Below are 56,304 nucleotides of genomic sequence, written 5' to 3' on the forward strand. Positions count from 1 at the left end.
CTCTACCTCTTCCTGCAGGTGCAGGACGTCACCGCGCAGCGGGCGGCCGAGGAGCAGCTGCGCGACGCCCTGGCGCGGCTGGACGCCGCCGTCCAGGCGCGCGAGGCGGCCGAGCGCTCGGCCGCCGAGCAGGCCCGGCTGCGCGAGGAGGCCGAGGAGGCCGCCGCCCAGCGAGCCGCGGACCGCAGCGCCGTCGAGGCCGCCGTACGCCGCCAGGCCGAGATCGCCGAGGACGCCATGCGCGAGCGCGCGGAGGCCGAGGAGAAGGCGCGCGACCTCGCGGTCGAGCTGGAGCGGACCCGGGCCGAGCTGCTGGAGCTGCAGACCCAGAAGAAGGGTTTCTTCCGGCGCTGATCGGTCCGGACCGCTAGGCCAGGGCAGCCTTCAGATTCGCGGCGATGGTGGCGGTCGCGGCCCGCGCCGAGCGACCGACACCGACGACGTTGAAGAACCCGTGGATCTGGTCGGGGAACCGGCGCAGCTCGACCTGCACGCCCGCGTCGGAGAGCTTGCGCGCGTAGGCCTCGCCCTCGTCGCGCAGCGGGTCGAAGCCGGCGGTCACGACGTACGCCGGCGCGAGGCCGCGGGGCAGGTCGGCGTACAGCGGCGAGACCCGCGGGTCCTTCGGGTCGGTGTCGGCGACGTAGGTGGCGTTCGCGAGGTCCATGAACGCCCGCGTGAGGTAGAAGCCGTCGGCGTACGCCGCGGCGCTGTCGGTCTGCCGGATCGCGTCGGTGGCCGGGTAGACGAGCAGCTGGAACGCCAGCGGGAGGCCCTCGCGGGCCGCCTCGATCGCGACGCCGGCCGCGAGGTTGCCGCCGGCGGAGTCGCCGCCCACCGCGAGCCGCTCGGCGTCCGCGCCGACCTCGGCGGCGTGGTCGAGCAGCCAGCGGTACGCCGCCAGCGCGTCGTCGTACGCCGCCGGGAACGGGTGCTCCGGGGCGAGCCGGTAGTCGACCGCGAGCACCCGGACACCGGACCGCTGGGCCACGAAGCGGCACGCGGCGTCGTGCGAGCCGAGGTCGCCGTACATGAAGCCGCCGCCGTGGAAGAACAGCAGCAGCGGGCCGCTGGGCGCGGCGTGCGTCGGCGTGTAGAGGCGGGCCGGCAGCCCCGCGACGGCGAGGTCGCGGACCGCGCCGACCGGCTGGCGGCCGGCGGCCAGGCGGGTGTGCCGCAGGATCGCCTCGCGGCCCTGCGGGATCGGCAGCGTCTCCGCGCCGCGCTCGCGGGTGAGCCGCTGGAGGCGGAGCATCAGCTGGGTGTCGGTGGCCAGGGTCTGCCCGTCGTGCACCACCCGCCGGCCGGCCAGGAGCCGCTGCAGCCGCTCGGGGAGCGCGAGGACCACACGCAGGACGGCCGACTCCAGGCGCTCGAGCATGCTCACGATCCGCAACCTACCGTTCACCGGACGGTGCCAGACTGTCTGGCATGTCCCTCGAGAGCCTGCAGCCCACCGCCCACGGCGAGGGCGTGCCCGAGGAGACGTTCGACGTCGAGCCGCCGTACGTGCCCGACCACGAGGCGCTCGCGGCGGTCGAGAAGTTCGAGGACCGGTTCCTGGACCGCGAGCTGTCCTGGCTGCGGTTCAACCAGCGGGTGCTCGAGCTCGCCGAGGACCCGCAGCTCCCACTGCTGGAGCGGACCCGGTTCCTGGCGATCTTCACCAGCAACCTCGACGAGTTCTTCATGGTCCGCGTGGCCGGCCTGAAGCGCCGGATCGCGGCCGGCGTCGCCGTACCGGCCGCCTCCGGGCTGATGCCGACCGAGGTGCTCGACCTGATCCTCACCACCACCCGCGAGCTGTCCGAGCGGCAGGCCCGGGTGTTCCGCGACGACATCGTGCCGGCGCTGTCGGACGCCGGCATCGAGCTGGTGCGCTGGGACGACCTGGACCGCGAGGAGCAGAAGCTCTGCAAGCGGCTGTTCCGCGACCGGGTGTTCCCGGTGCTGACGCCGCTGGCCGTCGACCCCGCGCACCCGTTCCCCTACATCTCCGGGCTGTCGCTGAACCTGGCCGTGCTGCTGCGCAACCCCAAGACCGGCAAGGAGCACTTCGCGCGGGTGAAGGTGCCGCCGATCTTCGAGCGGTTCGTGCCGGTCGGCAACCAGCGCTTCGTGCCGCTCGAGGACGTGATCGGCGAGCACCTCAAGCGGCTCTTCCCCGGCATGGAGGTGCTCGAGGTCCACACCTTCCGGGTCACCCGCAACGAGGACCTCGAGGTCGAGGAGGACGACGCCGAGAACCTGCTCGCCGCGCTCGAGAAGGAGCTGCTGCGGCGCCGGTTCGGCCCGCCGGTGCGGCTCGAGGTCGAGGAGTCGATCGCGCCGCAGGTGCTCGACCTGCTGGTCACCGAGCTCGGCGTCTCCGACCAGGAGGTGTTCAAGCTCCGTGGCCCGCTGGACCTGCGCGGGCTGCACGACATCGCCGACCTGCCGCGGCACGAGCTGAAGTACCCGGCGTTCCTGCCGACCACCCACCCGCGGCTGGCCGAGGTGGAGTCGGCGGCACCCGTCGACGTGTTCAAGGCGGCCCGCCGCCACGACGTACTGCTGCACCACCCGTACGACTCGTTCGCCACGTCCGTGCAGCGCTTCATCGAGCAGGCCGCGGCCGACCCGCACGTGCTCGCGATCAAGCAGACGCTGTACCGGACCTCCGGCGACTCCCCCATCATCGACGCGCTCATCGACGCCGCCGAGGCCGGCAAGCAGGTGCTGGTGATCGTCGAGATCAAGGCCCGCTTCGACGAGCAGGCCAACATCCGCTGGGCGCGCAAGCTCGAGCAGGCCGGCTGCCACGTCGTCTACGGCCTGGTCGGACTCAAGACGCACTGCAAGGTCGCGATGGTGGTGCGCGACGAGCCCGACGGCATCCGCCGCTACCTCCACATCGGCACCGGCAACTACAACCCGAAGACCTCCCGGACGTACGAGGACCTCGGGCTGATCACCACCAACGAGCGGATCGGCGAGGACGCCGCGCACCTGTTCAACAACCTGTCCGGCTGGTCGCGCAACGCGACGTACGACCAGCTCCTCGTCGCCCCGGACTCGATCCGCGACGGGCTCGTCGAGCGGATCCACCGCGAGATCGCCCACCACCAGGCCGGCCGGCCGGCGCGGGTGCGGATCAAGGCGAACTCGGTGGTCGACGAGGCGGTCATCGACGCGCTCTACCTCGCGTCGCAGGCCGGCGTCCCGGTCGAGCTGCTGGTGCGCGGCATCTGCGCGCTGCGGCCCGGCGTACCCGGGCTGTCGGAGTCCGTGACGGTCCGGTCGGTGCTGGGCCGGTTCCTCGAGCACAGCCGGGTGTTCTGGTTCGAGAACGGCGGCGAGCCCGAGGCCTGGATCGGGTCGGCCGACATGATGCACCGCAACCTGGACCGGCGGGTCGAGGTGCTGGTGCGGCTGCCGGGCGAGGACGAGGTCCGGTCGGTCGGCGACCTGCTCGACCTGGCCTTCGATCCCGACACCAACGCGTGGCTGCTGGACAGCGACGGCGTGTGGACGCGCAACGACGGCCACGTGCACCTGCAGGAGGCCCTGATCGACCGGCAGCGGCGGCGTCGCTGACCCTCGCTTGCGCGTTTCGGGACTGCACCCCCTAGGCTGTTCCGCGTTTGCTCCCTCCTCCTCAGGAGTTATCCGTGGGTTTGCGATTCCGGCCCGTCGACACGTCCTTCTACGACCTCTTCACCCGGGCAGCGCAGCACCTCGTCACGGGGGCCGCGCTGCTGGCGGAGATGCTCAGCGAGACCGCCGACCACGAGGACGTGGCGCGACGCATGCGTGAGGCCGAGCACTCGGCCGACGAGACCACCCACGAGCTGATCCGGAAGGTCAACTCGACCTTCGTGACGCCGTTCGACCGCGAGGACATCTACGCGCTGGGCTCCGGCCTGGACGACGTGATGGACATGATGGACGAGGTCGTCGACCTGATCCTGCTCTACGAGGTCAAGGAGCTGCCCGCCGAGCTCTCGACCCAGGTCGAGGTGCTGCAGCGCTGCGCGGAGCTCACCGCGGCGGCGATGCCGAACCTGCAGTCGATGCAGTCGCTCGAGGAGTACTGGATCGAGGTGAACCGCCTCGAGAACGCCGGCGACAAGAACCACCGGCGTACCCTCGCCAAGCTGTTCAGCGGCGAGTACAAGACCATCGAGGTGCTCAAGCTCAAGGACATCGTCGAGTCTCTCGAGGAGGCGATCGACGCGTTCGAGAAGGTCGCCAACATCGTGGAGCAGATCGCGGTCAAGGAGTCCTGACCGGATGGACATCGCGATCGTCATCGCGGTAGTCGTCGTCGCCCTCTGCTTCGACTACACCAACGGGTTCCACGACGCGGCCAACGCCATCGCCACGTCGGTCTCCACCCGGGCGCTCACCCCGCGGATCGCGCTGATCCTGGCCGCGGTGATGAACTTCGTCGGCGCGCTCCTCGGCCAGGAGGTCGCGCACACGGTGAGCGAGGTGATCACACCGCCCGCGGGCAACCACGGGCTGGTCGTCGTACTCGCCGGCCTGCTCGGCGCGATCGTCTGGAACCTGATCACCTGGTACTTCGGGCTGCCGTCGTCGTCCTCGCACGCGCTGATCGGCGGCCTGGTCGGCGCCGCACTGGCCGCCAGCGGGACCGACATCGTGCACTGGCACAAGATCCTCGACAAGGTGATCATCCCGATGGTCGTCTCGCCGCTCTTCGGCTTCGCCGCGGCGTTCCTCGTGATGCTCGCGATCCTGTGGATCTTCCGACGGCGAAACCCGCACCGGGTCTTCCGCGGCTTCCGCGGCGCCCAGACCGTCTCGGCCGCGGCGCTCGCGCTCGGCCACGGTTTGCAGGACGCCCAGAAGACGATGGGCGTGATCTTCCTGGCGCTCACCACCGCCGGCTACTACCTGGACTCGAACGGCGAGCCGCAGGCCGACCTCCCGCTGTGGGTCGTGGTCGCCGCCGCCGGCGCGATCTCGCTCGGCACCTACTCCGGCGGGTGGCGGATCATGCGCACCCTCGGCCGCCGGATCATCCACCTCGACCCGGCCCGGGGCTTCGCGGCCGAGTCGGTCGGCGCGGGTGTCCTCTACACGACCGCGTTCGTCTTCCACGCCCCGATCTCGACCACCCACACCATCACCTCCGCGATCATGGGCGCCGGCGCCACCAAGCGCTTCTCCGCCGTCCGCTGGGGTGTCGCCCGCTCGATCGTCGCCGCCTGGGTCCTCACCTTCCCCATGGCCGGTCTCGTCGCCGCCGGGTGCTACGTGGTGTTGCACGCGGTGATCGGTCAGTAGGGCCGTTCCGGGGGGATAGTCCCTGACGGAAATGCTCTCGCTGGGCGGGTGCGGCGACATTTCCGTCAGGGACTACCCCTCCAGGTCAGGCAGCCCGATGAGCGAGCAGGCGGGCGCGCAGGGTCGAGTCGAGTGCGCGCCGCGCCGCGACGGTCGTGGTGTCGATCCACCACGGTGGCTGCTCGACGGTCCAGTGGCGGCCCGCTGACGACCTTCCCGCCGCCCGGTCGTACGCCGCCCGCAGCCGCCGGACGAACGCCGTCGGATCGACGACGTCACCGGGCAGCATGATCGCCCCCTCCAAGCCGTGGCGGAGGAAGCGCTCGTCGCGGTCCAGGTCGATCGCCCGGCGCGCTCCGGTGAGATGGAGGGCACTGTCGTACTGTCCGTAGACCCCGGCCACTGGATCGAGCAGATCCGGGGTGCCGATGTGGCGCCCGCCGAGGTCGAAGACCGGGCAGTTGTAGCGGACCTGCGGCAGCTCGGCGTCGAGCATCCACACGTGGCTCATGGCGACCTCGCGCGGGGACCACGCGTTCTCGCAAGCGAGCGCAAGAGCCTCTCGAGCCTGGGGGATGCCGGTCCAGCCGTTGAGCGTCGCGGCGTACGCCGCGACCTCGTCGATCGAGACGAGGTCGTCGTAACACGCCATCGACAGGCTGATCGCGCCGTCCCGTGCGTTGCGCGCGTACCGCATCTCGAACAGGACCGACCGCACGGGTGTGGTGATCCGAAGTCCGTCGACCACGATCAGATCGCCCGGAGCAAGACGCTCCTCCGACGTCTCGAAGTACTTCTGCTGGCGGGTCCAGCGGTTGCCGCCGACGGCGAGGGTGACGGGCCTGGTCGGCCCACCACCCCACGGCGTGCCGTCGAACCAGCGAGGACTCAGCCAGCCCAGTCCTGCCCACCCGGTGACGCCGCCGTAGTCCTCCTGCAACGCCGCGGCGGCCTCGACCACCCGTTGGTCGACCACGGCGCCGTCCACCCAGGACGGCACCCGGAAGCCGTGACTCGACGTGCGCCACCGCGGACCGCGCGCTGCCCCGGGTGTCGGACCCCGCTGCCCGCTGGCATCGAGGCGCACCGGGATCACGACCGGTCGCGTCACCCCCGAGAGATCCATGCAACGACCCTGCCCGTTTGCGGGCGTGGGCGGGATCGTCATCCACAGGCCCTCAACCGGGGTAGTCCCTGACCGGAATGTCGTCCACGGACCAGAGCGCGGACATTTTCGTCAGGGACTATCCCCCCAAGACGTCACCCGAAGCGGCCCGAGATGTAGGCCTCGGTGGACTCCTCGTCGGGGTTGGTGAACATCTTGTCGGTGGGGTTGAACTCCACGAGGTGGCCGGGCTGGCCGGCGGCCTTGAGGTTGAAGAAGCCGGTGTCGTCGGAGACGCGGGCGGCCTGCTGCATGTTGTGGGTGACGATGACGATCGTGTACTCGGACTTGAGCTCGTGGATCAGGTCCTCGATCGCGGAGGTCGAGATCGGGTCCAGGGCCGAGCAGGGTTCGTCCATGAGCAGCACCTCGGGCGACACGGCGATCGCGCGGGCGATGCAGAGGCGCTGCTGCTGGCCGCCGGACAGGCCCATGCCGGGCTTGCCGAGGCGGTCCTTGACCTCGGTCCACAGGTTCGCGCTGCGCAGGGACCGCTCGACGATGTCGTCGGCCTCGGCCTTCGCGAGCTTCTTCGCGTTCAGCCGCATGCCGGCCAGGACGTTCTCGTAGATCGACATGGTCGGGAACGGGTTCGGCCGCTGGAAGACCATGCCGATCTGACGACGTACGGCGACCGGGTCGACGCTCGGTTCGTACAGCGACTGCCCCGAGACCATCACCTTGCCCTCGACCCGGGCCCCGGGAATCACCTCGTGCATGCGGTTCAGCGCCCGCAGGAAGGTCGACTTGCCGCAGCCGGACGGGCCGATGAACGCGGTGACCGCCTTGGCGCGGATGGTCATGTTGACGCCCTCGACGGCCTTGAAGTCGCCGTAGTAGATGTCGAGGTCGGAGACATCGATGCTCTTGGCCATGGTGTTCTCTCTTCGGTGCGCTCAGCGGCGCCGGTCGGTCTGGGGGGCGTACATCTTCTGGAGCACGCGCGCGACGAGGTTGAGGACCATCACGATCCCGATCAGCACCAGCGCGGCGCCCCAGGCCCGCGCGTAGCCCGGCGGGGGACCGTCGGTGCCGAACGCCGGCACGCCCGGCGAGCTGTACTGGCTGAAGATGTAGACGGGCAGGGTCATCATCCGGCCGTTGAACAGGTTCATGTTCACCGAGTCGGTCGCGCCGGCCACGATCAGCAGCGGCGCGGTCTCGCCGATCACCCGCGAGATCGCGAGCACGATGCCGGTCACGATGCCGCCGAACGCCGTGGGCATCACGACCTTCACGATCGTGCGCCACTTCGGCACGCCCAGGGCGTACGACGCCTCGCGCAGGTCGCTCGGCACCAGCCGGAGCATCTCCTCCGCCGACCGCACCACGGTCGGGATCATCAGCAGGGCCAGGGCGATCGAGCCGCCGAAGCCGATGCGGATCGCCGGCCCGAAGATCAGCACCAGCAGGGCCAGCGCGAACAGGCCCGCCACGATCGAGGGGATGCCGGTCATCACGTCGACGAGGAACGTCGTGACCCGCGCGAGCCGGCTGCCCTTGCCGTACTCGACGAGGTAGATCGCGGTGAACAGGCCGATCGGCACCGAGATGATCGTCGCGGCGAGCGTGACGAGCAGGGTGCCCATCAGGGCGTGGTAGATGCCGCCGCCGTCCCCGACGATGCCGCGCATCGAGTAGGTGAGGAACTCGACGTCGATCGCGCCGAGCCCGTTCTCCAGCACCAGCCAGATCAGCCACACCAGCGGCACGAGGACGGCGACGAACGCGCCCCACACCAGGCAGGTCGCCAGCCGGTCGACGGCCGCGCGGCCGCCCTCGACCACGCGCGACCAGGTCGGCATGCCGACCACGAACAGCAGTCCCGCGACCACGGCCCCGCCGGCCAGGCTCCAGCCGAGCACCATCGTCAGCAGGCCGGCCACGGCCAGCGCCATCGCGCCGACGAGCAGCTCGGCCCAGCGGGGCAGCTGCGGCTGGACCAGGCCGGCGCTGACGGCCTCGAAGTCCTGGTCGATCGGCGTGGTGGTCATCGGGTCACCTTCCGCTCGCTGCGCGCCACGATCAGCCGGGCGGCGAAGTTGACGGCGAAGGTCACGAGGAACAGGACCAGGCCGGTGGCGATCAGCAGGGCCTGCCGGTCCGGGGTCGCCTCCTTGTAGTTGGCGGCGATGTTGGACGCGATCGTGGCCGGGTTGCTGTTCGAGATCAGGTTCAGGGTGACGACCGGCGTGGCCGACAGCACCATCGCCACCGCCATCGTCTCGCCGAGGGCGCGGCCGAGGCCGAGCATCACGCCCGAGACGACGCCGGAGCGCGCGTACGGGAAGACCGCCAGCCGGATCGTCTCCCAGCGGGTGGCGCCCAGCGCCATCGCCGCCTCCTCGTGCAGGCGGGGCGTCTGGGCGAACACCTCGCGGGAGATCGCGGTGGTGATCGGGATGACCATGATCGCCAGCACGATGCCGGCGGTCAGCATGGTCCGGCCGGTCACCGACGGCGGCCCGGCGAAGAACGGGAGGAAGCCCAGGTGGTCGTACAGCCAGTCGATCACCGGCGTGATCGAGCCGGCCAGCGCCAGGCCGCCCCACAGGCCGTAGACGACCGAGGGGATCGCGGCGAGCAGGTCGATGACGTACGCGATCGGCGCGGCGATCCGCGGCGGCGCGTAGTGCGAGATGAACAGCGCGACGCCGATCGAGAACGGGACGGCGATGACCAGCGCGACGACCGCGGCGAGGACGGTGCCCCAGACGAGCGGCCCGACGTACGACCAGAAGTCGTGGGCCGGGCGGTAGATGTCCGCGGGGGCGGTCAGGCCGGGCAGGCCCTCGATGACGAGGAACACGGCGACGCCCGCGAGCGCCGCCATGATCAGCATGGCGGCGACGCGGGCGGTGCCCGAGAAGAGCCGGTCGCCCAGGCGGACGACCGGCTTCCCGGGCGCTTCAGTCGGGGCGGTGAGGGTCACGTAGCACCGATCACTTGGCCGAGATCGCGCCGACGACCTCCTGCACCTTCGCCGCGATCGACGCGTCGAGCGGGGCGGAGCCGGCCTGCTGGGCCGCCGCCTGCTGACCGGCGTCGGACACGACGTAGGAGAGGAACCCGTTGACCAGGTCGGCCTCGTTGGCGTCGTCGTAGTGCTGGCAGGCGATCGCGTACGACGCCAGCAGCAGCGGGTAGGCGCCCGACTCGGTCGTGGTGCGGTCGATGTCGTAGGCCAGCATCGTGTCGGTCGCCGTCGGGGCCGGCTGGGAGACCGCGAGCGCCTTGGCGGCGCCCTCGGCGGACGGCGCGGTGAACTCCGAGCCCACCTGGAGCGACGCGATGCCCAGGCCCTGCGCCTGGCTCTCGTCGGCGTACCCGATGGTGCCCTCGCCGCCCTTGACGGCCGCGACCACGCCCGAGGTGCCCTCGGCCGCCTCGCCGCCCTTGATCGGCCACACGCCGTCGGGGTCGTGGCTCCACGCGCCGCCGCCGGCCTTGTTCAGGTAGTCGGTGAAGTTCTGCGTGGTGCCGGAGTCGTCGGAGCGGTGCACCGGGGAGATCGCGGTGCTGGGCAGGTCGACGCCGTCGTTGAGCGCGGCGATCGCCGGGTCGTTCCACTTCGTGATCTTGCCGTCGAAGATCATCGCGACGGTCTTCGCGTCGAGCTTGAGCTCGTCGACACCCGGGAGGTTGTAGATGACCGCGATCGGGCTGACGTAGACCGGGACCTCGACGGGGTCCTCGCCGCCGCAGCGCTTCTTGGCCGCCGACAGCTCGCCCTCGTCGTCGGTGAGGTAGGAGTCGGAGCCCGCGAACGCGTAGGCGCCGGAGTTGAAGCTCTCCCGGCCGCCACCGGACCCGACCGGGTCGTAGGTGATGGTGACGTCGGGGTTCTCGCCCTGGAAACCGGCCCGCCAGGCCTGCTGGGCGGAGTCCTGCGCGCTCGAGCCGCCGCCGGCGAGCTCACCGCTGAGGCTGCCGCTGGTGCTGCCGCCGTTGTCGCCGCCGGCGCTGGTCTCGTTGCTGGCGCCGCACCCGGTCAGGGCGAGCGTGAGGACGGCGATGCCGGGCACGACGGCCCGGCGGATGGAGGTGCGGATCACTTCGACACTCCTGGGTTTCGTCTGTTCTGTCGCCAGCGAAGTTAGGGAGCGGAGGTGGACGGATCCGCGGTCGACGGTGAACGAGCGGTGAACTCGAACCGCCCACTCGGCGACGTCGAGCCGGTCACGAGACGGACATCACGTGAACGAGGCCCGGAGGCCTTGACGTCAGTGCACCTGGTGGAGTTCCGTCGCCACGACTGCGCCCTTGCGCAGGTGCACCACCAGCATCGCGCCGGGCGCCAGCTTCGGGTCGGGGATGCCCAGCGCGTCGAAGATCGTCGGGAGCACCGGGCGGTGGGTGCACACCACCGCCCCCTCGTCGGCGGCGACCAGCTCGTCGATGATCGCCAGGACGCCGGTGGCGGTCGCGTCCTCCTCGCTCAGCCCGTCCTCGAGCTCGAGCTTCCAGCCGGTGACGTCGGAGTAGGGCCCGACGGTCTCCACGCAGCGGGTACTGCTCGAGCTGACGATCCGGGTCACGCCGTACGCCGCGAGCAGCGGGATCACCCGCTGCGCCTGCTGCCGCCCGGCCTGGAGCAGCGGGCGGAGCCGGTCGTCCTGGCGCCGCCAGGCGCGGCGCGAGCGGGCGTCCCCGTGGCGCAGCACCACCAGGGCGTGGGTCTTGCGCCGCAAGGGGTACGCCGCCCGCAGCGTGTCGGCGTCGTGCTCGTGGGTGAGCCGCTCGAGGGCCTCGGCGTACGGCACCCACTCGACCCGGTCGATCTCGGCGTTCGGCCGGTAGCCGCTGACGTCCTCGGACCCGACGACCCGGCCGACCCAGTAGGACACCGCCTTCATCCGCCCGCCCGCCACCGGGTAGCGCTGGCCGGGCAGCGGCGGGCCCAGCCGCACGTGGAGCCCGGTCTCCTCCGCGACCTCCCGGACGGCGGCGGCCACCACGTGCTCGCCGCGGTCGAGCTTGCCCTTGGGGAACGACCAGTCGTCGTACCGGGGCCGGTGGACGAGCAGCACCCGCTTGCCAGAGCGGAAGACGACCGCGCCTGCGGCGAGCACGTCCTTCGCGGGCATGCCGCTAGTCTCACACGGTGCGCAGACGCCTGACGATCGCCATCGCGGTCGGCCTCGCCGTCGTGCTCGTGGCGGTGGCCGCGGTGGTCGCGATCGGCTGGTGGCGGGACCGCGGCCGGACCGACCTGGAGCGCGCGACGGCGTACGCGCCCGCCGACGCGGAGCGGCTGTCGTACACCGACTGGGCCGGCGTGCGGGCCGCGCTCGAAGTGCACCTCGACGGCTCCTCGCCGGCGGGCGACGTGCAGTCGTTCCTCGACGACGGCTTCGACCGCGACCTGACCTCGACGTCGGCGCTCGTGCAGTCGGCGCGGGTGCTCCAGGCGCACTTCGGGTTCTCCCCCGCGACCGCGCAGTGGGAGCTGTTCAGCCAGTCCGACCAGGGCGCGGTCGTGATCCTGCGGATGCCGGACGGCACCGACTTCGGCGCCATCGCCGACGACCTCGCCCAGGCGGGCTTCACCCGGCCGGCGACGGGCGAGACGGACGGTGAGGTCTGGCTGGGCGGCGGCGCGCTGCTGCCCACGATCGGCGCGGACCTGACGCCGGAGCTGCAGTACGTCGCGCTCGACGCCGCCGAGCACCTGGTGCTGACCAGCGACACCGAGGGCTACCTCGGCCGGACGGTGGCCTCCCTCGGCGACGGCGACCTGCCGTCGGGCATGCGAGACGCGATCGCGGCATCCGGCGAGCCGCTGTCGGCGTCGGTGTACGACGGGCCGTACACCTGCTCGGCGCTGGCGATGAGCCACGCCGACGAGTCCGACCAGCAGGAGGCGAAGCAGCTGGTCGACCAGGCCGGCGAGGTGAACCCGGTCGACGGCTTCGCGATGTCGGTGCAGCCCGGCGGCGACGTCCGGGTGGCGATGGCGTTCGAGAACGGCGACCAGGCCCGCACGAACGCCGACACCCGGGCGAAGCTGGCGAGCGGGCCGGCCCCGGGCCAGGGCGGCGACTTCTCCGACCGGTTCTCGGTCGCGTCGGCGACCGCTGACGGGAACGTCGTCACGCTCGACCTCGAGCCGACCGAGGGGAGCTACGTGCTCTCGGACCTGTCCAGCGGGCCGGTGCTGTTCGCGACCTGCTGAGCGTCCTCGTGGGTGTGGGCTCGAACCGGGCGGGATCGTTCAATTGCTGGGAAATCCTGCCGCTACCGGCGCGTAACCCAGTCTGAGCGAGCAATTGAACGATCGGTCCAGCCCGCGACCGGGTCTCGACACGCCGGTCGCGACTTCGTTCCTCAGTCGCGCGGCTCGCTCGACCACCATCAGCGGATCCGCTGACGCGTCTCCGCTAGCTCTTCACGAGCCGCGAGATCGCCTCGACCGCCTCGGAGACCTTGGCCTCGCCCTCGGCCTCGCTCGCGCGGGCGGCGTCGAGCACGCAGTGGCTCATGTGCTCCTCGAGCAGGCCGAGGGAGACGGCCTGGAGGGCCTTGGTCATCGCCGACACCTGGGTGAGGATGTCGATGCAGTACTTCTCGTCCTCGACCATCCGCTGGAGGCCGCGCGCCTGCCCCTCGATGCGGCGCAGCCGCTTGAGGTAGTCGTCCTTGCGGTGGATGTAGCCGTGCTCGTGCTCCGCCATACCTGGGAGCATACCCGGTGGGGGTATTTGCCGGGCGGGCTCAGCCCTCCTGACGCGGCTCCGGGACGACCCCGAGGATCTGGTCGATCTGGTCCTCCGACAGGTGGTCGTCCGACTCGCTCGCCGCGATGATCAGGTTCGTGGTGAGCTCCACCTCGCCCAGGAGGTCGGAGTCCTCGAGGGTCACGTCGAACTGATCGTGCACCTCACCACTCCTCCTATGCATACGTCCGGACCTCCTCGATAACGGAAACGTTGCCCGAGGGTCACGGGTGCCAAACGCCCAGGCCGCGAAATTGGCCCGTCCGGGCCATGAGGCATCCCCCACATGGGCGACCGTGACCAGGAGCCGTGCCCGGGTACGGAGAAGGGGCCCCACCCCGACGGGTGAGACCCCTTCCCGAAGACCGGTCCGAAGGCCGTGTCTTGCCCGCTGTCAGAGCGGGCGGACGTTCTCCGCCTGCGGGCCCTTCGGGCCCTGGGTGACGTCGAACTCGACCTTCTGGTTCTCGTCGAGGGACTTGTAGCCCTGCGACTGGATCGCCGAGTAGTGCACGAAGACGTCGTCGCCGCCGTCCTCCTGCGCAATGAAGCCGAAGCCCTTCTCCGCGTTGAACCACTTAACAGTGCCCTGAGCCATGTGCTCGATACTCCTTAGTCGGGGCGAGAACCGCCACTTCGGCGGTCCGCATCAGATGCGGTGAAACGTCGCTCCGACTTGCGTGAGTGGCAGGCCCACGAAAGAAGAAACGCCGTTGGATCACAAACTCCGCGGGCGTCATACCTGTGGAACTTGCACCTTCTGCGAGGCCTACGTTACCAATCCACGCCCTGCTGCCAACCATCCCGACCCGGAAATCTCATCCGGGGCGGTGCAGGTTCGGCTTCTCCGGCGTGCCGAGCCGGCGTGATGCCCGGCGCTCGTCATCGCTCTTCGTCGTCGGGTCGGACCGAGATCAGCGGCAGTCCGAGGTCGCGCAGGCGGGCGAGCAGGCCGTGCAGGGCGGCCTGGTCGGCCACCTGCCCGCGCAGCACGGTGATGCCACCGGGCTCGGCCTCGACGGTCATGCCGTCGAACCACGACGCCCAGCGCTCGTCGAGGCGGCCGTCGAGTCGGATCTCGTACCAGCGGGTGTCCATGGTCGGGACGCTAGGAGCCGGGCGGGCGACCCGTCGTCACATCATGTGGTGAACCCGGTGGTGACCCGGGAGAGCAGCCCGAGCTGGTGGGCCTTGGTGATCGCCGCGCGGCGGTTGTTGACGCCGAGCTTGGTGTAGATGTGCTTGGTGTGCGTGCGCACGGTGTTGAGCGACACCACCAGCTCCCGCGCGATGCCGGGGCCGTCGAGGTCCGATCCCAGCAGCCGCAGTACGCCGAGCTCGCGGTCGCTGAGCGGGTCGACCAGGGCCCCGTGCGGGACGCGCGCCGGGGCCGGCGCGTCCGCGGCGGCGTCGACGAGGTAGCGGACCCAGCCCTCGGGCTCGGCCAGCGCCACCGCGTGCGCGTGGGCCGCCTCGGCCGCGGCGGCGTCCCCGGTGAGACGGAGCGCCCGGGCCCGGAGCACCTCGAGCTCGATCACGGTGCCCAGGCGCTGCCCGGCGGTCGCCGCCGCCAGCAGCCGGTCCAGCAGCGCGCCCGCCTCGCCGGGCCGCTCCTGGGCCAGCAGGATCCGCGCCAGCGTGACGTGCTCGTACTCGCGGAGGTAGCTCAGCTCGTCGTCCGGCGTCAGCCCGTGCTCGCCCGCCCACGCGACCGCACCGGCGACGTCGCCCGAGGCGGCCAGCACCCGGGCCCGGGTCGCGTGGACCGGGTGCACCGGCGGCGAGAAGTCACCGACGTACACGCGCTCGGCCTCGTCGAGGAGCTCGAGGGCCGTGGCCCAGTCCCGCTCGACGGCGCGCAGCCGCGCCATCGCGACCCGCCACCGGTAGGGGTTCTGCGGGAGGCCGGCGGCCTCGCCGAGGTCGTCGGCGCGGCGCAGCAGGTCGGCGGCCGTGGCCAGGTCGTCGCGGTGCCAGGCTGCGCGGCTCAGCGCCACGAGCATGTCGGCGGTGCCCCGCAGCACGCCGCTCCCCTGGCGCTCGGCGAGCTCGAGGGCGCCGCGCAGCGTGCGCTCGGCGTCGCGCAGCCGGCCGAGCGTGAGCTCGAGGTCGGCGATCGTGATCGTGCAGCCCAGGACGTCGGCGACGTACCCGATCCGGGTCAGCCCGGCGGCGGCGACGACGTACGACTCGTGAGCTCCGACGACGTCCCCGGTCGCCCAGGACGCGAGCCCGGCCAGCGCGGACGCCGCCGCGATCGTCAGGTCGTCCCCGGCCGGGGCCGCGGCGATCGCGCGCCGGGCCCGGTCGATCGCCCCGGCGGGGTCGCCGCCGACGAGCGCGAGCGCCGAGCGGTACACGTCCAGGGAGGCGGGCACCCGGGCGAGCTCGCCGTGGTCGACCACCACGAGCTCCGAGGCCGGCCGGGCGAGCATCCCCTCCACCGCGACGAGCCGCTCCTCGACGCCGGCGAAGTCGTTGCTGGCCATCAGCCCGCCGACGAGCTCGATGGCGAGCACCGGGCGGTTGCGCACGACCTCGTCAGGGAGCAGGTCCGCCCACCGGCGGATGACGCTCTCCCGCCGCTCCCGCCGCAGGCCGGGAACGGCCAGCTCGACGAGTTCGGCAGCGGCCTCGGCGTCGCCGGCGGCGAGGGCGTGCCGGACGGCCTCCTCGACCTCGCCGCCGGCGGCGTACCAGCGGCTGGCCCGGCGGTGCAGCTCGGCGGCGTCGCCGGGCCGCTCCTGGAGCAGGTGCGCGCGCAGGACGTCCGCGAACAGGTGGTGGTAGCGGTACCAGCGCCGGTGGTCGTCGAGCGGGACCAGGAAGAGGTTCTGGCGGTCCAGCAGGTCCAGCATCGCCCGCCCGCTGCCGGGCGCGCCGGCGTGGACGGCCTCGCACAGCGGCGCGGTCAGCCGCTCGAGGACCGAGGTGTCGAGCAGGAAGCGGCGTACGTCGTCCGGCTGCCGGCCGAGCACCTCGTCGACCAGGTAGTCGACGACGAACCGGTCGTCGCCGGCGAACCGGTCGATGAAGCCCGACGCGTCGGCGCGGTCGCGCAGCGAGAGCGCGGCCAGCTGCAGCGCCGCGACCCACCCCTCGGTGCGGGCCTCCAGCACGGCGACCTCCTCGGGCGGCAGGCCGAGGTCGTTGAGGTCGTTGAGGTACGCCGCCGCCTCGTCGGCGTCGAACCGCAGGTCGGCGGCCCGGACCTCGACGAGCTCGCCCCGGGCGCGCAGCCGGGAGAGCGGCAGCGCGGGGTCGGCACGGGTGCTGACGACCAGGTGCAGCTGGGGAGGCAGATGGTCGACGAGGAACGTCATCCCCGCGGCGACCTCCGGCCCGTCGGCGAGGTGGTGGTCGTCGAGGACCAGCGTGACCTCGCCATCCTGGACGCTGAGCTCGTTGACGACCCCGGCGAGCACGGCCTCGATGCTCGCCTGCCCGGACTGGAGGAGGGTCAGCGCCGCGGCCGCGGAGCCGGGCACCGCGCGGTCCAGGGCCAGCAGCACGTAGCTCCAGTACGTCGTCGGCTGCCGGTCGCGCTCGTCGAGGGACACCCATGCCACCGGCCGGCCGGCGTCCGCGAGCCAGGTGGCCAGCAGCGTGGTCTTCCCGAAGCCCGCGGGCGCGGACACCAGGGTGACCGGGGCGGCCCGGGCCCGCTCCAGCAGGCCGGTCAGCCGGGGGCGCGGCACGGCCTCCCGGCGCGGCCGGGGCGCCAGCAGCTTGGTCTCGAGCAGCGCGTCGGCCATCCGCGCTCCCTCCGGTCAGTGCGCGGGACCCATCATGGCCTGCTGGGCGTGCAGCTGCATGCGTTCCCCGGGACGGCCGAAGATGCTGAGCACCTCGGCGGGCCCCTCGCCGGTGCTGCCGAACCAGTGCGGCACCTGGGTGTCGAACTCGGCGGCCTCGCCGGCGCCGAGGACGAGGTCCCGGTCGCCGAGCACCAGCCGCATCCGTCCGGACAGCACGTAGAGCCACTCGAAGCCGTCGTGCGTGCGGGGCTTCGGCACCGACTGGGTCCGCGGGATCACGATCTTCCACGCCTGGACGCCGCCGGGCCGGGTCAGCGGCAGCACGGTCCGGCCGTTCACCCGGCGCGGCTTGAGCCGGATCCGGGGGTCGCCGACCTCCGGCGCCCCCACCAGGTCGTCGATCGGCACCCGGTAGGTCTGGGCGAGCGGGAGCAGCAGCTCCAGGCTGGGCCGGCGCTGGCCGTTCTCCAGGCGGGACAGCGTGCTCTTGGAGATCCCGGTCGCCTCGGCGACCTCGGTCAGCGTCACGCCGCGCTGCTCGCGCACCTTCCGCAGCCGCGGGCCGACCAGCGCGAGGATGGGGTCCACACCTGCGTCCATGGCGCCATTGGACCGCGCGATTCCCGGAAACGGCAACAACCGTTGTCGAAGCGGGACCGGCGCGAGCACGCTCGTCGACATGAACGAGTACGACGTCCTGGTCGTCGGCGGCGGCGCCGCCGGGCTCTCCGCCGCGCTGGTCCTCACCCGGGCCCGGCGGCGGGTCGCGGTGGTCGACGCCGGCGAGCCCCGCAACGCCCCGGCCGCCCACATGCAGGGCTTCCTCGGCTCCGACGGCCTCCCACCGTCGGAGCTCCTGGCCGCCGGCCGGACCGAGGTCGCCGGGTACGGCGGCGAGCTGGTCGCCGGCACCGCCACCGGCATCGTCCCGGCCGGCCGCCGCTTCGACGTGATGCTCGCGGACGGCACCGTCCTCGGCGCCCGTCACGTCCTGGTGACCACCGGGCTGCGCGACGAGATCCCCGACCTCCCGGGCGTCCGGGAGCGGTGGGGCCGCGACCTGCTGCACTGCCCCTACTGCCACGGCCACGAGGTCCGCGACCAGCCCCTCGGCGTCCTCGGTGGCAGCGCGGCCGACATCGCGTACGCGCAGCTGGTCCGACAGTGGACCCCCGACGTGGTGCTGTTCAGCAACGGCGTCACGCTGACCGCCGACCAGCGCGAGCAGCTGGTGGCCCGCGCTGTCGGCATCGTCGACGGACCCGTGGCCCGGCTCGTCGTCGAGGACGACCGGCTCACCGGCGTCGAGCTGGCGACCGGGCAGGTCGTGCCGCGAGGCGCGGTCTTCGTCCGGCCCGACTTCGTCCCCCACGACGCCCTGCTGACCGACCTCGGCTGCGCCGTCCACGAGAACGGCTGGGTGGCCGTCGACGCCACCGGGCGCACCAGCATCCCGGGCGTGTGGGCGGCCGGCAACGCCGTGAACCCGCGCGCCCAGGTCATCACCGCCGCCGGCGAGGGCTCGGCGGCCGCGATCGCGATCAACAACGACCTCGTCGAGGACGACGTCCGCGCCGCGGTCGACCGATTCCGCCTCGGCTGCTGAGCCGGGCACCACGAAGGAGAACCACCATGACCCCGCCCACCCCCCTCGCCACCGTCGGACCGCCGAGCAAGCACCAGCTGGCGCTGATGATCTGGATCGCGGTCTTCCCGACCCTCACGGTCCTCAACCTGGCCATCGGGCCGTGGCTCGCCGACGCCGGCGCGGTGCTGCGCACGTTCGTCCTCGCCACCATCGCGGTCCCGATCGTCATCTACGGCCTGATGCCGCGGCTGCACCGGATCCGGGTGCGCCTGCTCACCCGCCGCTGACCGGATCACCACGCGGGATCACCACGCGGAATCACCACGTCTGGTGACGACCCCTCACCACGTCGGTTCCTAGCTTCTCGGACACCACCGAGCACCGACCCGGCTCGGACCCAGCTCCGACCCAGCTCCGAAAGGCACGATCATGGACCGACTCACCCGCGCCGTCGCGATGGCGAGCGCGCGTCACCCGTGGCGCACCATCACCGCCTGGGCGGCCGTCCTGGCCGCCGTCCTCGTCCTCGCCGCCAGCGGCGGCGGCAGCTTCGCCGACGACTTCTCCGCGCCGGGCAGCCAGAGCGACCGGGCGCTCCAGCTGCTCGACGAGAACTTCCCCGACGCGGCGCAGGGCACGGCCCTGGTCGTGATGGAGGCCCGGAACGGCACCACGATGCAGGACGACCGCGCCGGCGTCGCGGCGGTCCTCGCGGAGGTGGCGCGCCTCGACCACGTGGCCACGGTCACCGATCCGTACGCCGCCGGCACGATCTCCCCCGACGGCCGGATCGCGTTCGCCGAGCTCACCCTCGACGTCCCCGAGCGCCAGATGGGCAAGCCGGCGTTCGCCGTCCTCTCCGACGCGGTCTCCCACCTGGAGGCACCGGACGTGCGGGTCGAGCTCGGCGGCGACGCCGTGTTCCTGAACGCCCAGGACGACAGCTCGGGCCACGTCGGCATCGGCCTGCTGGTCGCCCTGCTCGTGCTGCTCGTCGTGTTCGGGACGGCGGTGGCCGCGGTCCTCCCGATCGGGCTGTCGCTGGTCGCCGTCGGCGCCGGCATCGGTGGGATCACGCTGCTGGCCGGCACCAAAGACGTCTCGGTCTCGGCGATCCCGGTCGCCGGCCTGGTGGGCCTCGGCGTCGGCGTCGACTACGCGCTGTTCGTCGTCGCCCGCTACCGCGAGAACCGGCACGCCGGCCAGGACAACCGGCGCGCGCTCTCCGGCGCGATGGGCTCCTCCGGCGCGGCGGTCGTGTTCGCGGGCGGGACCGTCGTGGTCGCCACCTCGGCGCTGGCGATCACCGGCGTCGGCATCCTCACCTCGATCGGCTTCGCGACCGCGATCATGGTCCTCGCCGCCGTGGCGGCCGCCGTGACCCTGCTGCCCGCGCTGCTCGGCCTGCTCGGCGACCGCATCGACACCGGCCGGGTCGTCCGGCGGCACCGGCCGGCGAAGCCCGCCGAGCAGACCGCCTGGTGGCGGTTCGGGCACCGCGTCTCCGCACGGCCGTGGCCCTACCTGCTCGCCGCCGTCGTCGGGCTGCTGACGCTCGCCGCCCCCGCGCTCGCCATGCAGACCGCGTTCCCCGCGGCCGGCGACGCCCCCGCCGAGACCACGCACCGCCAGGCCTACGACCTGCTGACCGAGGGCTTCGGCGTCGGCATCAACGCCCCGCTGCTGGTGCTCGTCGACGGTGACGGCGCGGCCACCGCCGCGCGGGACGTCGCCGCCGTACCGGGCATCGCCTCGGTCGGCGCGCCGCAGGTCTCGGCCGACGGCGGGACGACGGTCTTCACCGCGATCCCGACCACCGGGCCCGCCGACCCGGCGACGTCCGCCACCATCGAGCGGGTCCGCGACGTGATCCCGTCCAACACGTACGTCTCCGGCATCACGGCGGTCACCGACGACCTCAACGCCCAGCTGGCGCGGACGCTGCCGCTGTTCATCGGCGCGGTCATCGCGGTGTCGTTCGTGCTGCTGATGCTGGTCTTCCGGTCCATCGCGGTGCCGCTCAAGGCGGCGCTGATGAACCTGCTGTCGATCGGCGCGGCGTACGGCGTCCTCGTCGCGGTCTTCCAGTGGGGCTGGGGCGCGAGCCTGCTGGGCCTCGAGGGACCGACACCGATCACCTCGCTGATCGTGGTAATCATGTTCCCGATCCTGTTCGGGCTCTCGATGGACTACGAGGTGTTCCTGCTGTCGCGGATCCGCGAGGAGTTCGACCGCACCGGCGACAACACCGAGTCGGTGGCCCGCGGCCTCGCCGGCACCGGCCGGGTGGTGACCTCGGCGGCGCTGATCATGGTCGTGGTGTTCCTCAGCTTCGTCTCCAGCCCGGTGCCGTCGCTGAAGATGCTCGGGCTCGGCCTCGCCACCGCCGTGGCCGTCGACGCCACGGTCGTCCGGATCGTCCTGGTGCCGGCGACCATGGCGCTGCTCGGCCGGGCGAACTGGTGGCTGCCCGCCTGGCTCGACCGCCGGCTGCCGCACCTCTCCGTCGAGGGCCGGCCCGCACCGGCCGCGGAGCCGGAGCTCGTCGGCTGAGCGCCCACCCCGTCGGCCCCCGGATTCCGTCCGGGGGCCGACGTCGTCGGTCGACCGCGGCCACGTGCGGACGCCCCGCGGCAGCCGCCGGTTCGCCGGGCTAGAGTCCCCCGTGTCCGGGCCCCTAGCTCAATTGGCAGAGCAGTGGACTTTTAATCCATGGGTTGTGGGTTCGAGTCCCACGGGGCCTACGCAGCTCGGCAGGAACCGGTCTACTCCACCGGGCCGAATTGGCCGCAACCGGTCGCGCGGTGGGCCCCGCAGCCCCTAGCGTTCCGGCTGTTGAACCGTCGGTGACCCGAGACGCCGGCGGTTCACTCTATTTGTGGACCAGACCACAGCGACGTGCGCATAACCCGGCGCCGACCGGTCACGTTCATCAGTCGGCAGTCGGATCCTGCCGGTCGCCAGGTCTCCGGAGGACAGGGCGTCAGGGGGTCGGCGAGCGCCCGCTCAGGCGGGCGCTTGCCGCGCCGTGTCGATCCAGTACCGGCGCTTCCCGTTGCGGGTGTCCTCCTGAACGCCGCCGACACCCTCGATCACCCGCCACGACCCCTCGTTGTCCTCGTCCGCGGTGACCAGCACGCGGTCCAGCCCGAGCGCCGCCGCCTCCCCCAGCGCGAGCGCGAGCGCCCGGGTGGCGTGCCCCTCACGGCGGCGCGACGGACGTACGCCGTACCCGATGTGGCCGCCCTCCTCGAGCAGCCAGTCGTTCAACCGGTGCCGGAGGGCGAGGTAGCCGACGAACTCGTCGCGGTCGGCGATCCAGAAGTACGTGCAGGGGACCCGGTCCTCGGGCAGCTCCACGTCGGGGTCGGCCTGCCGGAGCAGGTACGCGACGACCGGCCGCGCGCCGTCCTCGCTGGTGTCCAGGTTGTCGAAGGCCCACAGGCCGGAGCCGTGCATGAAGTCGCCGGCCTCGGCGAACTCCACGACGGCCTCCGCCCAGGACGCGCGCAGCCGGAGATCGGGACGGACGAGCGAGGTCATGCGCCCATTCCAGCAAATGGAACGTGTTCTAGCATCTGACTTCGTGGCGGGTTACGTGCGCGAGGACATCACCGAGGACGAGATCGAGCGGCAGCGTGCGCTGTACGGGCCGTTCACCGAGGCGGTGCGCGACCTCGTGGACGCGACGATCCGCACCGAGGTGGACGAGCACGAGGTGCGGGCCGTCCAGGCGGAGGTCGAGGCGCTCACCGCGCGGCTGCGCCGGCGGCAGCACGAGGGGCCGTACGGCGTCCGCTTCAGCAGCGACGGCCGGGCCGGCCCTGGGGCAACCCGGTCGTGGGGCTGCGGAACGCCGCCGCGCCGCCGGTCGTCGTCGAGCGCGACCCGTCCGGGCGGGCGTGGTCGAGCTTCCACCTCGGCGCCGCGTTCGAGGGCCCGCCCGGCCTGGTGCACGGCGGGGTCTCGGCGATGATCCTCGACCAGCTCCTCGGCGAGGCGACCGGCGCCGGCGGCAAGCCGGGCATGACCGGCACGCTCACGCTGCGCTACCGACGCGGCACCCCGCTCGGCGACCTGCGCGGCGAGGCCTGGATCGACCGGTCCGAGGGGATCAAGACCTGGGCGCGCGGGCACCTCGAGGACGCCGAGGGCGTGACCGTCGAGGCCGAGGGGCTGTTCATCCTGCCGCGCTGGGCGCGCGAGCGGATCGAGGCCGGGAACCCGCGGTACTTCGAGTAGCGGGGGCTCGTCCGAACGCAATTGAACGCTCAGACTCCCCTACTCGCCGGTAACTGGAGTCTGGCCGTTCAATTGCGCGGGAAGGCCGCCCCGGAAGCCTCGGTCAGACCCGCTGCTCGACGGGGACGCCGCGCTCGCCGGAGTCGGTGAGGCGCGCCTCCTCGGCGGCCTGCGCCTCGAGCTCCGCGCGCCGGGTGGTCTCGAACAGCGCCCGGGCGGCGTCGTACGCCCCGGGGTCCGAGACCAGGTCGGCGGCGCCGCGCTTGAGGCGGCTCAGCGCGCTGCGCGCGAAGATCTGCTGCTCGGTGGTGGTGCGCTCGGAGCGGCCCCGGCCGACGAACGACACCGCCCAGTGCAGCAGCGCGGTGACCCGGTTCTTGAAGCCGGTGATGTAGATCAGGTGCAGGCCGAGCCACATCAGCCACGCGAGGACGCCGGTGACGCGCAGCTTGCCGATCAGCGCGACCGCGCGGAACCGGCTGATGATCGCCATCGAGCCCTTGTCGAAGTACGTGAACGGCCCCTGCGACGGCTTGGCCTGGAGCCGGTTGTCGATCTCCTTGGCGGCGTACTTGGCGCCCTGGATGGCCACCTGGGCGACGCCGGGGAGGTTGTCGAGGGCGATCATGTCGCCGACCACGAACACCTCGGGGTGCCCCGGCAGCGTCAGGTCGGGGTTGACCGCGATCCGGCCGGCCCGGTCGAGCGGGGCGCCGGTCTGCTCCGAGAGCGTGCGGCCGAGCGGGTTCGCCTGGACGCCGGCGGCCCAGATCTTGGTGACGCTGTCGATGCGCTCGACGCGGCCGTCCTTGAACTTCATCTCGATGCCGCGCTCGTCGACGTCGGTCACCATCGCACCGAGGACCACCTCGACGCCGAGCTTCTCCAGCTCGAGCTTGGCCTTCTCGCCGAGCTTCTTGCCGAACGGCGGCAGCACCTGCGGCGCGGCGTCGACCAGGATCACCCGGGCCTGCCGGGAGTTGATCGCGCGGAAGTCCTTGCGCAGCGTGCGGTGCGCGAGCTCGGCGATCTGGCCGGCCATCTCGACACCGGTGGGGCCGGCGCCGACGACGACGAACGTCAGCAGGTGGTCGACGTTCTCGCCGCGGGTCGCGCCGAGCTCGGCGAGCTCGAACGCGCCGAAGATGCGGCCGCGGAGCTCGAGGGCGTCGTCGATGTTCTTCATGCCGGGGGCGAACTCGGCGAAGTGGTCGTTGCCGAAGTAGGACTGGCCCGCGCCGGCCGCGACGATCAGGGAGTCGTACGCCGTGACCGTCTCGCGCCCGAGCACCTGCGAGGTGACGGTCCGGGCGTCGAGGTCGATACCGGTGACCTCGCCGAGCAGCACCTGGGCGTTGGCCTGGCGCGCGAGGATCTCGCGGGTCGGCGGGGCGATCTCGCCCTGGGAGAGGATCCCCGTCGCCACCTGGTAGAGCAGCGGCTGGAAGAGGTGGTGCGTCGTCTTCGCGATCATCGTGACGTCGACGTCCGCGCGCCGCAGCGACTTGGTGCCGAAGAGCCCTCCGAACCCGGATCCGATCACCACGACCTGGTGACGGTGGGAAGTGCCAGCTGCCGGGGTGGCTGCCATGAAGAGGGCCCTTTCAGATGTGCGGTCGATCGCGTCTGGAGAACATCCGCGCGGTACCCCATTGTTCCGTGGCGACCCCTCCGGGGCGCAATCGGGGAGGGTCTCGTCCGTCACACCGTGATTCGGCCACCGATCGCGTCGCGTGAACCCGTCCAGACCAATGAATTTGCGGCTCCGCGCCGATGTTTCTCGGGGAATGGCCGGGGGTACACGAGCCGTCGAAGGCATCGCCGCCAGCCGCCGCCACTATCGGAGACCACCGTGCCGCTGAACAGGCCCGCCCTGTCCTTGGGCTCGGGTCCCCGAGGCGTGCAGGACGCACGCCGTTGGGTGGTCGACACCTGCCACGACATCGGCCGCAGCGACCTGGTCGAGTGCGCCGAGCTGGGCGTCTCCGAGCTGGTGACCAACGCGCTCCTGCACGCGTCCGCCCCGCTGAGCGTGCGGGTCCGCGGCACCCGCGAGCACCCCCGGGTCGAGGTGCGCGACGGCACGACCGAGCTGCCCGTGCTGCCCGGCGGCGAGACCCACGACGAGGACGACCTGCTGCTGACGTTCGGGCGGGGCCTGAGCATCGTGGCGCGCTGCTCCACGGCCTGGGGCGTCGAGGTCGAGGAGGACGGCAAGGTCGTCTGGTTCGTTCCGGCGGCGCGGAGCGGCGAGACGATGGTCGAGGGCGTGGTCACCGGCGCGGGTCCCGCACCGCCGCGGGAGCCGTCGCCCGACGAGATGAGCATCGAGATCCTCGGCGTGCCGCTGCGGTCGTTCATCGACTTCCAGCGGCACTACCGGGAGCTCCGTCGCGAGGTGCGGTTGCTGGCGCTCGCGCACGAGGCGGAGTACCCGCTCGCCAAGGACCTGTCCGACCTGTTCGGGAGGCTGGAGCACGACCTCCGGGACGGCATCGGCGCGGGACAGATCGAGGAGGCACTGCACTCGGGCGCGGCGACCACCGACCTGCACGTCGTGATGCCGCGGGCGACAGCAGCCACCATCGGCCGGTTCATCGAGCTGCTCGACCTGGCCGACGCGTTCTGCCGCGAGGAGCGGCTGCTGTCGCTCGCCCGGACCCCCGACCAGCAGCAGTTCCAGCGCTGGTTCCTCGGGGAGTTCGTGCGGCAGCGGGACGGCGAGGCACCGTTGGCGTGGCAGGATCTGCCCGTGTCCAGGCGGCAGAACAGCATCTCGTGAGCGACGCCCCGGTGCCGCGGCTGCTCGCCGCGGTGGCGGCCGGCGGCGCGCTCGGCGCCCTGGCCCGGTGGGGCCTCACCGAGGCGTTCCCGTCGGACGCGGACGCGTTCCCCTGGGCGACGTTCGCGATCAACGTGGCGGGCTCGTTCCTGCTCGCCCTGCTGCCGGCGTCCGCGCTGGTACGCCGGCGCCGCGACCTCGCCGTCGCGCTCGGTCCCGGGGTGCTGGGCGGGTTCACCACGCTGTCGGCGTACTCCGAGCAGACCCGGGCGCTGCTGGACGCCGGCCGCGGCGGCGTGGCCGCGACCTACCTGCTGGGGACCCTGGCGGCCTGCCTGGTCGCGGTCGCCGTCGCCGACCACTGGTCGACGGTCCTGGAGCGGCGCGCCTTCGAGCTCGAGGGCGGCGACGAGTGACCGCGCTGCTCGTGGCGCTGGGCGCCGCCGTGGGCGCTCCGCTGCGCTTCCTGCTCGCGTCCCGGCTGGACGGGCGCTTCCACACCGGGACCCTCGCGGTCAACGTCGCGGGGTCGTTCCTGCTCGGGCTGTTCTCCGCGCTGTCGCTCTCGTCGTCGTGGAGCGCCCTGCTGGCGACCGGCTTCTGCGGCGGGTTCACGACGTACTCCGCGTTCAGCGTGCAGACCCACGACCTCGGCCCGCGCCGAGGCGCTGGGTACGCCGGCGCGACGATCGTGCTGGCGCTGGCGGCGTGTGCGGCCGGGTTCGTGCTGGCATCGTGAGCGAGACCAACTGGGTCTCGACACGCTCCGTCGCGACTTCGCGAGCTCAGTCGCGGTCGCTGCTCGACCACCGACGATCCGGTCCGCTCCGCGTCCCGGATCACGCGTACCCGAGCTCGTGCAGCCGGTCGTCGTCGATCCCGAAGTGGTGGGCGACCTCGTGCACGACGGTGATGCGCACCTCGTCCTCGAGCTCCTCGACCGAGTCGCACATGTCGAGCAGGTTGTTGCGGAAGACGAAGATCCGGTCGGGCAGCTCCATCATCGGGTCGCCCCAGCGCTCGGTCAGCGCGATGCCGTCGTACAGCCCGAGCAGGTCCGGGTCGTCCTCGGGGGCGTCGTCCTCGACCAGCACGACGACGTTGCGCACCAGCTGGGCGATCTCGTCGGGGATGTCGTCGAGGGCGCGGTCGACCAGCGCGTCGAACTCCGCGGGCTCCATCTCCACCGGCATGCGGCCATTGTGCCGGGTCGCCCGAACCGTCGAGACACGCGAACGGGCCCTTCCGGGGGCCTGCCCGCACATGACAGATGCCCCGGATCTCGCGATCCGGGGCATCGGTGGCGACCCCGACGGGACTCGAACCCGCGGCCTCCGCCGTGACAGGGCGGCGCGCTAACCAACTGCGCTACGGGGCCAGGTACTTCGTTTGCGGAAGCGGTGGAACTCTAACCCACGCACCGCCGCGCTTCACAATCGGCGGTGTGTTCGCACCCCCAACGGGATTCGAACCCGTGCTACCGCCGTGAAAGGGCGGGGTCCTGGGCCGCTAGACGATGGGGGCCGGACTGCTCCGCAGAAGCATACGGGTCGTGGGACGATCCGCGGGTGCCCACCCATCCGTCGCGCCACCTGCTCCGGGCGCGCGACCTCGCGGACCGCAGGTACGCCGCGCCGCTGCGGGTCGCCGACCTCGCGCGGGAGGCGGGCTGGTCGCCGGCGCACCTCGCACGGGAGTTCCGCCGGGTGTTCGGCGAGACCCCGCACCAGTACCTGCTCAGCCGCCGGCTCGAGCGCGCCGCCGCCCTGCTCCGCAACACCGGGAACGAGGCCCGGTACGCCGTGGGAGAGGCGCCGTACACCGCGGTGAACCGGCTCGTGAACGAGCCGAGGCTGGTCAGCCCGACGGCGTGGCAGATCCGACGCCAGCGGGCAGCTCGGCAACCTGGTCGCCCGTGGCGCCGCCGGCACGCTGTTCCTGGAGACCGACGACTGCCGGGCGGCGTACGACGAGCTGTCCGCGCGCGGCGTGGCCTTCAACGACCCGCCGACGCCGCAGCCCTACGGCATCGACACCTCCTTCCGGGACCCGTCGGGCAACAACGTGCGGCTCACGCAGGTGCTGGAGTTCGACCCGTCCCGTGCGTGACCACCGTTTTCGTCGCACCCGGCGGGCTCCTGTAGGGTGTGCGTCGCTCGGGCAGGTAGCTCAGTTGGTACGAGCGTCCGCCTGAAAAGTGGAAGGTCGGCGGTTCGACCCCGCCCCTGCCCACGAGCACGAGAGCCGCAGCCGAGTCGATCGGCTGCGGCTCTCGCCGTCCACGCCTAGGCCACCTTCCGCGGCCGTCCGCGCGGCCGCTTGCGCGCGACGACCCGGCCGGCCTCGAAGAGCTGGCCGCCCCAGACGCCCCAGGGCTCCTGCCGCTCCAGCGCGCCGGCCAGGCACGCCGTGCGGACCGGGCACCGCGCGCAGAGCGTCTTCGCGCGCTCCAGGTGCGCCGGCTCACCCGCGAAGAAGAGCGTCGCGTGCAGTTCACACGGGAAGGGCCCGCTCGGCCCCTGCGTAGGTCGCATGGGCCGAGCGTGGCCACCTGAGGTACCTCACGGCATCGGGAGAACTCCCTAGTCAGCCGGCGGTGCCCAGCCGCACGTCGTCCACGTGCACCCCGTCCCAGCCGTCGGTCGACGAGCAGAGCGGGCCGCCGAGGCCCGAGCACAGCTCGTCGGAGGTGAAGTGGAACCGCACCTGGACCGGGCCGCCCGGCGAGGAGAAGGCCACCGCGTACGGCGACCAGCCGGGGGCGTCGGCGTTCTGGCCCGAGAAGGTGCCGGCCGTCGCCCAGGTCGTGCCGCCGTCGGTGGACACCTGGACCGCGACCGTGTCGAAGCCGGGCTCGGTGTCGAGCCGCATCGACCACTCCAGGACCCCGGTGCCCGCCGGGAGCGTGGCCGCCGGCGACGTCAGCGACGTGTCGGCGTTGTCCAGGTAGTTGAGCGGGCCGGCGACGTCGAACGCCTGGCCGGCGTCCGCGTCCGCGGTGCCGGAGCCGTGGCCCGGGCTCTCCCGCGTCCAGGTCGACGGTGCGCCGTCGGCGGTCCAGCCCTGCGCGTCCGCCTCGAAGTCCCACGCCTGCGCGAGGGTCCCGATCGCCGGGGTCTCCGGCGGCTCCGGCGTCGGCACGGTGACCTTCTTGTCGAAGGTGTAGGTCCACACGTCGCGACCGAACAGCGCGAGCACGGCGACGTTCGGGTTGTCGGGCTTGAGCGCCACGCTGGCGACCGGCGCGGCCGGCAGCCCACCCAGGCGCGCGAACTGCGGCTCGCGCTGCTTGGCCCCCCGCATGCCGGACGCGAAGGCGCCGACGTCGGTGCCGACCAGCAGCTGGTTCTTGCGCAGCGCGACCCAGGTGGCCGGGGCGTCCGGCAGGTTGCCGGTCACGTCGGCGAAGTGGCGGCCCGCGTCGTGCGACACGAACAGGTGGCCCGTGCCGATCCGCGGGTTGGTGTCGCCCACCGCGCCCGGCGGCACCCACCGCCGGGTGTAGCCGCCGAGGGTGACGAAGACCGTGTTCTCGTCCTTCGGGTCGATGGCGACCGACGTGATGTACCGGTTCGGCAGCCCCTTCGGCGTCACGACGTGCCAGCCGTCCGCCGTCCCGGCCTGCGCCGGCTTGTCGCCCCCGACGTTCGTCGCCAGCCCGTTGCGGAACACCGCCGAGGAGTCCGCGGTCTTGTTGAGGGTGTCGCAGAACCCGCAGAAGCCGACGTACGTCGCGTTGCGCCGGGTCGCGATCGCCGACATCGAGTTGGCGGGGTCGGTGGCCGACGCGGTGGCGCCGGCGTCGCCGGGCTTCGTCCGGGTGCCGAGGTCGAAGACCTTGATCCACGTGTTCGTCGACGGGTCGGCGTCCGCGGCGTCGGTCATGCCGCCCTGGGTGCCCGGCCCCTGCAGGGTCTCGACGACCTCACGGCCGGCGGTGACCAGGTGCTTGGCGTTGGTCGGGTCCATCGAGAACGGGTTCGCGAACTTCGACGCCGTCAGGCCCGGGTCCATGTCGGCCCAGGAGGTGCCGCCGTCGGTGGTCACCGACATCGCGCCGTACGTGTACTCCTCGTACGCGGTCTTCGAGTCGAACGGGTCGACCGCCGAGAAGAACCCGTCGCCGCCGTACGTCTCGTACTGCTTGCGGGTCTTCCCGTCGATCTTCAGGTTGCCGTTGTCCTGGAGCCCGGCCCAGACGGTGCCGTCGTTGGCCATCGCCGCGTAGTACGGCATCAGCGTGCTGTAGCCGGTCTGGTCGCCCGGGCCCCAGTGGCCGTTGTCGAGCTCGCCGTCCGAGTCGTCCTCGAACCGGTACCGGTAGCTGCCGCCGTCGTTGCCGACCACGAGCTGCACGCCGCCGTCGACCTTCGGGTCGGCGATCCAGATGCCGTCCTGCTGGTCGGGGTGCGTGGTCGAGCCGTCGTCGGACGGGTCGCGGTCGGTCGGGCAGGCCGGCAGGCCGGCGCTGAGCAGCAGGCAGGAGTCGCCGCCGAAGTACTTGCCGACGACCTGGAAGTGGACCGGGACCGAGCCGTCCAGCGGCTCGCCGGACTGCGGGAGGTCGTCGGCCCAGACCTCCTCGAGGCCGAAGGCCAGCCGGGTCGGGACGCCGTTGGCGTCGGCGCGGGTCGGGTCCGGCTGGATCCACTGGTTGTACCAGCCCTGGACGCCCGGCTGGTAGCCGGTCGCGGTGCCGGTGCCGATCAGCGCCGAGCCCGTGGTCGGGTCCGCGGTCAGCTCGCTCCCGGACACCAGCTCGGTCCAGGTCGCACCGAAGTCGGTGGAGACGTAGATGCCGTTGAGCACGGTGGTGCCGACCGGCGGGGTGCCGAGCTCGTCGGGGGTGTCGATGCCGCCCACGCCGCCGTGGTTGAGCAGGTTCGCGTCCTGCACGACGGCGTACAGGATGTCGTGGTCCTGCTGCGGCCCGACCGCGTTGCCGAGCTCGACGCGGCCGATCGCGTCCTGGGCGGCGAAGCCGCTGACGTCGAGCTTCTGGAAGCTGCCGGGCTTGCCGGTGGCGGACCGGTAGACGCCGTTGTTCGGCGACTGCACGGAGCCGTCGGGGTTCTCGCGCTGCCCGCCGCGCCAGCCGACCGTGGCGACCACGGTGCCGGCCTTCGTGTCGGTGTTGACGCCGCCCGGCGCCGCCACGACCACGTCGGTGACGACGTTGGCCAGGGCGCACTCGGGCCGCTTCGCGGTGTCCGCGACGCCGGCGCACTTCCCGGTCGGGAGCCTCAGGTTGCGGTACGAGCGGCCGCCGTCGGTCGAGCCGAACAGGCCGGCCTGGGTGGCGAGGTAGACGTTGCGCTGGTTCGCCGGGTCGACCGCGACCGCGAAGCCGAGCGCGCCGGCCGGGACGCCGCTGGCGCGGGTCCAGTGCCGGCCGAGGTCCTTCGACCAGTACGCGCCGAGCCCGGTGTACGCCGACGAGCCGAACGTCGGCTCGCCGGTGAGCGCGACCAGGGTGCCGCCGTTCGCCTTGCTCCAGCCGACGGCGCCGGTGACGGTGGTCGGCAGGTTGCCGGTCGCGTCACGCCACTGGCCGCCGAGGTCGTCGGAGCGCCAGATGCCGCCGTTGCCGACCGCGGCGAACAACCGGTGGCCGGCCGGGTCCCAGGCGTAGCTGTCGACGCGGCCCATGTTGTGGGTCAGGCCGAGGCCGTTGACCTCGGGGTACGCCGGGTCGTTCACGATCAGCGGGCCGCGGCCGTGCAGCCGGGCGGTGCCGGGGACGGTGCCGAGCCGGGCGGCCTGCTGGGCGGCGGCGTACGCCGCGCCCTGGCGGTAGGCGCCGAGCGGGGCCAGCCGCGCCATGGCGCGGGTGTTGAACAGCGAGTTGAGCTCCTGCAGCGACTCCGGCCGCTTGGCGACGACGCAGAGCCGGTCCCACTCGTCGGGGTCGGTGCCGGCCAGCATCGGCAGCTCGCGGGTGGCCTCGCGGACGAGCTCCGCGTCGGCCTCCTCCCCGTGCTCGCCCTCCTCGGCGTGCTCGCCCTCGTGCTCGGCGCCCATCTCCTTGCGGACCTCGGCCAGCGCCGCCTCGACGGGCTGGTAGCCGGGGGCGCATGCGGCGTTCGCCGCGGCGGGCGAGCCGCCCGATCTGAGCAGGCCGACGGCGACGGCGGTGCCGAGGACGAGGGCGAGGACGGCCGCTACGGCGGTCCAACGGAGGCGGGGTGACGACATGGGCATGCTCCTGACACTGAGGACCGTGGAACGGATCGCGCTCCGGGTGGTCAACGGTCGTCCCGTCCCCGGGTCATGCCCCGCCGGACATCTGCTCACGCAGCTGACCAGACCGGTTCGTCAGGCGGTCCGCTCGTGCGGCACCTCGAGGCGCGGCACTCCCCCGAGGCCGAGCCGGTAGCGGACGTGCTCGGCGTACTGGTCGAGCGTCCGGTAGAGCACCTGGTGCGCCGACCACGGGAGCGGGTCGGCGCCGTCGTACCAGCTCTCGCCGAACGAGATCCACACCGGCGTCCACGCGGCGGCGTCGTCCCAGGCGCCGCGCCGGGCCATCAGCATCCGGCGGCGGACCTGGAACGCGCGGCGCGGGCCGTCGGCGCAGATCGGCGCGGTCGCCACCGGCCACAGGCGCAGGTCGAGCGACATCAGGTGCACCTCGAGCTGGGGCAGCACGGCGGGGTCGACCAGGACGGTCGCCACGTTCTCGTGCGGCTCGCGCGTCATGACCGCACGCTCCCCGCCGGACCCGCGCGCCGTCAACCCTCCGGTCGGGCGAGGTCCCGCACCATCTCGACCCGCTGCCGCGGCACGCCGGCGTCGTTGTCCCTGATCCAGCCGACCAGGTGCTCGCGGACGTGGCAGCGCAGGTCGAACAGGCGGCCCGCGTCGGACGCGGTCACCAGGGCCCGGACGCGCACCCACCCGCCCACCGCGTCGGTGACCTGGAGGACCTGCGCGCGCCCGTCCCACAGGTCCGTCGTCGACAGCGCCACCGCGAGCTGCTCGCGGAGCCGGCCGGGGTCCACCGTCCAGTCGACGTCGAGCTCGACCGCGCCCAGCAGCTCGGAGCGCCTCCGGGTCCAGTTCTGGAACGGCGTGGTCGTGAAGTACGTCGACGGCACCACGAGGCGCCGCTCGTCCCACAGCCGGACCACGACGTAGGTCAGCGTGATCTCCTCGATCCAGCCCCACTCGTCGTCGACGATCACGACGTCGTCGAGCCGCACCGAGTCGCCGAACGCGATCTGGATGCCCGCGAACACGTTGCCGAGCAGCGACTGCGCCGCCAGCGCCGCCACCACGCTCAGCAGGCCCGCGGACGCGAGCACGCTGGCGCCCACCGCCTTGACCCCGGGCAGCGCCAGCAGCGCGGCGCCGAGGGTGATGATGGCGGCGACGGCGATCGTGAGGCGGCGCAGCACCAGCATCTGGGTCCTCATCCGCCGCGCGGCCAGGTTGTCGGTGACGTCCGTGCGGTAGTGACGGAGCCCGGCGTCCTCGAGGAAGAGGGCCACCGACGTCAGGAACCAGCCGCCGGCGACGATCGCGAGCACGCGGGCCGTCGTCGTGCCCCAGGTCCACCACCACGCCTCGGCGTCGGCCGGCCGAACCGTCGCCAGGACCGGGTTCAGCGCCACCATCAGCACCAGCACCCGGAACGCGATCCGGCTGCGGCGCTCCAGGTGTCGGACGGCCGGCCACCGCCGGGCGGCCAGCCGGCAGCCCAACCGCGTCGTCGCGATCACGAGGACCGCGACGACGACGGCGGCGCCCACGCCGACGAGGGTCGGGATCACGCGTGGTCACCGTGGTCGTGGATCACGTCGCCGAACCCGGTCGCACCGGTGGCCATGCTCGGATCCTTCCGATCGGGAACGTGATCCGGTATCCCGATCGGTTCTCAGCCACGCACCCGGGCGTAGGCGTGCTGGAGGAAGTCCGAGACCGCGGTGACCGTGAACACCGCCGCCCAGGTCCGCGCCGCGCGCGGCGCGAGCGCGAGGGCCCCGACGTACGACGTGCCGACCCAGACCGCGAGGCAGAACGGGCAGGTGATCAGCTCGCCGACCGTGTGCCGGACGCCGTGCTCGCCGCGGGCCGCCTCCTGGTGCTCGGCCGCGCCGGCGGCGTCCTGGAACTCCGTGAACGGCGCGCGCACCGGGCTGGTCACCGAGCCGCGGGCCAGTAGCCGGCTGAACTTGTGGGTCGCGATGCCGCCGAGCACGAGGTCGCGCACGGCGTACCGCTCCGGGGCCCGGCCGCCCGCGGCGCCCGCGAGGGCCGTGACGGCGAGTCCGTAGGTGAGCAGGCTGCCGGAGTAGCCGTGCAGGTCGACCGCACCGGCCGGGTCGTAGTCGCGCATGCCCTCCGGTGACCCGGCGGCGCGTCGTTCACGCGTGTGACGTGCGCCGCCCGCGCCGCCGCACGGCCAGTGCGGCGGCCGCCGCGACCAGGCCCGCCGCGCCGGCCAGGATCCAGCCGACCGGCGCCCCGTCGTCCGCGGGGTACGCCGCGGCCGGGCCCGGGTCGTGCGCGGGACCCATGACCTTCTCGACGCGCTCGACGGTCGCCGGCCCCACCTCCGCGGTGCCCCCGCAGAGGTTCGCGCTCAGCTCGTGCGCGCCGGTGGCGTACACGACGTAGCGCCGGTCGACCGCCATGCCCTCCAGGCCGCACGACGCGCCCGAGACCGCCGACGTCACCCGCGCGTTCGAGGGCACGTCGCCCTTGAGCACGCCGTCGACGTCGAAGTGGTAGGTCGCCGGGTCGCCGCTGGACATGATCGGGCGCCAGGGAGGCGGGTCGATGCGGGTGAGCGTGCCGGTGAAGACGACGTCGGCGCCCTTCGCGTGCTGCCGGGGCGAGTCCTGGACGCAGGAGCAGGCGTGGGCGGCGGCCGGCGTCAGGGCGACGAGTCCGAACGCCGCGAGCAGTCCGGCGAGCAGTCCGGCGAGCCGGGTGCGCAGGGATGACATGCCGGTCCGACGCGTGCGGCGCCGCGCCGGTTCCCTACCTCCGCAGCATCTCCGCCCACACCGGGCTCACCACACCCACCGCCGAGTCCGGGGGCACGGCCGGCAGGTTGCGGCCGCCGTACGCCGGGGTGCCGTCGGGCCGGTCGTACCGCAGCCAGGTCTGCGCGGGCCCTTGGCCGATGCCGGGCACCGACCAGTCGCAGACGCCGTGCGAGAACGTCTGCTCCAGGGTCGCCCACTCGGCGTCGGTGAACGGCACCGGCAGGAAGGCGAAGTCGGCGCGGTCGAGCGGCGTCAGCCGGCAGGCGACGTTGTCGTTGGCGACCGGGCCGCCGGCCTCCTGGCGCGGCGTGGAGAGCCGGGTCTGGAGCGCCTGGAGCTCGGACACGTCGCAGGCGTCGGCGGCCTGCGCGACCACGCAGCGGTCGGTGACGTCGGCCGGCCGGTCCGCGGCGATCTTCTCGGCGAGCGGCTCGCGCGACCCGTCCGCCTCGACCGCGGCCAGCCAGCGGTCCATGGCGACCAGCGCCTCGTTCGCCCAGTTCACGTCGCCGATCAGCGGCGTCGGGCCGAACCACATCACCCGGTTGTCGGTGTTGCCCTGGTCGGCCAGCAGCCGCTCCTGGGTCCAGAACGCGTGGGCGTAGTCGTGCGCGATGCCCGGGTCGGGCCCGCCGTGGTTGATCATCGCGACCTCGTCGAGGTGGTTGGCCTCGTTGATCAGCCCGGTGCGGTAGGCGTTCGCGATCGCCGTGGGGTCGCCGGTGATCCGGTCCGGCGACGGGCCGGAGTCGATGTCGAGGCCGCCGAGCTTGGCGTTCAGGTCGACGAACTGCGCCGTGGTGATCGTGCCCGCCTGCAGCGCCGACAGGCCGTAGAGCACGCCGTCGTTCGAGAACGGGATGCCGCCGAAGCCGTGGCCGGCGGCCTGCTCCTGCGGGGTCCACACCGACTCCGGGCGCGGGCCGAGCTGGTTGACCAGCAGGTCGAGGACCGAGCAGCGGACGCCGCCGGGGTTGGTCTCGGAGTCATAGCGCGTGGACGGGTCACCGGGGACGGGGTCGACGGTGCCGGAGCAGGCGTTCTCCGGGTTCAGGGCCGCCTTGAACAGCCCCTCGTCGGCGACCACGGCGTTCAGGTGCGAGGCGTGCCCCTCGACCTGCGCCATCTGCGGCTCGGTCCACACCACGCCCGGGCCCCACCGGGACGGGTCCTCGAAGTAGAGGCGCAGCAGGTGGTAGTCGGCGAACTGGGCGCCGGCGGTGAACGTGTCCGGGTAGGAGCAGCTGGTGATCAGGCCCTGGTAGATCCCCGGGTAGGCGTTGGCCACCGTGTGCTGGGCGATCGAGCCGCCCGAGCAGCCGGTGCCGATCGTGTACCGCAGCGTGCCGTACCGCTCGACCAGCCGCTCCTTGGCCATCAGCACCGACTCGGCGTTCATCGCGACCGAGCAGTTGTGGCCGGTGTTGTCGAGGGCGGTGGACAGCACCGCGAACCCGAGGCCGAGCGCGGTCACGTAGCTCGGCGTCACCAGCGGCGCGCCCTCCAGGGTGCCGGAGTAGTCCGCGGTCGGCGGCGAGCCCGGCGCGTACGACGCGCCGCAGCCGCCGCCGTGGGTGACCAGCAGCTTGTGGTTCCACTGCTCCTGCGGGTCCCAGGCCCGCCAGCCCCGACCGGGCTGGAACAGCGTGAGGATCGTGTACCGGTCGCGGTCCTGGAAGCCCTGCTCGCGGCGTACGACGAACGGCACCTCGACGCCCTCGTCGGTGGTCGTGGTCGCCACGTCGGAGGGCGGGTTGTCCGGGTCGTACGGCTGCAGGTCGGGGGTCGTCGGGTCCGTGGACTTGTAGAGGAAGTCGTAGCTCGCCGGCTGGTTGCACTGGGCGTCGACCGCGCCCTCCTGGCAGCGGTAGTACCTCGTCTGCGGGCCGCTGAACACCGGTCCGCCGTTCGGGTGGTTCACGACCGCGATCCGGTCCGCCCGGGCGCCCGGCGCGGTGGCCCGCAGCACGGTGCGGCCCAGATCGAGCCCGGTGACCAGCCCCTCGAACCGGCCGTCCGCGCGCACCGCGAACCGGTTCGTCACGTCGCGGTCGCCCGCGGTCACCCGCACGGCGCCGGGGTCGACGCCCTCCGGAACCCGGACGGCCACGAGCACGTCGCCGCCGGAGACCAGGTCGGCGCGGTTGGACAGCACCTGGACGACCAGCGCCGGGCGGGTCGCCGCGGCCGTGGTCGCCGCGTCGGTCACCGGGGCGACCGCGAGCAGCGGCGCGAGGAGGGTCGAGAGCAGGAGGATCCGGATCCGCATGCCTCCCTAACGACGGGGCTACTCGCCGGTCACTCCGCCGGCTCCGGCACGCCGAGTCGGCGCTACTGCAGACGCCAGGCGTGCCCAGTCGGCGCCACTGCAGACGCGTCATCTGCATTGGCGCCGACTCGACGCCCCCGTCATCTGCATTGGCGCCGACTCGGCGCCCACAAGTCCTGCACTGGCGCCGAGTCGATGTGCTCAGCCGCCGCCCACCCCCAGCAGCTCGCGCACCCGCGGCACCACCTGGGTGCCGTAGAGCCGGATGGACTCCAGCCGCTCCTCGTGCGGGAGGGTGCCGACGGCGTACTTGAGCTGGAACCGCGAGAGGCCGAGCGTCCGCATCGCCGCGGCGATCTTGGTGGCGACGGTCTCCGGCGAGCCCACGAACAGCGCGCCGGCGGGGCTCGCGCCCTGCTCGAACTGGATCCGCGAGTAGGGGCCCCAGCCGCGCTCCCGGCCGATCTTCGTGAACGCCGCCGCCTGGTGCGGGTACATCTGCTCGCGGGCGAGCTCGTCGGTGGCGGCCACGTGGCCGGGGCTGTGCATCGAGATCGGCCGGCTGCCGTGGCCGTGGTGCTCCAGCGCCCGGTGGTAGAGGTCGACCAGCGGGACGAACTGCTCGGGCGACCCGCCGATCACCGCGATCACCAGCGGCAACCCGTACGACGCGGCGCGGATGACCGCCTCCGGCGTACCGCCGACGCCCACCCACGCGACCAGGCCGTGCTCGGTGTGCGGGTACACCCGGACGTCGTCGAGCGGCGGGCGGACCGAGCCCGCCCAGGTGACCGGCTCCTCGGCCAGCAGCCGCGCGAACAGGTCGAGCTTCTCGGAGAACAGCCGCTCGTAGTCGTCCAGCGACAGCCCGAAGAGCGGGAACGACTCGGTGAAGGAGCCGCGGCCGAGCGTGACCTCGGCCCGGCCGCGCGACACCGCGTCGAGGGTGGCGAACCGCTGGAAGACCCGGATCGGGTCGTCGGAGCTGAGCACCGTCACCGAGGTGCCCAGCCGGATCCGCCGGGTGCGGCCGGCGATCGCCGCGAGCACGACGTCCGGGGCACTGATCGCGAAGTCCGGCCGGTGGTGCTCGCCGACGCCGAAGAAGTCCAGGCCGACCGCGTCGGCGAGCTCCGCCTCGGCGACCACCTGGCGGAGCGCCTCGGCCTGGCTGAGCGGCTCGCCGTCCGGCCCCAGCGCGATGTCACCGAACGTGTCGAGGCCGAACGACGGATCGCCGGGACTGCCGAGCAGGGAGAGGTCCATTGCGTCATCATCGAGCAATGACTCGGCATGCGCTCCTCCTGGTCCTGGTCGTGGCGTTCCTGGTGGGCGCGGTCCCCGGGACCGCGAGCGCCGAACAGCTCCGGCTCCGCGCCGCGGTTCGAGCGCTCCCCGTCGCGGACGAGACGCCCGACGGTTACGACCGGGACCTGTTCGAGCACTGGGTCGACGCCGACCACGACTGCCAGGACACGCGCGAGGAGGTGCTCGTCGCCGAGTCCCGGGTGCCGGTCGACGGGTGCACGATCACCACGGGCGAGTGGTTCTCCTGGTACGACCGCGAGACCTGGACCCGGGCGAGCGACGTCGACATCGACCACCTCGTGCCGCTCAAGGAGGCGTGGGACTCCGGCGCCGCCGGGTGGGACGACGACACCCGCGAGCGGTACGCCAACGACCTCGGCGACCCCCGCACGCTGGTCGCGGTCACCGACAACGTCAACCAGTCCAAGGGCGACCGGGACGTCGCGGAGTGGCTGCCCGACTTCGGCGGGTGCCGGTACGTCCGGCAGTGGGTCGCGGTCAAGCTGCGTTGGTCGCTGACCGTCGACCCCGCCGAGAAGTCGGTGCTGCGCGACCGTGCCCGGCACTGCCGCAACCGGGTCATCGGCTTCACTCCCGCCGTGACCTCGCGCCCGGTAGGAATGGGGGCATGATCGACGGGACCGACGCGAGCCGGCTGTTCGCGGTCATCCCGGACGGTCTGTGGGTCTTCGACGACGACGCGGTCACCACCTGGGCGAACGACCGGATGGCCGAGCTGCTCGGCCGCGACCCCGCCGAGATGGTCGGGCTCTCGGCGTACGACACCCTCGACGAGCAGGGCCGGCGGGACTTCGCGAGCGCGCTCGACGAGATGCGGCGCACCGGCGAGGGGCGCGACAACGTCGACGCCTACTTCATCCGCCCGGACGGGACGACGGTGTGGGGGCTGGTCAGCTTCCGCCCGGTGTTCGACGACGAGGGCCGGCGTACCGGCTGGCTGCACCGGGTCACGCCGTACACCGAGCGCAAGGAGCTGCTCGACGCCCTCGCGGCGCGGGAGCAGCAGCTGGCGACGGCGCAGCAGATCGCGCACGTGGGCAGCTGGTCCTGGGACATCGCCGCGGACCGGATCGAGTGGTCCGACGAGCTCTGCCGGATCTTCGGGATCAGCCCCGGCACCCTGGTGACGTACGCCGACTTCCTCTCCCGGCTGCACCCGGACGACCGCGACAGCGCGGCGCAGGCCATCGCGGAGGCCGAGGGCGACGACTACGCGTTCGACCACCGGATCGTGCGGGCGGACGGCGCCGTGCGCTGGATCCAGGGCCGCGGCGTGATCGAGCGGGGGCCGGACGGCGTCGCGCTGCGGATGAGCGGCACCGCGCAGGACGTCACCGACATGCGGCAGGCCGACGAGCAGGTGGCCGAGGGGACCCGCCGGCTGCGGCTGCTCCAGCAGATGGCGACCGCCGCCAACCGGGCCGGCAGCCTCCGGGAGGCCCTGGTGATGGCGGCCACGGGCGTCCCCGAGCACACCCGGTGGGTCGCGGTGTGCGCCTTCCTCTACGACGTGCCGGGCGAGCCCGAGCTGCTCGACCTCCGCAGCGACCTCGCGGCGGCGTGCGACCCGGTGCTCGCCGAGAAGGCGCGCGCGTCCGGGGAGGTCGCGGTCGGTACGCCGGCCGGGATGACCGACACGCACGTCCTGGTGGCGATGCCGGTGCTCCTCGGCGGCGAGGTGGTCTGCGTGGTCGAGGTGATCGCCGACGAGATCCGGCCGGACGAGGACTCCTACCGGCTGATGAAGCAGATCGCGAACCAGCTCGGCGTCGTGGCCGAGCGCGAGCGGAGCGCGGCCCAGCTGGCCGAGGCGCGCGACCAGGCGATGGAGGCGTCGCGGCTGAAGTCGGAGTTCCTGGCGACGATGAGCCACGAGATCCGGACGCCGATGAACGGCGTGATCGGCCTCACCGACCTGCTGCTGCGCACCGACCTCGACGACCACCAGCGCAAGCTGGCCGAGAATCTCCAGGGCGCCGGGCTGACGCTGCTGGGGATCATCAACGACATCCTCGACCTGTCCAAGATCGAGTCGGGCAAGCTGGAGCTCGAGGCCGCGGACTTCGACGTGCGGCAGGTGTTCGACCAGGTCGCGTCGGTGCTCAGCGGCCCGGCGCACGACAAGGGCCTCGAGCTGGTGGTCGCGTGCGCGCCCGACGTGCCACTGCAGGTGCGGGGCGACCCGGTCCGGCTCGGCCAGATCATCACGAACCTCGGCTCGAACGCCGTGAAGTTCACCGACAGCGGCGAGGTGGTGGTCCAGGCCCACGTCGAGTCGCGCAGCGGCACCGAGGTGGTGCTGCGGGTCGACGTCACCGACACCGGCGTCGGCATCGCGCCCGGGCAGCAGGAGCGGCTCTTCGAGGCCTTCACCCAGGCGGACCCCTCGACCACGCGGCGGCACGGCGGCACGGGCCTGGGCCTGGCGATCTCGCGCCAGCTCGTCGAGGCGCTGGGCGGGCGGATCCGGGTGAACAGCGTGCCCGGCCGGGGCAGCACGTTCTCGTTCACGGCCCGGCTCGGCACGGCGACCGGCGCCGCCGCGGCACCACCGGCCGCCGTCCAGCAGCTGCAGGGCCGGCGGGTGCTGGTCGTCGACGACAACAGCACGAACCGGCTGATCCTGTCCGAGCAGCTCGACGCCTGGCAGATGCGGACGGTGGCGGTCGCGTCCGCGGCGGAGGCACTGGGCACCCTGCGCGAGGCCGCGCGGTCGGGGCAGCCGTTCGAGGCCGCCGTGCTCGACCTGGTCATGCCCGGCATCGACGGGATCCAGCTGGCGAACCTGATCAGCTCCGACCCGGCGCTGGCCGACCTGTCGATGCTGCTGCTCACCTCGGACCAGTCGGTCACCCGGCAGGAGGTCGAGGACGCCGGCATCCACAGCGCGCTGAACAAGCCGGTGCGCCACGCCGAGCTGCGCGCCGCGCTGCGGGCCATGCTCGGCGGCCTCGCGACGACCGCCGCGCCGCCGCAGGAGGAGGCGCCCGGGCTCGGCGTACGCGTGCTGGTCGTCGAGGACAACAAGGTCAACCAGCTCGTCGCCACCGGGATGCTCGAGAACCTCGGCTGCTCCGTCGACGTGGTCGACGACGGCGTCGCGGCCGTGGACCGGCTGACCGGCCCGCACGACTACGCGGTCGTGCTGATGGACTGCCGGATGCCGCGGCTCGACGGCTTCGACGCGACCCGGCAGGTGCGGGCGCAGGAGCCTCGGGGGCGACGCGTCCCGATCATCGCCATGACGGCGTCCGCGCTGGAGGGCGAGCGGGAGCGCTGCCTGGCCGCGGGGATGGACGACTACCTGACCAAGCCGGTCGACCCCGGCGAGCTCGCCCGGGCGCTGGGCGAGTGGGTACAGTCCCCCGCCGTCCACGTGCCCGAGCCGTCCGCCGAGCCGGCGCCGGCGCCCGCGCTGGTGTCGGAGGAGGGGGTGCTCGACCCCGCCCGGATCGCCCTGCTCGACGAGCTGCGCAAGGACGGCGTGAGCTTCTTCGAGCGCACCGCCGCGTCGTTCATGGGCCGGGTCGGCGACCAGCTCGTCGCGATCCGCGAGGCGGTCGGCCGGCGGAACGCGATGTCGCTGCTCACCTCCGCGCACCAGCTCAAGGGGTCGGCGCTGAACCTCGGCCTGCCCCGGGTCGCCGCCGCCGCGCAGCAGCTGGAGTCGCTCGGCATCGCGGGCACCACCGAGGGGGCCGACGTGCTGCTCCAGGAGCTGGCCGCCGAGGTCGAGATCGCGGTCGCCGCGCTCCAACGGGCGACGTCGCGGTGACGCCCGCGTGATCTTCGAGCGGGTCGGGCGACGACGCCCGGTCGAGCTGGTGGTGCCCGGCTCGTCGCTGGCCGAGGTGGTGGCGCCGTACGCCGCCGCCGTCGGCCCCGCCTCGGTGACGTTGGCGTCGGGTCCGGACGAGCTGGTCGGGCGGTACGACGGCGACGCGGCCTGGCTGGAGGTGACCAGCGGCGGCCGCACGACGCGGCACCGGTCCCGGCGGTACGCGCGGGTCGACGGCGCGCGCGAGGTGGGCCTGGCGCTGACCGGCACGCACGCGACCGTGCTCACCCGCGGTCCTGGGCCGTGGATCGCCCGCGGCCGGGTCGACCTGCGCGACCGGATCGACACCCGCTCGTCCGCGTGGCTCGCCCGCCTGGAGACCGACGCGCCGGTCGCGGGCCGGTTCGGGCAGCTCGGCCTGCGCGACGTCCGGCTGGTGTCCGGCGTCGCGGACCGGGTGGTTCTGTCCGCGACCAGCGCCGGCCCCGGGTTCTTCGACACCGCGCACACCTCGCTGTGGGAGCTCGACCCCGCGACGCTCGCGGTCACCCACCTGTCCGACCTGTTCTTCCGCCGCCCCGACCGGGCCGGCGCGTACGGCGACCACGCGGTCCACGTGCTCCGGACCTCGGGGGGCGACGGCGACGGCTGGCTGGTGGCGACCAGCACCTGGGGCGACTTCGACCCGCGCGCACCGAGGGTCGGCGTGACGCTGGCCCGGACGACCGCCGACCTGCTCTCCGGCGTGCACCTGCTCGACACCGAGCCGCTCCCGCTGCCGGTCGACGGGCTGCGGTCGGTCGGCGTCTGGGACCCGCACCTGGTCCGGGTCGACGACGGCTGGCTGGTCGGGTTCGTCAGCGCGACGAGGTTCTTCCGGTTCCACCCGGCGCTGGCGGGCGGCCCGTCGCTGGACCGGCTGTCCCTGCTCGGCGCCGCGTCCGACCTGACCCAGACCGAGGGCACGACGCTCGCGATGCTCGACGGGCAGTGGCGGGTGCTGGCCAGCGACGGCAGGGCCCGGCGCTACCCCGTCTTCGACCTGTCGATGGCGCCGGCCGGCGAGCTGCGCGCGCCGTACCCCTCGAACATCCCGTGGCCGACGCTGGTGCCGGACGGCGACCGGTGGCTGCTGGTCGGCTTCAACGGGCGCCGGTCGGGCGGGAACCTCGCCGGCTACGGGACGCACGGGGACCTCGTCTTCGCGCGGTCGGTGCCGGAGGACTAGAGCCGGCCGCTTCTGCGCAATTGAACGGCGAGCCTCCGTTACCCGCCGGTAGACCCAGGCTGGCCGTTCAATTGAACGGAAACTCCCCGCCCGGCGCTCCCCCGGCGCCACGACGGACTAACGTGTGACGCAGGACACGGCGCCACCCCTGCCGTGCCCGCGGACCGCCACACCACCCCGTGGCCGACACCAGAAAGCAGGACCATCCATGTCTGCGTCCCACCCTGTCGACGTCTTCGACCTGGGTCCCGAGCACGAGCAGGTCGTCTTCGCGAACGACCCCGGCACCGGCCTGAAGGCCGTGATCGCGATCCACTCGACCGCCCTCGGTCCCGCCCTCGGCGGCACCCGGTTCCACCCGTACGCGTCCACCGCGGACGCGGTGGCCGACGTCTTGAACCTCTCGCGCGGCATGTCCTACAAGGCCGCGCTCGCCGGGCTCGACCTCGGCGGCGGCAAGGCCGTGATCATCGGCGACCCGAGGACGGCGAAGTCGGAGCCGTTGCTGCGGGCGTACGGCCGGCACGTGCAGTCGCTGGGCGGCCGCTACTACACGGCGTGCGACGTCGGCACGAACTCCTCGGACATGGACGTGATCGCCCGCGAGTGCTCCTACGTCACCGGCCGCACGGTCGCGCACGGCGGCGCCGGCGACAGCTCGGTGCTGACGGCGTACGGCGTGTTCCAGGGGATGCGCGCGGCCGCGACGGTCGCGTGGGGCGGCCCGTCGCTGGAGGGCCGCACGGTCGGCGTCGCCGGGGTCGGCAAGGTCGGGCACCACCTGGTCCGGCACCTGGTCGAGGCCGGCGCCTCGGTGGTCGTCACGGACGTGGACCCGGCCGCGGTCGAGCTGGTGCGCTCCGAGCTCCCCGCCGTCCGCGTCGTCGAGTCGGCCGAGGCGCTGGTCGCCGGCGGGCTCGACGTCTACGCGCCGTGCGCGCTCGGCGGCGCGCTCACCGACGAGGTCGTCGAGGTGCTGTCCGCCCGCATCGTCTGCGGCGCCGCCAACAACCAGCTCGCGCACCCGGGCATCGAGAAGATGCTCGAGGAGCGCGGCATCCTCTACGCGCCCGACTACTGCGTGAACGCCGGCGGGCTGATCCAGGTCGCGGACGAACTCGAGGGCTTCTCGTTCGAGCGCGCCCAGCAGCGCGCCGCGGCCATCTTCGACACCACGCTGATGGTGTTCGAGCTGGCCGCCTCCGAGGGCGTGCCCCCGGCGATCGCCGCGGACCGGCTCGCCGAGCGCCGGATGCGCGAAGTCAGCCGGCTGCGCGGGATGTGGGTTCCCACACGCTGAGCCTGCCGGGTTCGGCTGTCAGCAGCCAAAACCCGCACGACACGCCGACGCCGCCCGGCGTGTCGTGCGGGGATCGGCTGCCAGCAGCCGAAACCCGCGACCGACGCGATGTGGGAACGTGCCCGGATGCGCGGGAAAGAGTCAGTCGCGAGAGGGTTCGGAGTAGTCCGACCACTTGTCGAGCTCGTCCGGCTCGAGCTGGTCGGTGTCGTCCTTGCCGGTCTGCCCGTGCAGTTCGTTGGCCAGCGCCCCGAAGTCCGTCTCGTGAGTGCGGTACTTCAGGTCGCGGGCGACCTTCGTCTGCTTGGCTTTCGCTCGGCCGCGCCCCATAGGGTCAGCCCCCTCGCCCACTCGGCCGGGAGCGCTGTGGCTCCCGGGCTGTCTCAAAGAGTTCTCGTGGGCGCAACGCTACCTGCTGGGTGGCTGTTCCCGCACATCGGATTACCGGAATCTCACCAAGACGGGTGCTGATTCACCAGGGTGACCGCGCCGCCGCGGTCCGTGGCCGGCGTGACCTCCCCCGCGACCCACGACCGGACGCCGTGCTCGGCCAGGACGGCGATCGCCGCGTCGGCGTCGTCGGGGTGGGTGAGGGCGACCATGCCGACCCCGCAGTTCAGCGTCATCTCGAGGTCCGGCTGCGGCACCGCGCCGACCCGGCGGACCAGGTCGAACACCGGCTGGGGCGACCAGGTCGTGCGGTCGATCGTCGCGGCCAGCTCGACCGGCAGCACCCGCTCCAGGTTCGCCGCCAGCCCGCCGCCGGTGATGTGGGACATGGCGTGCGTGCGGGTGCGGTCGGCGAGCGCCAGGCAGGCGCGGGCGTAGATCCGGGTGGGCTCCAGCAGCTCCTCGCCGAGCGTCCGGCCGAGCTCGTCGACGTGGCGGTCCAGCGACCAGCCGGCGGGCGTGAGCAGCACGTGCCGCACCAGCGAGTAGCCGTTCGAGTGCAGGCCGGAGGACTCCATCGCGACCACGACGTCACCCGGCCGGACCCGGCCCGGGCCCAGGAGCCGGTCGGCCTCGACGACGCCGGTGGTGGAGCCCGCGACGTCGTACTCGTCCTCGCCGAGCAGGCCCGGGTGCTCGGCCGTCTCGCCCCCGAGCAGGGCGCACCCGGCTGCCACGCACGCCTCGGCGATGCCCTTGACGATCGCCGCGACCCGCTCGGGCACGACGCGGCCGGTCGCGATGTAGTCGGTCAGGAACAGCGGCTCGGCCCCGCACACCACCAGGTCGTCGACGAGCATCCCGACCAGGTCGAAACCGATCGTGTCGTGCCGGTCGAGCGCCTGCGCGATCGCGACCTTGGTTCCGACCCCGTCGGCCGACGTCGCGAGCAGCGGGCGCTCGTAGGACTTCAGCGCCGAGGCGTCGAACAGGCCGGCGAACCCGCCGATCCCGCCGATCATCTCCGGCCGCCGCGCCTTGTCGATCCAGACCTTCATCAGCTCGACGGCCTTGTCGCCCGCCTCGATGGAGACCCCGGCGGCGGCGTACGCGTTGCTCGTTCCAGCGTCGGACACGGAACTCCTACGGGTTGTTGAGAACGGGGAGCGCCTTGCCGTACGTCGGCGCCTGGATCGAGCTCTCGAGCAGGTGCTTCCCGAGCAGGCTCTCGTCGGGCAGCGGGATCGGGTACTCGCCGGTGAAGCAGGCCCGGCAGAGCCGCTCCTCCGGCTGGCCGGTCGCCTCGATCATGCCGTCCAGCGAGATGTAGCCGAGGCTGTCGGCGCCGATGCTCGCCGCGATCTCGTCGACGTCGAGGCCGTTGGCGATCAGCTCGGCGCGGGTGGCGAAGTCGATGCCGTAGAAGCACGGCCACTTCACCGGCGGGCTGCTGATCCGCACGTGCACCTCGAGCGCCCCGGCCTCGCGGAGCATCCGGACCTGGGCGCGCTGGGTGTTGCCGCGCACGATCGAGTCGTCGACGACCACGATCCTCCGGCCGCGGATCATGTGCTCCAACGCGTTGAGCTTCAGCCGGATGCCGAGCTGGCGCAGCGTCTGGCTGGGCTGGATGAACGTCCGGCCGACGTAGGCGTTCTTGACGAATCCCTGGCCGAACGGGATGCCGCTCTCCTCGGCGTACCCCGCGGCGGCCGGCGTGCCCGACTCGGGCACCGGCATCACCAGGTCCGCCTCGACCGGGAACTCGCGCGCCAGCCGGCGGCCCATCTCGACCCGCGCCTCGTGGACGCTGCGGCCGCTGATGGTCGCGTCCGGGCGGGCGAGGTAGACGTACTCGAACACGCAGCCCTTGGGCGCCGGCTCTGCGAACCGGTGCGTGCGCAGGCCGTTCTCGTCGATGACGACCATCTCGCCGGGCTCGACCTCTCGGACCACGCTGGCGCCGATGGTCGCGAGCGCGGCGTCCTCGCTCGCGACGACCCACCCGCGCTCGAGGCGGCCGAGGACCAGCGGCCGGATGCCCTGCGGGTCGCGGGCGGCGTAGAGGGTGTTCTCGTTCATCCAGACGAAGCAGAACGCGCCCTCGAGCTTCGGCAGCACCTCCAGGGCCCGCTGCTCCAGCGTGGTGTCCGGGTGGTGCGCGAGCAGCGCGGTGACCAGGCCGGTGTCGTTGGTGGAGGTCTCGACCGGCCGGGTGTGCAGCTCGAGCTCGTCCTCCGGCCCGGGCAGGTCCACGACCATCTGCTTGAGCTCGTGGGTGTTGATCAGGTTGCCGTTGTGGCCGAGCGCGATCGAGCCGTCGGCCGTGGGCTGGAACGTCGGCTGGGCGTTCTGCCAGGTGCTCGCTCCGGTCGTGGAGTAGCGCGTGTGGCCGATCGCGAGGTGCCCGTGGAGGGACGCGAGCGTCGTCTCGTCGAAGACCTGGGAGACCAGGCCCATGTCCTTGTACACGAGGATCTGCCGACCGTTGCTGACCGCGATGCCGGCCGACTCCTGGCCGCGGTGCTGCAGCGCGTAGAGGCCGAAGTACGTCAGCTTGGCGACGTCCTCGCCCGGGGCCCAGACCCCGAACACGCCACAGGCGTCCTGGGGTCCCTGCTCGTGGGGGTCGAGAGCCGCGGTGAGGCGACCGTCCCCACCCCTGCGGGGGTTGCTCACGAAGGGCACGGTCCAGAGTCTAGAGGGGTGGCTGCGAGGTGTCCCATTCCCCGTCCGTCGTCGCCATCCCTCAGATGACGCCGGTCGTGGCCGACGTAACATGGGGGGGCGCGCCACCAGACCGAACGAGGACCGATGTCACGGGAGACCACCGCCCGTCCTGCCCAGACCGGCGGGGCGACACGATGGTCGGACGCGCCCTCCCGTGACGCGCTCCAGCTGATCGCCGAGGGCGTCACGAAGGTCGCCGGCTTCGGCATCGCCGCCATCAGCGTGGTCCGCAGCGACGGCAAGCTCGAGGTGATGGCCGTCGCGGGCAGCGACGAGGCGGGCGAGTCGCTCCAGGGCCGCCGTACGCCGATCGACCAGCTGTCCCGCGAGCTCGACAAGGCCGATGACTGGGGGCTGTTCCGCTTCGTGCCGCACGAGCGGCTCGACCCCGGCGTCTTCGAGCAGTGGGGCTGGGTCCCCGACATCGAGCCGATCGACGCCCCCGACGCGTGGCACCCCCTCGACCTGCTGACCGCGCCGCTGTACGACGACGAGGGCGTCCTCCGGGGCACCCTGGCGATCGACCTGCCGGCCGACGGGCGCCGGCCCGGCGAGGCGCAGCGCGCGGTCCTCAACACCTACGCCGAGCAGGCCCGGCAGGCCGTGATCGTCGCTCTGGAGCGCGAGGCGCTGGCCGACCAGGTGCGGATGGCGGAGACCGCGCGCCGGATCGTGCGCCGGGCGGCCGCGCAGCTGCGGATGGACCGCATCGTGGAGGACAGCCGCGAGGCCCTGGTCGAGGGGTTCAGCGCCCACGGCATGTGGCTGCAGACCTTCGACCAGGACGGCCGCGGCACGATCTACAGCGCCGCCGGCGGCGCGTCCGAGCTCGACCCGGAGATGGTCGAGATCGCCCAGGCCGCCGCGCACCGCGCGTGGGACGCCCAGGAGCCCGTCGTGGTGGCGCCCGGCCGGCGGCCGTTCGGCCCGGCGATCGACCGGCACCAGGGCCAGGTCATCCAGGCCTTCATGGAGGAGATCGGCGCCGGCTCGCTGCTGTTCACCCCTCTCGGCGCCGGACCGGAGTGCCTCGGCAACCTGGTGCTGACCCGGCTGGAGGGCGCCCCCGACTGGACCGAGGCCGAGGCGACGGCCGCGCTCGACATCGGGCACGACCTCGGCCGCGCGATCCTCAACGCCCGCACGTTCGAGCGTGAGCACCAGCTGGTCGAGGAGCTCCAGGCACTGGACTCCTACAAGGGCCAGCTGATCGCGACCGTCGCCCACGAGCTGAAGAACCCGCTCACCTCGGTGATGGGCCACCTCGAGATGCTGGAGTCGTCGCCGGACTTCTCGGGGACCACCCGGAGCTCGCTGCACGCGATGGATCGCGGGGCCCGGCGGATGGTGCGCGTGATCGACGACCTCCTGCTGCTCTCGAAGGTCGGCGACGCGGAGAACCCCCTCATCCCGGTCCCGGTCGACCTCTACCGGATCGTCGAGGAGGTCGTCGACCTGATCACGGTCGCCGCCACCCAGAAGGGCGTGGCCGTGCAGGTCGAGAAGCCCGTGGAGCCGGTGGTCGCCGCCGGCGACGCCACCGAGCTGGACCGGGTCTGCGCGAACCTGGTCAGCAACGCGGTCAAGTACACCCCGGACGGCGGCGCGGTCACCGTGTCGCTCGGGCGGGACGGTGACGAGGTGCTGCTGACGGTCACCGACGAGGGCATCGGCATCTCCGAGCAGGACGTCGCCCGGCTCGGCACGGAGTTCTTCCGCTCCTCCAACCCCGAGGCGGTCGCGCAGCCCGGGACCGGCCTGGGCCTGGCGATCGTGAGCCGGGTCGTCGCCCGGCACCACGGCCGGATGGAGATCGAGTCGACGCTCGGCGCGGGCAGCACGTTCCGCGTGTTCCTCCCCGCGGGCTGATCTCACCCCCCAGGGTGGTTCTCGCCCTAGACTCCGGGCGTGCCCGACGACGCCGGCTTCGTGCGTCCGGTCCGCGGTTCCCGCTGGTCGGACAGCCAGTCGAAGGACGCCCTCCAGGCGATCGCCGAGGGCGTGGCCGCGATCGTCGGCTTCGACCTGGTCGGCATCTCGGCGGCCCGCGACGACGGCTACCTGCACACGCTCGTCGTGGTCGGCCCGGAGGACGCCCGCCGTGCCCTCCTGGACTCGCTGGCGCCCACCCAGCCGCTCCTGGACCAGCTGAAGACGGCAGAGGACTGGGGCGCACTGAAGTTCGTGCCGCACGACCGGCTGGTCCTCGACATCGGGACGTGGGGGTGGTTCTCCGACGCGCCCCGCGACAACCTGCCGCCCGGGGCCTGGCACCCCGAGGACATGCTGGTCGCGCCGGTCGAGGACGACGACGGCCGCTTCCTCGGCTTCCTCGGCATGGAGCTGCCGCGCGACGGGATGGTCCCGAGCGCGGAGAAGCGGGAGCTCGTCGACGCGTACGTCCGGCAGGCCACCCGGGCCATCCGCACCGCGCTCGAGCGCGAGCGGCTCGCCGAGCAGGTCCGTCTCGCGAACGCCGCCGCCGACATCGTCCGGATGGCGGCCGGCACCGAGTCCGCCGACGAGATCCTCGCGGTCTGCGGCCGCGAGATCACCAAGGGCTTCCGGGCGGAGTCGCTGTGGTTGCAGCGGATCGGCCCCGACCGGCGCTGCCAGGGTCCGTTGTACGTCGACGGCGGACCGACCGTGCGGCTGCCGGCGGGGGTGCGCGCCCTGGTGACCGCCCACGCCCAGCGCGCCTGGGAGCGGCAGTGCGTCGCGGTCATCGCCCCGGAGCGGCCGACGCCGCGCGGACTGGCGGCCGACCAGGCGGCGATGGTCCTGGAGTTCCTCGCCGGCGTCGGGGTGGAGTCGCTGCTGTTCGTGCCGCTCGGCGCCGGTCCGGACTGCTTCGGCGTGATCGGCCTGACCCGCGGCCGCCGCGGCGCGGAGTGGAGCGAGACCGAGGCCGCGACCGTGCTCGATATCGCGCGGGACGTCGGCCGCTCCATCCGCGAGCACGAGCTGGTCACCGAGCTGCGACAGATCGCCGACTACCGCGGCCGCATGGTCGCGACGGTCGCCCACGAGCTGAAGAACCCGGTCAGCGCGGTCCTCGGGTACGCCGAGATCCTGGAAAGCGACCCGGACCTCGGCGAGTCGTCGCGCACCGCGGTCGCCGCGATCCGCCGCGGCGGCGAGCGGCTGGCGCGGGTGGTCGACGAGCTGCTCGCGCTGCACGGCACCACCGAGTCCGAGCCGGCGGTCGGCAGCCGGGTCGACGTCGCCGCGCTGGTGCGGGAGGTCGTCGAGCTCAACGCCGCGCTGGCGGCGTCCCTCGGGATCCAGGTGCGCACCGTCGTACCGGAGGGCCCGGTCGTGGCCTGCTGCGACGACGGCGAGCTGGACCAGGTCGTGACCAACCTGGTCAGCAACGCGCTCAAGTACACCCCGCGGGGCGGCACCGTCACGGTGACCGTCGCCGCCGTGGGCGACGAGGCCGAGCTGACCGTGGCCGACGACGGCATCGGCATGTCCCCCGAGGACCAGGTCCGGGCCTTCGAGGAGTTCTACCGCTCCGCCGACCCGGCCGCGACCGCGAAGCCGGGCACCGGCCTGGGGCTCGCGATCGTGCGGCGCGTGCTGGAGCGCTACCACGGCCGGATCGAGGTCGAGTCCGAGCTCGGCGCGGGCAGCACGTTCCGGGTCGGGCTGCCGCGCGGGTAGCTACATGCTCCGCTCGCCCTGCGCGATGGCCTCGCGGATCCGCGTGTAGGTGCCGCAGCGGCAGATGTTGCGGATGCCGTCGAGGTCGGCGTCGGTGATCGACCGGCCCTCGCGGCGCACCTTCCGCACCAGCGCGACGGCCGCCATGATCTGCCCGGGCTGGCAGTAGCCGCACTGCGCGACGTCGCGGTCGAGCCACGCCTGCTGCATGGGGTGCAGGTCCGCGCCGACCGTGTCCGGGAGCCCCTCGATCGTCGTCACCTCGTCGGTCGCCTCGAGGTCGCCGACCCGCACCGAGCAGGGGTTGAACGCCCGGCCGTTGATGTGCGAGGTGCAGGCCTTGCAGACGTTGATGCCGCAGCCGTACTTGGGCCCGGTCACGCCGAGCAGGTCGCGCAGCACCCAGAGCACGCGGACGTCGGGGTGGACGTCGACCGTGACGGTGCGGCCGTTGAGGACGAAGGTCTGCTTCGGCATGGGGCTACCAGGTCTTCTTCAGGCCGTTGGTCGGCGACTGCGGGATCGGGGGCACGGTCGGCTTGGGACGGAACCGCAGCGGATCGCGGTGGTTGACCGGGAAGTACGTCGGCACCTCGCCGACCGCGCGGGCGTAGGCGCAGGCGACCGCGGCGAACGTCGCGGCCACCCCGGCCTCGCCCGCCCCGCCGGGCTGGTCGCTGTCGGACGGCATCACGACGACCTCGACCTCGGGCGGGGTGTTCCACTGCCGGGTGTAGAAGTAGTTGTCCCAGCTGGCCTCGAGGAAGTGCCCGTCGCGCAGGTGCAGGCTCGAGGTCAGCGCGAGCGCGATGCCGTCGTTGATGCCGCCCTGCATCTGGGCCTCCAGCCCGCGCGGGTTCACGACCAGGCCGACGTCGACCGCGAAGACGACCTTGGTGACCCGGGGACCGCCGACGCCGTGGGGGATGTCCCGCTCGGTCTGACGCGGCCGGCAGTCGATCTCGACCAGGCACGCGCTGGTGCCCTTGTACTCCTTGTGGATCGCGATGCCCTGCGCCGTACCGGCCGGCATCGGGCGGCCCCAGCGCCCGACCTCGGCGACCTTGTCGAGCACGGCGCGCACCCGGTCGTTGCGCAGCTGGGCGCGGCGGAACTCGTAGGGGTCCGTGCCCATCGCGGCCGCCAGCTGGTCGACGGCGAGCTCGCCCGCGGCGCGGACGTCGGGCGAGTAGATGTTGCGCATGCTGCCGGTGTTGAACCGGTCGTCGGTCTCGACCAGCGACTGGCTGATCGCGCCGAAGTCGTAGGGGACCTCCTGGGTCAGCGCGAAGACCGTCTGGGCGAAGCCCTGGTTGCCCAGCCCGGCCGGGAGGTCGGCGGCCATCGAGCTCATCAGCTCCCCGAGGCCGTGGCGGTAGTCGGTCTCGACGCTGGTGTGCGCCTGCTGGAACGCCAGCACCTCGCCGCCCGCGTGCACCGCCCGCACCCGGCTGGTCGCCATCGGGTGGGCGCGGCCGACCCGGGCGTCGTCGGCCCGGTGCCACATCAGCTTCACGGGCTTGCCCATCGCCTGGGAGACCTTCGCGGCCTCGAGCGCGCCGTCGAAGAACAGCCGGCGGCCGAACGAGCCGCCGCCCTGCACGACGTGCACGGTGACGGCGTCGGGGCTCAGGCCGAGCTCCTCGGCGATCCGCTCCTGGGCGGTGATCGGCGACTTCAGCCCCGACCAGATCTCCGCCTTGCCGTCGCGGACGTCGGCGATCGCGGAGTTGGTGTCCATCGCGGAGTTGCTGCGGAAGTAGAAGACGACGTCGAGCTCGACGGTCTCGGCCAGCGGGTTGTCCGGCAGCGGCGGCAGCGGCTGCTCGGCGGCCCGCAGCTCGGCGACGATGTCCTTGTCGGACTCGCCCGCCACCGGGCCGTCGGCCCAGTCCACGTCCATGGCCCGGACCGCGTCGATGCACTGGCCGAACGTCTCGGCGCGGACCGCGACCCCGGTGTCGACCAGCGCCACGTCCGTCACGCCCGGCATCGCCAGGACCTGCCGCTGGTTGCGCAGCCTGGTCGGCGTCCCGTTGAGCGTGGGCGCCCGGCAGACCATCGTCGGCAGCGCGCCGTCGACCTGCAGGTCGGTCGCGTACCGCTTGCGGCCGGTCACGGCGTCCCGCGCGTCGATGCGGGGCTGGCCGGTGCCGACCACCCGGAAGTCAGCGGCGTCCTTGAGCCGGACGTCGACGCGCCGCGTGGTCCGGCTCGCGGCGGCCCGGGCGAGCTCGCCGTACGTCACCGAGCGCCCGTCGGGCGCCTGGACCACACCGCCCCGCGCGACCAGGTTCGCGACCGTGTCGCCGAGCTGGACGGCCGCCGCCTCGAGCAGCGCGCCCTTGGCGACCGCGGCCGCCACCCGGATCGGCGTGTACGTCGAGATCGTGGTGTTGGAGCCACCGGTGAGCTGGTTCCAGACGAGCTCGGGGCGGGCGTCGGCGAGCGTCACCCGGACCTTGGCCAGCGGGATGTCCAGCTCCTCGGCGATCAGCATCGCGGTGGAGGTGGTGACGCCCTGCCCGACCTCCATGCGAGGCAGCTCGAAGGAGGCGGTGCCGTCCTCGTGGACCGTGACCGTGATCAGGTTCGCGGTCGGCATCGCCGCCTCGGTGAGCATGTCGTTGAGGTCGTAGGCCTCGGCCGGCTGCGGCGTGCCGGGCACCGCGTGCGCGGGCGCCGGGACGAGGTCGGCGGCGGCGACCAGCGTGGTCCCGCCGATCACGTAGCCCACGAACGCGCGCCTGCCGAGGGACGCTGCCCCGAGGTCGGTCGTCATACCGGCCCAACGAGCCCGGGTGAGGCCCGTCACGGCCTCCGGGGGGATTTCGGACGAGATCCTCCGCTTGACGGGGTGCGTCGCCGCCGCGCGGTGCGACCCCGTCGATGTAACGCGGTGTTGAGACGTCTATGAACCCGTTGCAACGGGTTCATAGATGCTCTAACACCGCGTTACAAGCTGGCGAGCGGCCTCAGGAGGCGAGGTTGCGCAGCAGCAGCGCCTCGGCCAGCACGACCCGCTCGAACTCGGCCAGGTGCAGGCCCTCGTTGGCGCCGTGCGCGCGGGTGTCGGGGTCCTCGACGCCGGTCACCAGCACGCTGGCCTCGGGGAAGGCGTCCAGGAACTCCGCGATGAACGGGATCGACCCGCCCACGCCCATGTCGACCGGCTCGGTGCCGTCCCAGGCCTCGGTGAACGCCGCGCGCGCGGCGTCGTACGCCGGGCCGGTGGCGTCGATCTGGGTCGCCTCACCGGTGTCGACGACGGTGGTGGTGAGGGTCGCGCCCCACGGGACGTGCGCCTCGAGGTGGCGGACCAGGCAGGCCAGGGCGTTCTCGGTGGTGTCGCCGGGGGCGATCCGCATCGAGATGCGCGCGCGGGCGGCCGGGACGAGGGTGTTGCTGGCACCGGCGACCTTGGGCGCGTCCAGGCCGGTGATGCTCAGCGCGGGCCTGGTCCAGAGCCGCTCGACGGTGGAGCCGGTGCCGATCCACTCGATGCCGGGCGCGGCGCCGGACTCGGCGCGCAGCCGCTCCTCGGGGTACTCGACGTCGGCGGCCGGGCCGGAGTGCAGGCCCTCGATCGCGACGTTGCCGGCGTCGTCGTGCAGCGTGGCGAGGACGCGGGCCAGGGTCATCACGGCGTCCGGGACCAGGCCGCCCCACATGCCGGAGTGCACGGCGTGGGTCAGCGTGCGGACCTCCACGTCGAGACGCACCAGGCCGCGGAGGCTCGTGGTCAGGGCCGGCACGCCGATGTCCCAGTTGCCGGAGTCGGCGATCACGATGACGTCGGCCTTCAGCCGCTCCTGGTAGGTCGTGAGCAGGTCGGAGAGCGTCTCGGAGCCGATCTCCTCCTCGCCCTCGATGAACATCGTGACGCTGACCGGCAGGTCGTCGCCGAAGACCCGCAGCGCGCCGAGGTGGGCGGCGATGCCGGCCTTGTCGTCGGCCGCGCCCCGGCCGTAGAGGCGGTCGCCGCGCTCGGTCGGCTCGAACGGCGGGGAGTCCCAGTCCGCGTGGTCGTTCTCGGGCTGCACGTCGTGGTGGGCGTACAGCAGCACGGTCGGCGCGCCCGCCGGGCCGGCCTTGTGCGCGATCACGGCCGGGAGGCCGCCCTCGACGCTGACGATGTCGACCCGGTCGAAGCTCTCCGCACGGAACAGGTCCGCGACCGCCGCGGCGCTGCGGCGCACCTCGTCGTGCCGCGCCGGGTCGGCGCTGACCGACTCGATCCGGACCAGGTCCTCCAGGTCCCGGCGGAGACCGGGGAGGACCGCCTGGACTCGTGCGCGGATGTCGTCCGTCATGCGGAGAAACCTACGTCAGCGGGAGGTACGGCGAGAGATCGGCCCGCTCGCCGCTGGCGCGTACCCGGCCCCCGGCCTCGGCGTCGGTCCAGGCCAGCTCGCCGGTGGCGAGCGCGACCCAGGTGGCGGCGTCCATCTCGATCACGGCCGGGGGCGTGCCGCGGGTGTGGCGGACGCCGGGGATCACCTGGACGGCGGCGTACGGCGGGACCCGGACCTCGACCGAGTGGCCGGGCGCGCGCGTCTCCAGGACGGCGAGGAAGTGCTTGGTGAGCAGCCGCAGGTCGCCGTTCTCGAACGCGGCGGCGACGTCGGCCGGCGCGGCGACGCGGAGCCGGGCGGGCATCAGTCGCGGTCCCCCGGGTAGGGCTGGAGCACCGAGAGCCAGTGGTAGGTGCGGCGCTCCGGGTCGCGGCCGCGGGTCCGGTCCATCCACCGGGTCACGACGGCGTCGAGCTCGGCGGCCAGCTCGACCGCCTCCTCGCGGGTGAGCCGCACGGCCTGCTCGGTGACCGTGCGGAAGGTCTCCGGGTCGCGGCGGTCGTCGCTGTACGCCGCGTCGACCACCAGGTGGGCCCAGCTCGCGGCGTGCTGGCGGAACACCGCCGACGCCGCGGCGCCGCCGGGCTCCTTCTCGAGCTCGGTCAGGTTGACCGAGACCCCGTCCGGCGAGACCGGCCGCCAGACGCGGTCGCGCTTGTCGCGGCCGGCGTCCGGGTCCTCCTCGACCAGGCCGTACTTCGCGAGCTGCCGCAGGTGGAAGCT

General features: G+C 72.9%; 50 protein-coding genes, 4 tRNA genes and 2 pseudogenes (1 of these 56 only partly in view). 22 read left to right on the forward strand and 34 right to left on the reverse strand.

The genetic code is table 11. From position 1 onward, the window contains the following. A pseudogene (locus tag ABD086_RS19840) lies at positions 1-354 on the forward strand (hypothetical protein); the annotation flags it as partial. A 13-nt stretch (positions 355-367) separates the two neighbouring features. Here the strand turns inward: ABD086_RS19840 and ABD086_RS19845 are convergent. Continuing rightward, positions 368-1,381, reverse strand: a complete 1,014-nt coding sequence (locus ABD086_RS19845) for an alpha/beta hydrolase (protein WP_343909527.1) — start codon at positions 1,379-1,381, stop codon at positions 368-370. Positions 1,382-1,431: 50 nt separating this feature from the next. On the opposite strand from ABD086_RS19845, the gene ABD086_RS19850 reads away from it, so the two are divergent. From ABD086_RS19850 to ABD086_RS19860, 3 genes are all read left to right on the forward strand, one after another. Further along, on the forward strand, positions 1,432-3,576 hold the full coding sequence (locus ABD086_RS19850; RefSeq protein WP_343909422.1) for an RNA degradosome polyphosphate kinase: 2,145 nt from the start codon (positions 1,432-1,434) through the stop codon (positions 3,574-3,576). 74 nt (positions 3,577-3,650) lie between these two features. Beyond that, positions 3,651-4,268, forward strand: coding sequence for a DUF47 domain-containing protein (locus ABD086_RS19855; RefSeq protein WP_343909424.1), 618 nt, complete (start codon positions 3,651-3,653; stop codon positions 4,266-4,268). Between the two features lie 4 nt (positions 4,269-4,272). Further along, a complete protein-coding gene (locus ABD086_RS19860) occupies positions 4,273-5,292 on the forward strand; it encodes an inorganic phosphate transporter (RefSeq protein WP_343909426.1) in 1,020 nt (339 codons plus the stop codon). 85 nt (positions 5,293-5,377) lie between these two features. On the opposite strand, the gene ABD086_RS19865 is transcribed toward ABD086_RS19860, so the two are convergent. From ABD086_RS19865 to ABD086_RS19890, 6 genes are all read right to left on the reverse strand, one after another. Continuing rightward, positions 5,378-6,292 (reverse strand): hypothetical protein, encoded by a 915-nt coding sequence (locus ABD086_RS19865; RefSeq protein ID WP_343909428.1) that lies wholly within the window; start codon positions 6,290-6,292, stop codon positions 5,378-5,380. Positions 6,293-6,552: 260 nt separating this feature from the next. Next, positions 6,553-7,332 carry a phosphate ABC transporter ATP-binding protein PstB gene (pstB, locus tag ABD086_RS19870; RefSeq protein WP_343909430.1) on the reverse strand — a complete coding sequence of 260 codons (780 nt, stop codon included), beginning with the start codon at positions 7,330-7,332 and terminating at the stop codon, positions 6,553-6,555. Positions 7,333-7,353: 21 nt separating this feature from the next. Continuing rightward, positions 7,354-8,451 (reverse strand): phosphate ABC transporter permease PstA, encoded by a 1,098-nt coding sequence (gene pstA / locus ABD086_RS19875; protein ID WP_343909432.1) that lies wholly within the window; start codon positions 8,449-8,451, stop codon positions 7,354-7,356. Further along, positions 8,448-9,389: a phosphate ABC transporter permease subunit PstC gene (gene pstC, locus ABD086_RS19880; RefSeq protein WP_343909434.1), complete on the reverse strand. Its 942-nt coding sequence runs from the start codon at positions 9,387-9,389 to the stop codon at positions 8,448-8,450. The genes pstA and pstC overlap by 4 nt, the downstream gene beginning before the upstream one ends. Positions 9,390-9,399: 10 nt before the next feature. Further along, on the reverse strand, positions 9,400-10,512 hold the full coding sequence (gene pstS / locus ABD086_RS19885; RefSeq protein WP_343909436.1) for a phosphate ABC transporter substrate-binding protein PstS: 1,113 nt from the start codon (positions 10,510-10,512) through the stop codon (positions 9,400-9,402). 168 nt (positions 10,513-10,680) lie between these two features. Further along, complete coding sequence (locus ABD086_RS19890; RefSeq protein ID WP_343909438.1) at positions 10,681-11,544, reverse strand: NUDIX hydrolase; 864 nt, start codon at positions 11,542-11,544, stop codon at positions 10,681-10,683. Positions 11,545-11,561: 17 nt separating this feature from the next. Between ABD086_RS19890 and ABD086_RS19895 the strand changes: the two genes are divergently transcribed. Further along, the gene (locus ABD086_RS19895; RefSeq protein ID WP_343909440.1) at positions 11,562-12,632 is read left to right on the forward strand and encodes a hypothetical protein; all 1,071 of its coding nucleotides are present in this window, start codon (positions 11,562-11,564) and stop codon (positions 12,630-12,632) included. Between the two features lie 205 nt (positions 12,633-12,837). Here ABD086_RS19895 and ABD086_RS19900 read toward each other — a convergent pair whose 3' ends face one another. From ABD086_RS19900 to ABD086_RS19925, 6 genes are all read right to left on the reverse strand, one after another. Beyond that, positions 12,838-13,131 (reverse strand): metal-sensitive transcriptional regulator, encoded by a 294-nt coding sequence (locus ABD086_RS19900; protein WP_343909442.1) that lies wholly within the window; start codon positions 13,129-13,131, stop codon positions 12,838-12,840. 40 nt (positions 13,132-13,171) lie between these two features. Beyond that, a complete protein-coding gene (locus tag ABD086_RS19905) occupies positions 13,172-13,336 on the reverse strand; it encodes a hypothetical protein (protein WP_343909444.1) in 165 nt (54 codons plus the stop codon). Positions 13,337-13,567: 231 nt separating this feature from the next. Beyond that, positions 13,568-13,771, reverse strand: coding sequence for a cold-shock protein (locus ABD086_RS19910; RefSeq protein ID WP_028650227.1), 204 nt, complete (start codon positions 13,769-13,771; stop codon positions 13,568-13,570). A 284-nt stretch (positions 13,772-14,055) separates the two neighbouring features. Next, a complete protein-coding gene (locus tag ABD086_RS19915; RefSeq protein ID WP_343909450.1) occupies positions 14,056-14,271 on the reverse strand; it encodes a hypothetical protein in 216 nt (71 codons plus the stop codon). Between the two features lie 41 nt (positions 14,272-14,312). Beyond that, positions 14,313-16,928 (reverse strand): winged helix-turn-helix domain-containing protein, encoded by a 2,616-nt coding sequence (locus ABD086_RS19920; RefSeq protein ID WP_343909452.1) that lies wholly within the window; start codon positions 16,926-16,928, stop codon positions 14,313-14,315. A 15-nt stretch (positions 16,929-16,943) separates the two neighbouring features. Further along, a complete protein-coding gene (locus ABD086_RS19925; RefSeq protein WP_343909454.1) occupies positions 16,944-17,531 on the reverse strand; it encodes a helix-turn-helix domain-containing protein in 588 nt (195 codons plus the stop codon). A gap of 79 nt (positions 17,532-17,610) precedes the next feature. Here ABD086_RS19925 and ABD086_RS19930 point away from each other — a divergent pair, with 79 nt between their 5' ends. The 4 genes from ABD086_RS19930 (at position 17,611) to ABD086_RS19945 (ending at position 21,263) form a co-directional block, all read left to right on the forward strand. Continuing rightward, positions 17,611-18,537, forward strand: a complete 927-nt coding sequence (locus tag ABD086_RS19930; RefSeq protein ID WP_343909456.1) for an NAD(P)/FAD-dependent oxidoreductase — start codon at positions 17,611-17,613, stop codon at positions 18,535-18,537. Between the two features lie 26 nt (positions 18,538-18,563). Then, on the forward strand, positions 18,564-18,806 hold the full coding sequence (locus tag ABD086_RS19935) for a putative antibiotic biosynthesis monooxygenase (RefSeq protein WP_343909458.1): 243 nt from the start codon (positions 18,564-18,566) through the stop codon (positions 18,804-18,806). A gap of 142 nt (positions 18,807-18,948) precedes the next feature. Then, positions 18,949-21,072, forward strand: coding sequence for an MMPL family transporter (locus ABD086_RS19940; RefSeq protein WP_343909460.1), 2,124 nt, complete (start codon positions 18,949-18,951; stop codon positions 21,070-21,072). 118 nt (positions 21,073-21,190) lie between these two features. Then, a tRNA-Lys gene (locus tag ABD086_RS19945) sits at positions 21,191-21,263 on the forward strand. A gap of 262 nt (positions 21,264-21,525) precedes the next feature. On the opposite strand, the gene ABD086_RS19950 is transcribed toward ABD086_RS19945, so the two are convergent. Then, complete coding sequence (locus ABD086_RS19950; RefSeq protein ID WP_343909461.1) at positions 21,526-22,062, reverse strand: GNAT family N-acetyltransferase; 537 nt, start codon at positions 22,060-22,062, stop codon at positions 21,526-21,528. 297 nt (positions 22,063-22,359) lie between these two features. On the opposite strand from ABD086_RS19950, the gene ABD086_RS19955 reads away from it, so the two are divergent. Then, positions 22,360-22,761 (forward strand): PaaI family thioesterase, encoded by a 402-nt coding sequence (locus tag ABD086_RS19955; protein ID WP_343909463.1) that lies wholly within the window; start codon positions 22,360-22,362, stop codon positions 22,759-22,761. A gap of 103 nt (positions 22,762-22,864) precedes the next feature. On the opposite strand, the gene ABD086_RS19960 is transcribed toward ABD086_RS19955, so the two are convergent. Beyond that, entirely contained in the window at positions 22,865-24,307 is a 1,443-nt protein-coding gene (locus ABD086_RS19960; protein ID WP_343909465.1) for an NAD(P)/FAD-dependent oxidoreductase, read from the reverse strand. A gap of 354 nt (positions 24,308-24,661) precedes the next feature. On the opposite strand from ABD086_RS19960, the gene ABD086_RS19965 reads away from it, so the two are divergent. From ABD086_RS19965 to ABD086_RS19975, 3 genes are read left to right on the forward strand one after another with little or no spacing between them, the layout of a single operon-like run. Further along, positions 24,662-25,543: an ATP-binding protein gene (locus ABD086_RS19965; RefSeq protein ID WP_343909467.1), complete on the forward strand. Its 882-nt coding sequence runs from the start codon at positions 24,662-24,664 to the stop codon at positions 25,541-25,543. Next, positions 25,540-25,959 (forward strand): fluoride efflux transporter FluC, encoded by a 420-nt coding sequence (locus tag ABD086_RS19970; RefSeq protein ID WP_343909469.1) that lies wholly within the window; start codon positions 25,540-25,542, stop codon positions 25,957-25,959. The genes ABD086_RS19965 and ABD086_RS19970 overlap by 4 nt, the downstream gene beginning before the upstream one ends. Next, positions 25,956-26,282, forward strand: coding sequence for a fluoride efflux transporter FluC (locus tag ABD086_RS19975; RefSeq protein ID WP_343909471.1), 327 nt, complete (start codon positions 25,956-25,958; stop codon positions 26,280-26,282). The genes ABD086_RS19970 and ABD086_RS19975 overlap by 4 nt, the downstream gene beginning before the upstream one ends. 100 nt (positions 26,283-26,382) lie before the next feature. Here the strand turns inward: ABD086_RS19975 and ABD086_RS19980 are convergent, their stop codons facing one another. The 3 genes from ABD086_RS19980 to ABD086_RS19990 all read right to left on the reverse strand — a co-directional run bounded on the left by ABD086_RS19980 (position 26,383) and on the right by ABD086_RS19990 (position 27,067). Further along, positions 26,383-26,736 (reverse strand): metallopeptidase family protein, encoded by a 354-nt coding sequence (locus tag ABD086_RS19980; protein WP_343909473.1) that lies wholly within the window; start codon positions 26,734-26,736, stop codon positions 26,383-26,385. A 108-nt stretch (positions 26,737-26,844) separates the two neighbouring features. Next, positions 26,845-26,921 (reverse strand) — tRNA-Asp (locus ABD086_RS19985). Positions 26,922-26,994: 73 nt separating this feature from the next. After that, a tRNA-Glu gene (locus ABD086_RS19990) sits at positions 26,995-27,067 on the reverse strand. Positions 27,068-27,111: 44 nt separating this feature from the next. Here ABD086_RS19990 and ABD086_RS19995 point away from each other — a divergent pair. The 3 genes and pseudogenes from ABD086_RS19995 to ABD086_RS20005 form a co-directional block, all read left to right on the forward strand. Then, positions 27,112-27,324: pseudogene (locus ABD086_RS19995) on the forward strand (helix-turn-helix domain-containing protein); the annotation flags it as partial. A gap of 193 nt (positions 27,325-27,517) precedes the next feature. Beyond that, positions 27,518-27,652, forward strand: a complete 135-nt coding sequence (locus ABD086_RS20000) for a VOC family protein (protein WP_425571664.1) — start codon at positions 27,518-27,520, stop codon at positions 27,650-27,652. Between the two features lie 49 nt (positions 27,653-27,701). Beyond that, positions 27,702-27,775, forward strand: a tRNA-Phe gene (locus ABD086_RS20005). A gap of 53 nt (positions 27,776-27,828) precedes the next feature. Here the strand turns inward: ABD086_RS20005 and ABD086_RS20010 are convergent. From ABD086_RS20010 to ABD086_RS20045, 8 genes are all read right to left on the reverse strand, one after another. Further along, entirely contained in the window at positions 27,829-28,077 is a 249-nt protein-coding gene (locus tag ABD086_RS20010) for a WhiB family transcriptional regulator (RefSeq protein WP_343909475.1), read from the reverse strand. Between the two features lie 52 nt (positions 28,078-28,129). After that, positions 28,130-31,738, reverse strand: a complete 3,609-nt coding sequence (locus ABD086_RS20015) for a beta propeller repeat protein (RefSeq protein ID WP_343909477.1) — start codon at positions 31,736-31,738, stop codon at positions 28,130-28,132. Positions 31,739-31,858: 120 nt separating this feature from the next. After that, on the reverse strand, positions 31,859-32,242 hold the full coding sequence (locus ABD086_RS20020) for a hypothetical protein (protein WP_343909479.1): 384 nt from the start codon (positions 32,240-32,242) through the stop codon (positions 31,859-31,861). A gap of 32 nt (positions 32,243-32,274) precedes the next feature. Then, entirely contained in the window at positions 32,275-33,315 is a 1,041-nt protein-coding gene (locus tag ABD086_RS20025; RefSeq protein ID WP_343909481.1) for a mechanosensitive ion channel family protein, read from the reverse strand. A gap of 104 nt (positions 33,316-33,419) precedes the next feature. Continuing rightward, the gene (locus ABD086_RS20030) at positions 33,420-33,881 is read right to left on the reverse strand and encodes a DUF1360 domain-containing protein (RefSeq protein ID WP_343909483.1); all 462 of its coding nucleotides are present in this window, start codon (positions 33,879-33,881) and stop codon (positions 33,420-33,422) included. Positions 33,882-33,909: 28 nt separating this feature from the next. Continuing rightward, entirely contained in the window at positions 33,910-34,494 is a 585-nt protein-coding gene (locus ABD086_RS20035; protein ID WP_343909485.1) for a hypothetical protein, read from the reverse strand. Between the two features lie 34 nt (positions 34,495-34,528). Next, positions 34,529-36,805, reverse strand: coding sequence for a DUF6351 family protein (locus tag ABD086_RS20040; RefSeq protein WP_343909487.1), 2,277 nt, complete (start codon positions 36,803-36,805; stop codon positions 34,529-34,531). A 201-nt stretch (positions 36,806-37,006) separates the two neighbouring features. After that, positions 37,007-38,071: an LLM class flavin-dependent oxidoreductase gene (locus tag ABD086_RS20045; RefSeq protein ID WP_343909489.1), complete on the reverse strand. Its 1,065-nt coding sequence runs from the start codon at positions 38,069-38,071 to the stop codon at positions 37,007-37,009. Between the two features lie 17 nt (positions 38,072-38,088). Between ABD086_RS20045 and ABD086_RS20050 the strand changes: the two genes are divergently transcribed. From ABD086_RS20050 to ABD086_RS20065, 4 genes are all read left to right on the forward strand, one after another. Continuing rightward, a complete protein-coding gene (locus tag ABD086_RS20050; RefSeq protein WP_343909491.1) occupies positions 38,089-38,745 on the forward strand; it encodes an HNH endonuclease family protein in 657 nt (218 codons plus the stop codon). After that, positions 38,742-41,909: a response regulator gene (locus tag ABD086_RS20055; RefSeq protein ID WP_343909493.1), complete on the forward strand. Its 3,168-nt coding sequence runs from the start codon at positions 38,742-38,744 to the stop codon at positions 41,907-41,909. The genes ABD086_RS20050 and ABD086_RS20055 overlap by 4 nt, the downstream gene beginning before the upstream one ends. 7 nt (positions 41,910-41,916) lie before the next feature. Then, positions 41,917-43,140 carry a hypothetical protein gene (locus tag ABD086_RS20060; protein ID WP_343909495.1) on the forward strand — a complete coding sequence of 408 codons (1,224 nt, stop codon included), beginning with the start codon at positions 41,917-41,919 and terminating at the stop codon, positions 43,138-43,140. 208 nt (positions 43,141-43,348) lie between these two features. Next, complete coding sequence (locus ABD086_RS20065) at positions 43,349-44,440, forward strand: Glu/Leu/Phe/Val family dehydrogenase (RefSeq protein ID WP_343909497.1); 1,092 nt, start codon at positions 43,349-43,351, stop codon at positions 44,438-44,440. Between the two features lie 141 nt (positions 44,441-44,581). On the opposite strand, the gene ABD086_RS20070 is transcribed toward ABD086_RS20065, so the two are convergent. The 3 genes from ABD086_RS20070 to purF form a co-directional block, all read right to left on the reverse strand. After that, a complete protein-coding gene (locus ABD086_RS20070) occupies positions 44,582-44,770 on the reverse strand; it encodes a DUF3073 domain-containing protein (protein ID WP_343909499.1) in 189 nt (62 codons plus the stop codon). A 122-nt stretch (positions 44,771-44,892) separates the two neighbouring features. Continuing rightward, the gene (gene purM / locus ABD086_RS20075) at positions 44,893-45,966 is read right to left on the reverse strand and encodes a phosphoribosylformylglycinamidine cyclo-ligase (protein WP_343909501.1); all 1,074 of its coding nucleotides are present in this window, start codon (positions 45,964-45,966) and stop codon (positions 44,893-44,895) included. Between the two features lie 7 nt (positions 45,967-45,973). After that, positions 45,974-47,518, reverse strand: coding sequence for an amidophosphoribosyltransferase (purF, locus tag ABD086_RS20080; protein ID WP_343909503.1), 1,545 nt, complete (start codon positions 47,516-47,518; stop codon positions 45,974-45,976). Positions 47,519-47,644: 126 nt separating this feature from the next. Between purF and ABD086_RS20085 the strand changes: the two genes are divergently transcribed. Both ABD086_RS20085 and ABD086_RS20090 read left to right on the forward strand, forming a co-directional pair. After that, positions 47,645-49,429: an ATP-binding protein gene (locus ABD086_RS20085; protein ID WP_343909505.1), complete on the forward strand. Its 1,785-nt coding sequence runs from the start codon at positions 47,645-47,647 to the stop codon at positions 49,427-49,429. A gap of 39 nt (positions 49,430-49,468) precedes the next feature. After that, positions 49,469-51,226: a sensor histidine kinase gene (locus ABD086_RS20090; RefSeq protein ID WP_343909507.1), complete on the forward strand. Its 1,758-nt coding sequence runs from the start codon at positions 49,469-49,471 to the stop codon at positions 51,224-51,226. Here ABD086_RS20090 and ABD086_RS20095 read toward each other — a convergent pair whose 3' ends face one another. The 5 genes from ABD086_RS20095 to ABD086_RS20115 form a co-directional block, all read right to left on the reverse strand. Further along, positions 51,227-51,703 carry a (2Fe-2S)-binding protein gene (locus ABD086_RS20095; RefSeq protein ID WP_343909509.1) on the reverse strand — a complete coding sequence of 159 codons (477 nt, stop codon included), beginning with the start codon at positions 51,701-51,703 and terminating at the stop codon, positions 51,227-51,229. 4 nt (positions 51,704-51,707) lie between these two features. After that, entirely contained in the window at positions 51,708-54,008 is a 2,301-nt protein-coding gene (locus tag ABD086_RS20100; protein WP_343909511.1) for a molybdopterin cofactor-binding domain-containing protein, read from the reverse strand. 193 nt (positions 54,009-54,201) lie between these two features. Next, entirely contained in the window at positions 54,202-55,539 is a 1,338-nt protein-coding gene (locus tag ABD086_RS20105) for a dipeptidase (RefSeq protein WP_343909513.1), read from the reverse strand. 10 nt (positions 55,540-55,549) lie between these two features. Next, positions 55,550-55,885 carry a sterol carrier family protein gene (locus ABD086_RS20110; RefSeq protein WP_343909515.1) on the reverse strand — a complete coding sequence of 112 codons (336 nt, stop codon included), beginning with the start codon at positions 55,883-55,885 and terminating at the stop codon, positions 55,550-55,552. Next, positions 55,885-56,304, reverse strand: partial view of a helix-turn-helix domain-containing protein gene (locus tag ABD086_RS20115; protein WP_343909517.1) — the 3' portion only. The gene runs 159 nt beyond the window's last position; the window shows 420 of its 579 coding nt (coding positions 160-579); its start codon lies off the right edge, out of view; the stop codon is at positions 55,885-55,887. Before ABD086_RS20115 ends, ABD086_RS20110 begins: the two co-directional genes overlap by 1 nt.

The organism is Nocardioides aquiterrae, assembly GCF_039526625.1.
Taxonomy (GTDB): Bacteria; Actinomycetota; Actinomycetes; order Propionibacteriales; family Nocardioidaceae; genus Nocardioides; species Nocardioides aquiterrae.

Bases quoted from the DNA above. Each gene is read 5' to 3' on its own strand.
- ABD086_RS20105 (WP_343909513.1), bottom strand. From the start codon at position 55,539: ATGACGGACGACATCCGCGCACGAGTCCAGGCGGTCCTCCCCGGTCTC.
- ABD086_RS20045 (WP_343909489.1), bottom strand. From the start codon at position 38,071: ATGGACCTCTCCCTGCTCGGCAGTCCCGGCGATCCGTCGTTCGGCCTC.
- pstA (WP_343909432.1), bottom strand. From the start codon at position 8,451: ATGACCACCACGCCGATCGACCAGGACTTCGAGGCCGTCAGCGCCGGC.
- ABD086_RS19920 (WP_343909452.1), bottom strand. From the start codon at position 16,928: ATGGCCGACGCGCTGCTCGAGACCAAGCTGCTGGCGCCCCGGCCGCGC.
- ABD086_RS20100 (WP_343909511.1), bottom strand. From the start codon at position 54,008: ATGACGACCGACCTCGGGGCAGCGTCCCTCGGCAGGCGCGCGTTCGTG.
- ABD086_RS19950 (WP_343909461.1), bottom strand. From the start codon at position 22,062: ATGACCTCGCTCGTCCGTCCCGATCTCCGGCTGCGCGCGTCCTGGGCG.
- ABD086_RS20050 (WP_343909491.1), top strand. From the start codon at position 38,089: ATGACTCGGCATGCGCTCCTCCTGGTCCTGGTCGTGGCGTTCCTGGTG.
- ABD086_RS19925 (WP_343909454.1), bottom strand. From the start codon at position 17,531: ATGGACGCAGGTGTGGACCCCATCCTCGCGCTGGTCGGCCCGCGGCTG.
- ABD086_RS20010 (WP_343909475.1), bottom strand. From the start codon at position 28,077: ATGCGACCTACGCAGGGGCCGAGCGGGCCCTTCCCGTGTGAACTGCAC.
- ABD086_RS20015 (WP_343909477.1), bottom strand. From the start codon at position 31,738: ATGTCGTCACCCCGCCTCCGTTGGACCGCCGTAGCGGCCGTCCTCGCC.
- ABD086_RS19940 (WP_343909460.1), top strand. From the start codon at position 18,949: ATGGACCGACTCACCCGCGCCGTCGCGATGGCGAGCGCGCGTCACCCG.
- ABD086_RS20110 (WP_343909515.1), bottom strand. From the start codon at position 55,885: ATGCCCGCCCGGCTCCGCGTCGCCGCGCCGGCCGACGTCGCCGCCGCG.
- ABD086_RS20055 (WP_343909493.1), top strand. From the start codon at position 38,742: ATGATCGACGGGACCGACGCGAGCCGGCTGTTCGCGGTCATCCCGGAC.
- ABD086_RS19860 (WP_343909426.1), top strand. From the start codon at position 4,273: ATGGACATCGCGATCGTCATCGCGGTAGTCGTCGTCGCCCTCTGCTTC.
- ABD086_RS20030 (WP_343909483.1), bottom strand. From the start codon at position 33,881: ATGCGCGACTACGACCCGGCCGGTGCGGTCGACCTGCACGGCTACTCC.
- ABD086_RS20070 (WP_343909499.1), bottom strand. From the start codon at position 44,770: ATGGGGCGCGGCCGAGCGAAAGCCAAGCAGACGAAGGTCGCCCGCGAC.
- ABD086_RS20020 (WP_343909479.1), bottom strand. From the start codon at position 32,242: ATGACGCGCGAGCCGCACGAGAACGTGGCGACCGTCCTGGTCGACCCC.
- ABD086_RS19845 (WP_343909527.1), bottom strand. From the start codon at position 1,381: ATGCTCGAGCGCCTGGAGTCGGCCGTCCTGCGTGTGGTCCTCGCGCTC.
- ABD086_RS20065 (WP_343909497.1), top strand. From the start codon at position 43,349: ATGTCTGCGTCCCACCCTGTCGACGTCTTCGACCTGGGTCCCGAGCAC.
- ABD086_RS19980 (WP_343909473.1), bottom strand. From the start codon at position 26,736: ATGCCGGTGGAGATGGAGCCCGCGGAGTTCGACGCGCTGGTCGACCGC.
- ABD086_RS20035 (WP_343909485.1), bottom strand. From the start codon at position 34,494: ATGTCATCCCTGCGCACCCGGCTCGCCGGACTGCTCGCCGGACTGCTC.
- ABD086_RS19930 (WP_343909456.1), top strand. From the start codon at position 17,611: ATGAACGAGTACGACGTCCTGGTCGTCGGCGGCGGCGCCGCCGGGCTC.
- ABD086_RS20085 (WP_343909505.1), top strand. From the start codon at position 47,645: ATGTCACGGGAGACCACCGCCCGTCCTGCCCAGACCGGCGGGGCGACA.
- ABD086_RS19935 (WP_343909458.1), top strand. From the start codon at position 18,564: ATGACCCCGCCCACCCCCCTCGCCACCGTCGGACCGCCGAGCAAGCAC.
- ABD086_RS19900 (WP_343909442.1), bottom strand. From the start codon at position 13,131: ATGGCGGAGCACGAGCACGGCTACATCCACCGCAAGGACGACTACCTC.
- pstB (WP_343909430.1), bottom strand. From the start codon at position 7,332: ATGGCCAAGAGCATCGATGTCTCCGACCTCGACATCTACTACGGCGAC.
- ABD086_RS19850 (WP_343909422.1), top strand. From the start codon at position 1,432: ATGTCCCTCGAGAGCCTGCAGCCCACCGCCCACGGCGAGGGCGTGCCC.
- ABD086_RS19910 (WP_028650227.1), bottom strand. From the start codon at position 13,771: ATGGCTCAGGGCACTGTTAAGTGGTTCAACGCGGAGAAGGGCTTCGGC.
- ABD086_RS19890 (WP_343909438.1), bottom strand. From the start codon at position 11,544: ATGCCCGCGAAGGACGTGCTCGCCGCAGGCGCGGTCGTCTTCCGCTCT.
- ABD086_RS19915 (WP_343909450.1), bottom strand. From the start codon at position 14,271: ATGGACACCCGCTGGTACGAGATCCGACTCGACGGCCGCCTCGACGAG.
- ABD086_RS20095 (WP_343909509.1), bottom strand. From the start codon at position 51,703: ATGCCGAAGCAGACCTTCGTCCTCAACGGCCGCACCGTCACGGTCGAC.
- ABD086_RS20040 (WP_343909487.1), bottom strand. From the start codon at position 36,805: ATGCGGATCCGGATCCTCCTGCTCTCGACCCTCCTCGCGCCGCTGCTC.